General features: G+C 52.2%; 44 protein-coding genes and 8 tRNA genes (1 of these 52 running past the window's edge). 11 read left to right on the top strand and 41 right to left on the bottom strand.

Annotation, left to right across the window (positions count from 1 at the left end; translation table 11 throughout):
* The 4 genes from M3194_RS28550 to M3194_RS28535 all read right to left on the bottom strand — a co-directional run.
* On the bottom strand, positions 1–714 hold the 5' portion of the coding sequence (locus M3194_RS28550) for a YecA family protein (protein WP_251657558.1). Its footprint begins 447 nt before the window's first position; the window shows 714 of its 1,161 coding nt (coding positions 1–714); it begins with the start codon at positions 712–714; its stop codon lies beyond the left edge, outside the window.
* Between the two features lie 109 nt (positions 715–823).
* Entirely contained in the window at positions 824–3,607 is a 2,784-nt protein-coding gene (locus tag M3194_RS28545) for a glycoside hydrolase family 3 C-terminal domain-containing protein (protein WP_251657557.1), read from the bottom strand.
* Between the two features lie 209 nt (positions 3,608–3,816).
* Positions 3,817–4,686 carry a polyamine aminopropyltransferase gene (gene speE / locus M3194_RS28540; protein ID WP_251657553.1) on the bottom strand — a complete coding sequence of 290 codons (870 nt, stop codon included), beginning with the start codon at positions 4,684–4,686 and terminating at the stop codon, positions 3,817–3,819.
* An 18-nt stretch (positions 4,687–4,704) separates the two neighbouring features.
* On the bottom strand, positions 4,705–5,955 hold the full coding sequence (locus M3194_RS28535) for a saccharopine dehydrogenase NADP-binding domain-containing protein (protein WP_251657551.1): 1,251 nt from the start codon (positions 5,953–5,955) through the stop codon (positions 4,705–4,707).
* Positions 5,956–6,148: 193 nt separating this feature from the next.
* Between M3194_RS28535 and M3194_RS28530 the strand changes: the two genes are divergently transcribed.
* Entirely contained in the window at positions 6,149–6,778 is a 630-nt protein-coding gene (locus M3194_RS28530; protein WP_251657550.1) for a YfbR-like 5'-deoxynucleotidase, read from the top strand.
* Between the two features lie 181 nt (positions 6,779–6,959).
* The gene (locus M3194_RS28525; protein WP_251657549.1) at positions 6,960–7,238 is read left to right on the top strand and encodes a DUF2277 domain-containing protein; all 279 of its coding nucleotides are present in this window, start codon (positions 6,960–6,962) and stop codon (positions 7,236–7,238) included.
* Positions 7,239–7,325: 87 nt separating this feature from the next.
* On the opposite strand, the gene M3194_RS28520 is transcribed toward M3194_RS28525, so the two are convergent.
* Positions 7,326–9,572, bottom strand: coding sequence for a hypothetical protein (locus M3194_RS28520; protein ID WP_251657548.1), 2,247 nt, complete (start codon positions 9,570–9,572; stop codon positions 7,326–7,328).
* A gap of 192 nt (positions 9,573–9,764) precedes the next feature.
* Complete coding sequence (locus M3194_RS28515) at positions 9,765–10,127, bottom strand: DUF423 domain-containing protein (protein ID WP_251657547.1); 363 nt, start codon at positions 10,125–10,127, stop codon at positions 9,765–9,767.
* 126 nt (positions 10,128–10,253) lie between these two features.
* Here M3194_RS28515 and M3194_RS28510 point away from each other — a divergent pair, with 126 nt between their 5' ends.
* Together M3194_RS28510 and M3194_RS28505 are read left to right on the top strand one after the other, a co-directional pair.
* Positions 10,254–11,501 (top strand): MFS transporter, encoded by a 1,248-nt coding sequence (locus M3194_RS28510; protein WP_251657546.1) that lies wholly within the window; start codon positions 10,254–10,256, stop codon positions 11,499–11,501.
* Between the two features lie 421 nt (positions 11,502–11,922).
* On the top strand, positions 11,923–16,293 hold the full coding sequence (locus tag M3194_RS28505; protein ID WP_251657545.1) for an endo-1,4-beta-xylanase: 4,371 nt from the start codon (positions 11,923–11,925) through the stop codon (positions 16,291–16,293).
* A gap of 67 nt (positions 16,294–16,360) precedes the next feature.
* On the opposite strand, the gene M3194_RS28500 is transcribed toward M3194_RS28505, so the two are convergent.
* Positions 16,361–19,606 (bottom strand): carbohydrate-binding protein, encoded by a 3,246-nt coding sequence (locus M3194_RS28500; RefSeq protein WP_251657544.1) that lies wholly within the window; start codon positions 19,604–19,606, stop codon positions 16,361–16,363.
* Positions 19,607–19,805: 199 nt separating this feature from the next.
* The gene (locus tag M3194_RS28495; protein ID WP_251657543.1) at positions 19,806–20,450 is read right to left on the bottom strand and encodes a peptide-methionine (S)-S-oxide reductase MsrA; all 645 of its coding nucleotides are present in this window, start codon (positions 20,448–20,450) and stop codon (positions 19,806–19,808) included.
* Between the two features lie 130 nt (positions 20,451–20,580).
* Here M3194_RS28495 and M3194_RS28490 point away from each other — a divergent pair, with 130 nt between their 5' ends.
* Positions 20,581–20,976 carry a VOC family protein gene (locus M3194_RS28490; protein WP_251657541.1) on the top strand — a complete coding sequence of 132 codons (396 nt, stop codon included), beginning with the start codon at positions 20,581–20,583 and terminating at the stop codon, positions 20,974–20,976.
* Between the two features lie 69 nt (positions 20,977–21,045).
* On the opposite strand, the gene M3194_RS28485 is transcribed toward M3194_RS28490, so the two are convergent.
* The 9 genes from M3194_RS28485 to M3194_RS28445 form a co-directional block, all read right to left on the bottom strand.
* The gene (locus M3194_RS28485; protein WP_251657539.1) at positions 21,046–21,822 is read right to left on the bottom strand and encodes a DeoR/GlpR family DNA-binding transcription regulator; all 777 of its coding nucleotides are present in this window, start codon (positions 21,820–21,822) and stop codon (positions 21,046–21,048) included.
* 71 nt (positions 21,823–21,893) lie between these two features.
* Positions 21,894–23,009, bottom strand: a complete 1,116-nt coding sequence (locus tag M3194_RS28480; protein ID WP_251657537.1) for an ABC transporter ATP-binding protein — start codon at positions 23,007–23,009, stop codon at positions 21,894–21,896.
* Complete coding sequence (locus tag M3194_RS28475; RefSeq protein ID WP_251657535.1) at positions 23,006–23,836, bottom strand: carbohydrate ABC transporter permease; 831 nt, start codon at positions 23,834–23,836, stop codon at positions 23,006–23,008. The genes M3194_RS28480 and M3194_RS28475 overlap by 4 nt, the downstream gene beginning before the upstream one ends.
* A 24-nt stretch (positions 23,837–23,860) precedes the next feature.
* Entirely contained in the window at positions 23,861–24,784 is a 924-nt protein-coding gene (locus tag M3194_RS28470) for a carbohydrate ABC transporter permease (protein WP_251657533.1), read from the bottom strand.
* Between the two features lie 105 nt (positions 24,785–24,889).
* Positions 24,890–26,266 (bottom strand): sugar ABC transporter substrate-binding protein, encoded by a 1,377-nt coding sequence (locus M3194_RS28465; RefSeq protein WP_251657532.1) that lies wholly within the window; start codon positions 26,264–26,266, stop codon positions 24,890–24,892.
* A 110-nt stretch (positions 26,267–26,376) separates the two neighbouring features.
* Positions 26,377–27,753 (bottom strand): aspartate aminotransferase family protein, encoded by a 1,377-nt coding sequence (locus M3194_RS28460; protein ID WP_251657530.1) that lies wholly within the window; start codon positions 27,751–27,753, stop codon positions 26,377–26,379.
* A 34-nt stretch (positions 27,754–27,787) separates the two neighbouring features.
* Entirely contained in the window at positions 27,788–29,170 is a 1,383-nt protein-coding gene (locus M3194_RS28455; RefSeq protein WP_251657528.1) for an MATE family efflux transporter, read from the bottom strand.
* Between the two features lie 4 nt (positions 29,171–29,174).
* Positions 29,175–30,134 carry a PHP domain-containing protein gene (locus M3194_RS28450; protein ID WP_251657527.1) on the bottom strand — a complete coding sequence of 320 codons (960 nt, stop codon included), beginning with the start codon at positions 30,132–30,134 and terminating at the stop codon, positions 29,175–29,177.
* Positions 30,135–30,150: 16 nt separating this feature from the next.
* Entirely contained in the window at positions 30,151–31,122 is a 972-nt protein-coding gene (locus M3194_RS28445) for a CehA/McbA family metallohydrolase (RefSeq protein WP_251657525.1), read from the bottom strand.
* Positions 31,123–31,285: 163 nt separating this feature from the next.
* Here M3194_RS28445 and M3194_RS28440 point away from each other — a divergent pair, with 163 nt between their 5' ends.
* Complete coding sequence (locus M3194_RS28440) at positions 31,286–32,065, top strand: HAD family hydrolase (RefSeq protein ID WP_251657523.1); 780 nt, start codon at positions 31,286–31,288, stop codon at positions 32,063–32,065.
* Positions 32,066–32,137: 72 nt separating this feature from the next.
* Here M3194_RS28440 and M3194_RS28435 read toward each other — a convergent pair whose 3' ends face one another.
* The 3 genes from M3194_RS28435 to M3194_RS28425 are packed head-to-tail and all read right to left on the bottom strand — an operon-like array spanning position 32,138 to position 33,868.
* Positions 32,138–32,833, bottom strand: coding sequence for a hypothetical protein (locus tag M3194_RS28435; protein ID WP_251657521.1), 696 nt, complete (start codon positions 32,831–32,833; stop codon positions 32,138–32,140).
* 1 nt (position 32,834) lies between these two features.
* Positions 32,835–33,140: a hypothetical protein gene (locus M3194_RS28430; RefSeq protein WP_251657519.1), complete on the bottom strand. Its 306-nt coding sequence runs from the start codon at positions 33,138–33,140 to the stop codon at positions 32,835–32,837.
* A 44-nt stretch (positions 33,141–33,184) separates the two neighbouring features.
* A complete protein-coding gene (locus M3194_RS28425) occupies positions 33,185–33,868 on the bottom strand; it encodes a hypothetical protein (RefSeq protein ID WP_251657517.1) in 684 nt (227 codons plus the stop codon).
* Between the two features lie 478 nt (positions 33,869–34,346).
* On the opposite strand from M3194_RS28425, the gene M3194_RS28420 reads away from it, so the two are divergent.
* The gene (locus M3194_RS28420) at positions 34,347–35,381 is read left to right on the top strand and encodes an agmatine deiminase family protein (protein WP_251657516.1); all 1,035 of its coding nucleotides are present in this window, start codon (positions 34,347–34,349) and stop codon (positions 35,379–35,381) included.
* Between the two features lie 70 nt (positions 35,382–35,451).
* Positions 35,452–36,330: an N-carbamoylputrescine amidase gene (gene aguB, locus M3194_RS28415; protein WP_251657514.1), complete on the top strand. Its 879-nt coding sequence runs from the start codon at positions 35,452–35,454 to the stop codon at positions 36,328–36,330.
* Between the two features lie 61 nt (positions 36,331–36,391).
* On the opposite strand, the gene M3194_RS28410 is transcribed toward aguB, so the two are convergent.
* Both M3194_RS28410 and M3194_RS28405 read right to left on the bottom strand, forming a co-directional pair.
* A complete protein-coding gene (locus M3194_RS28410; protein WP_251657513.1) occupies positions 36,392–36,625 on the bottom strand; it encodes a DNA-binding protein in 234 nt (77 codons plus the stop codon).
* Between the two features lie 90 nt (positions 36,626–36,715).
* On the bottom strand, positions 36,716–37,294 hold the full coding sequence (locus tag M3194_RS28405; protein ID WP_251657512.1) for a TetR/AcrR family transcriptional regulator: 579 nt from the start codon (positions 37,292–37,294) through the stop codon (positions 36,716–36,718).
* A 197-nt stretch (positions 37,295–37,491) separates the two neighbouring features.
* On the opposite strand from M3194_RS28405, the gene M3194_RS28400 reads away from it, so the two are divergent.
* The 3 genes from M3194_RS28400 to M3194_RS28390 all read left to right on the top strand — a co-directional run bounded on the left by M3194_RS28400 (position 37,492) and on the right by M3194_RS28390 (position 39,819).
* Positions 37,492–38,685 (top strand): MFS transporter, encoded by a 1,194-nt coding sequence (locus M3194_RS28400; protein WP_251657511.1) that lies wholly within the window; start codon positions 37,492–37,494, stop codon positions 38,683–38,685.
* Positions 38,686–38,824: 139 nt separating this feature from the next.
* Positions 38,825–39,298 (top strand): hypothetical protein, encoded by a 474-nt coding sequence (locus M3194_RS28395; protein ID WP_251657510.1) that lies wholly within the window; start codon positions 38,825–38,827, stop codon positions 39,296–39,298.
* Entirely contained in the window at positions 39,298–39,819 is a 522-nt protein-coding gene (locus M3194_RS28390) for a hypothetical protein (protein WP_251657509.1), read from the top strand. The genes M3194_RS28395 and M3194_RS28390 overlap by 1 nt, the downstream gene beginning before the upstream one ends.
* A 20-nt stretch (positions 39,820–39,839) precedes the next feature.
* On the opposite strand, the gene M3194_RS28385 is transcribed toward M3194_RS28390, so the two are convergent.
* From M3194_RS28385 to M3194_RS28295, 19 genes are all read right to left on the bottom strand, one after another.
* Positions 39,840–40,727 (bottom strand): carbohydrate ABC transporter permease, encoded by an 888-nt coding sequence (locus tag M3194_RS28385; protein ID WP_251657508.1) that lies wholly within the window; start codon positions 40,725–40,727, stop codon positions 39,840–39,842.
* Between the two features lie 15 nt (positions 40,728–40,742).
* Entirely contained in the window at positions 40,743–41,633 is an 891-nt protein-coding gene (locus M3194_RS28380) for an ABC transporter permease (protein ID WP_251657507.1), read from the bottom strand.
* Between the two features lie 124 nt (positions 41,634–41,757).
* Positions 41,758–43,482 carry an extracellular solute-binding protein gene (locus M3194_RS28375; protein WP_251657505.1) on the bottom strand — a complete coding sequence of 575 codons (1,725 nt, stop codon included), beginning with the start codon at positions 43,480–43,482 and terminating at the stop codon, positions 41,758–41,760.
* A 197-nt stretch (positions 43,483–43,679) separates the two neighbouring features.
* On the bottom strand, positions 43,680–44,771 hold the full coding sequence (locus M3194_RS28370) for a response regulator transcription factor (protein ID WP_251657502.1): 1,092 nt from the start codon (positions 44,769–44,771) through the stop codon (positions 43,680–43,682).
* A complete protein-coding gene (locus tag M3194_RS28365; RefSeq protein ID WP_251657501.1) occupies positions 44,768–46,504 on the bottom strand; it encodes a sensor histidine kinase in 1,737 nt (578 codons plus the stop codon). The genes M3194_RS28370 and M3194_RS28365 overlap by 4 nt, the downstream gene beginning before the upstream one ends.
* 215 nt (positions 46,505–46,719) lie before the next feature.
* Positions 46,720–46,796 (bottom strand) — tRNA-Pro (locus M3194_RS28360).
* A tRNA-Gly gene (locus M3194_RS28355) sits at positions 46,797–46,871 on the bottom strand.
* Between the two features lie 3 nt (positions 46,872–46,874).
* Positions 46,875–46,961, bottom strand: a tRNA-Leu gene (locus M3194_RS28350).
* 144 nt (positions 46,962–47,105) lie between these two features.
* Positions 47,106–50,174 carry a discoidin domain-containing protein gene (locus M3194_RS28345; protein ID WP_251657499.1) on the bottom strand — a complete coding sequence of 1,023 codons (3,069 nt, stop codon included), beginning with the start codon at positions 50,172–50,174 and terminating at the stop codon, positions 47,106–47,108.
* A 127-nt stretch (positions 50,175–50,301) separates the two neighbouring features.
* A complete protein-coding gene (locus M3194_RS28340) occupies positions 50,302–51,120 on the bottom strand; it encodes a carbohydrate ABC transporter permease (RefSeq protein ID WP_251657498.1) in 819 nt (272 codons plus the stop codon).
* Complete coding sequence (locus M3194_RS28335) at positions 51,120–51,998, bottom strand: carbohydrate ABC transporter permease (RefSeq protein WP_251657496.1); 879 nt, start codon at positions 51,996–51,998, stop codon at positions 51,120–51,122. The genes M3194_RS28340 and M3194_RS28335 overlap by 1 nt, the downstream gene beginning before the upstream one ends.
* A gap of 71 nt (positions 51,999–52,069) precedes the next feature.
* On the bottom strand, positions 52,070–53,419 hold the full coding sequence (locus M3194_RS28330; RefSeq protein WP_251657494.1) for an ABC transporter substrate-binding protein: 1,350 nt from the start codon (positions 53,417–53,419) through the stop codon (positions 52,070–52,072).
* A gap of 107 nt (positions 53,420–53,526) precedes the next feature.
* Entirely contained in the window at positions 53,527–55,134 is a 1,608-nt protein-coding gene (locus M3194_RS28325) for a response regulator transcription factor (RefSeq protein ID WP_251657491.1), read from the bottom strand.
* Positions 55,127–56,938, bottom strand: coding sequence for a sensor histidine kinase (locus M3194_RS28320; protein WP_251657490.1), 1,812 nt, complete (start codon positions 56,936–56,938; stop codon positions 55,127–55,129). The genes M3194_RS28325 and M3194_RS28320 overlap by 8 nt, the downstream gene beginning before the upstream one ends.
* 222 nt (positions 56,939–57,160) lie before the next feature.
* Positions 57,161–57,245 (bottom strand) — tRNA-Leu (locus tag M3194_RS28315).
* Between the two features lie 13 nt (positions 57,246–57,258).
* Positions 57,259–57,331 (bottom strand) — tRNA-Lys (locus tag M3194_RS28310).
* Between the two features lie 22 nt (positions 57,332–57,353).
* A tRNA-Tyr gene (locus tag M3194_RS28305) sits at positions 57,354–57,437 on the bottom strand.
* 8 nt (positions 57,438–57,445) lie between these two features.
* Positions 57,446–57,521 (bottom strand) — tRNA-Thr (locus M3194_RS28300).
* 27 nt (positions 57,522–57,548) lie between these two features.
* Positions 57,549–57,624 (bottom strand) — tRNA-Phe (locus tag M3194_RS28295).
* Positions 57,625–57,671 lie beyond the last annotated feature (47 nt).

The raw sequence follows: 57,671 nt of genomic DNA, 5'->3' as shown, positions 1-57,671 counted from the left end.
CGGAATGTAATACGGCTTGCCCGCGACGCTTGCCAGCAGCTCGGTTAATTCGTCTTGATTGTCATTGTCATAATAATCCGCGACTAGTCTGCCGTCCGCCACATGCCAGCTTTGCTCCCGTCTTGTGAGCAGATGGCAAATACGGGAAAGAACGGCCTCATCCAGCCGATCTTCGTTCTGCGCGTTATAAATCGCGAGGAACTGATCAAACGGACAAACGCCATATAAATTCATCGCGGCAAGAATGTAGCTGCCTACCTGCTGGACGCGCTCTCGTTCCTGCAAAAGCTCTCCTCCGGCAACCTTCGCATACGTCTCCTTTACTTCCTCCGGCAGGACATAATACAGCTTGTCCTGATCATAGAAAGAGTAGAGCAAGCCTGTATTTATAAGAAAGAAAGTGGAACCGGGAGGCATGGCGTCATCCTGCAGGTAAGGAACGGCCAGAAGCTTCTGCACCAGCTCCCATTCGTTTGAGGTAGCCATAAGCAAGGCCAGATTCAATTCCTGTACATCCGTGATAGAAGCCTGAATCGCATCCGCAAGCTCCTGCTTCTTCAGCTTTGAACGTCCTTTGATCTCATAATTGCCGGCCAGGAGATTTAGCTTGTCCTTCGTCAGAAGCGGCAGTATCTCGACAAGCTTCGTCTTAACCTCGCCTTTAATCGCATACTGAATATTCATTTGCTGCAATTCATTTATTAATAATTCCAAGACTGTACACCATTCCTTTTAATGTATGATTTCAGTAACTTTCCGAATCTTTTGCTGCTTCTACCATACACGGACAAGGGATGAATATCAAATTCATAGGTTTATTCCTTTATTCCATCGCGAACTCAATCCAGTCAATCTGCATGCCCGGCTTCACGAAATCCAGCTTCAGCTCGTACAGGCCGGCCGGCAGCTCCACCTTCACCAGCTTCTGGCGGATCCAGGCGCTTTCGGTGCCATTCGTTTGAACCGTCGTCATCAGCTCGCCATTAATCAGCACGTTGCATGCGCTTTGCGCCCAAGCGAATTCAGTCGACATCAGATGCACGGTAATCCGGTAAATACCGCTTTGCTCGACTTTCATGACAACCGGCTCGCCTGCCGTAAACCGCACCTGCTTATGATCGGCCAGAGACTGCGCGTTCCCTTGCTCGAAGGACAGCTCAGCATGGGGTTCAAAGCGCTCCGCCTTCTCCTCCGTCACCAGCTCTCTACTGAAAACAGGCGCCTTCCTAATAAAATCGCAGATGTTCATGGCGCTTCGCTGCAGCTCGCCGCGGGTCAGCGTGCCGTTCCCGAGCGATTCCAGCGTATTGTCTCCCCATACATTAGACTCCGCGCCGTAGTTGGACACAACCATGTACAGATCGTTCTGGGAGCGGACCATCCAGTTCGTGAACTTGCGGTCCGCCTGGCCGCCGTCAACCACATCGTTCATGACGGCCCACCAATCCGTCATCACAATGCCCTTGAAGCCCCATTCGCCGCGAAGGATTGTCGTGTTCAGGTCGTAGTTAGATGCCGCCCAATGCCCGTTAATCGGGTTGTAGGAGGTCATGATCGAATTTGCTCCGCCCTCTTTGACAGCTATCTCGAAGCCCTTCAAATAAATCTCGCGAAGAGCTCGCTCCGATACAACCGCATTCACGCGGTGACGGTATTGCTCCTGGTTGTTGCAGGCAAAATGCTTCAGCGTTGCACTCGAGCCGCCTTTCATAATCCCGCGCGTGCATGCCGCAGCGAATGCTCCGGACACCAGCGGATCCTCGGAGAAGTATTCGAAGTTACGGCCGTTCAGCGGACTGCGGCGGATATTAAGCCCCGGTCCAAGGAGCGCGTCAATATCGTTGCTCAGCAGCTCTCGCCCTTCCATGACGTACAGCTCTTCAATCAGCTCCGTGTTCCAGGTTGCCGCAAGCAAAGTCCCAATCGCCACCTGCGTTGCCTTATGCCCGCTGTCCATCCGGATACCGGACGGGCCGTCCGCCGTGCAGGCAACCGGAATGCCGAAGCCAAGCAGATTCTCGCTTACGCCGCCAAAGGCCGATGCCGTACCCGGCGTAACCTTCGGGCTCGACATGCCTTCGCCCCGGACAATCGCAGCCAGATCTTCATCGCTTAGCTGCGCAATGAAGGCTTCCATGCTTGCTTTGCCATCGGCCACGTCCTGCAGCTTGTAGCCCTGATCGCCGGTCTGAGCAAGCGTCGCTGGAAGGTTCTTCTCGATCCGATTCGCCAGCGAAATCTTGCGCGTTGGCACCTCGGCAGAGACCAGCTCATACGTGCCGTCTTCCTTCCGCGCTCCTGGCTTCATGCGTGTGAACTGGACTGTTGGCGCCATCGCTTCCGCAAGCTGCTCCACCACCTGCAGAGCCTCCGCGATGTAGCCGTCCTTCCCGTCAACGGCTACTGCCGATGCCTTCTTCACGCTGCTCCCGGCATACAGGCGGTACGTCCCCGCTTCCAGCACATAAGCCGAAGGATAACCCGTTACGCCTGCATCGTCATAAGAAGCCATCGCATGAACCGGGAAGCTTAATGCAAGCCGCTGCGATTCACCGGGCTGCAGCTCCTTCGTCTTGGCGAATGCCGCTAATGCCCTAGCCGGCTTACCCAGCTCGCCCTGAGGCGCTTCGTAGTAGACCTGCACCGTTTCTTTGCCCGCGTAGACCGCACCCGTATTTGTAACGTTTACGCCCAGCTCGATATATTCCTTGCCGTCTCTGACAACCAGCTTCGCTTGCTCCGCCACACTCGCGAAGGTCGTATAAGACAGCCCGTAGCCAAATTCGAATTGAACCTTCTCCGGCGCGAAGGTCTCGAAGTAGCGGTAGCCGACATAGATGTCCTCTTCATACAAGTTGTTCAGCTCGTTGCCATAATTGCGCGTAGACGGATAATCGTCAATCGAATACGCAATCGTATCCGTCAATTTGCCGCTTGGCGTCACTTCTCCGGCCAGCACGTCGGCAATCGCATGGCCTCCTTCCATACCGCCCTGCCACGCATAAAGGACAGATGGAATCGATTTCATTGCAGCTGCGGTTAACCAGCTCATATCGATAATGTTGGATACATTCAGCACGACGGCCGTTTGCTCGAAATGCTCGGTAACGATTTTCAGCATATCGATCTCTTCATCCGTAAGCAGATAGCTGCCCGGCTTCACCGCGTTGTCCTGATCCTCGCCGGCTGTACGTCCAATGACTACAATCGCCTTGCCGGATTGGCTTCTTGCCTGCGATACCAGCTCGGCTGTGAGCGGCATTTCCTTCTGATGCCAAGGCTCCGCCGCCCAGCCGCCTCCGCCGTTATCGAATGGATTGCGCTCGATCCATTGCTCATAGATGGCTGCCAGCTCTTCATTCACCTTGATATTCTTCTTGCTTCGCATACCGTCCAGCAGATTGGTCGTATGGGTCACGTTCACGCTGCCGCCGGATCCCGTGCCGCTGCGGTAGTAGTTCACCTGCGTCCGTCCAAAAATTGCAACGTTTTCTCCCCCCTGAATCGGCAGCACTTGCCCGTCGTTTTTGAGCAGAACCGCACCTTCGGCCGCAACCTTCCTGCTGAACGCTGCAAAACCTTCTAATGGAATGCCATGTGTATTCATTATGTTGTCTCCTAACCAGATTCTATAAGTCCAACTATCTAGAAGTGCTATGTATTATCATATCAAATTCTATATCACGAAAACATAATAAACATTCAACACCTTTCCCTTATTTATCGCATTATTCTAAGGTCATGTAGTTACAAAAAGAAAAAACACATATAAATGTGTCTCTTCAATTGATGCAATGGGTGCAATTCGATGCGGCTTTATGATTTTCCTATGATCTGTTTCATATACGTAGGCAGTACAAAGCTTGCCCGGAAGATCTCGGGGTTAATATATTTCGCGGTCTGCCACTGCAGACGGCTGAGATCGGCCGCGAGGGGATCCCATTTTTTCGAAGCAATCGTAAAGCTCCAGATCCCGCCGGGAAACGAAGGAATGGTGCATAGATAAGTGTGCACGATAGGGAAATACTTCTTCAGATTATCGATGGTTTTGCTTAAGCTGCTCAGGCCATAAAACGGGGAACCGGACTGGAATACGGCGATGCCTTCCTTCGAGAGGCTCTCGTATACATTCTGATAAAATTGCGGCTTATACAAGCTGACGGCCGGTCCGTAAGGGTCCGAACGGTCGACCAGCAGGACATCCCATTTGTTTTTCTGCCCCTGAATCCATGCGTATCCGTCTTTATAGGTGGTTTGAATTTTGTCCGAATCCGACTCTTTGGTCAGCCATGTCCGGCAGACCTCAACTACCCGCTCATCGATCTCTACCACTTCAATCTGCTGCACACTTCCATACTTCACCGCTTCTCGGGCCGGTCCGCAGTCGCCGCCTCCGATCATCGCCACGCGCTTCGGCTCCGGGTGAGTCGTCATCGCAATATGCGTAATCATCTCGTTATATATGAAGCCGTCCTTCGAGGTCACCTGAGGGGTCCCGTCCAATACCAGCATACGCCCAAAGCCTTTTGTCTCGACGATGCTTATCTCCTGAAAGGGGGATTGCTCGTAGTGCAGAAGTGCTTTCACCTTGTAGCCGACTTCCATGTCCAGCTCGGGCAGATCATCCCACAGCCAGACATCCTCATTGTTCTCTTTCTGAAATCCCGTTAACGATCTGTTTCTCATTGTTTGTTCATCCCACCATTATATTTTCTTGAGCCGGTCAAGCAGAAGCCCGTCCGTCCTGTCATTCTCGCCTGTCACAAAATGCTTCATGTAATAGGACAGGTACTGGCCATAACCGGAATCCGTCCGCAGCAGAAGCTCGTCTACGAAATAAACGCCGTCCGGAATGTCATCCAGCAGAAGCGTCGAAAGTGCTCCGTAAATACCGCAGGCAACCTGAAAATAAGTGGCGTTTGTTTTATACTCGGCAAACACTTCTTTATTGCTCATGACATTGTACATGTACCGTTCCTTATCCTTATACACAAGCAGCACGCCAACCAAATCCGAACCGTTCAGCTCGCCGTCCAGCGGATCCAGCACCTGGTGCTTCCAGTTCCACAGATCATTGGCGTTCGTCAGATTCGCCTTGATGACTTCTGTCGTATACTCGTTCACCCGATAAATGAAGCCGCACTCCATGTTGAAGGCTACGCCCAGCGTGATGACCTCTTCATGCGGCATCAGGCAGCCATAGAACTGCTTGCCGCCAAGCGCCACCTTGAATTCAAGCTCATACACATCGTTGTACATAAACATCGGCATATGCTGCTTCATCAGCATCGGATAGTTCAGAATCGCTTCATCCAGAAAACATTCCGGCGACCATGTCGAATAGACGGTCTTCTTCTGAGCCTTCGACGGATCCGCATAAAACGAATCATCCTGTTCCACAATATAACAGCCTAGCGGAAGCTCGCCTGGCAGCTGCTTCATCAGGCTGATCGCCATCCATTGGACAACGCCGGGATTCATGCCCGAGCCGATAATCGCCTTCACGCGGGTGAAGCGTCCCCTGTTCTCTTCAAAGATGCGGTAGCGCTCGAGCAGCGTAAAGCCTTCAAGCTCTTCTCTTTCATCAACCATCGTGTTCTCCAGAGCGGTGTTGATATACATCACCCCAAGCTCATCGCAGCATTGCAGCATTTCTACCGTATCTGCCCAAGACACGTCAATAACGACGGTTGTCTTGGTGTCCGCCAGATGCTGGCGGAACCGGTTCATGTTGCCCAGATCAAACTGATGCAGCGTGAAGCCCACATGCGGAATAAACAGCTTGTAATACGATTTGTCCTTCTGCTTCTTGTCCACCAAATGAAGATCCATTTGGCCAATGAACGAATGAAGCGGATCATTCGGATCCTGGAATGCCTTGTCCAAGATCGCTAGCACTGATTTGGCGACGCCTCCTCCACTGCCTAGAATCGTTAGTCCTAACCTTTGATTCACCTAAACCTCAACTCCTTTTATTCATGGTATTCACTCGGAGTTGGGACGACCTATTCGATAACCTATGGAATCTATCATTTTTTACGAGGCCAGCAACTTCCAAAGCGCGTTAACGATCCTATAACAATCGGGATATATACTGGAGTTGTGCAGCAGAATATAACTAACTTGTTCCAAGAAAGGAATCCGAGATATGGGAATTCATTCGTACTTTCAGTCGTTAACCGACCTCGAAAGAATCATTCGCTGCCCGGGCAAATTCAAGTTTCAGGACCATAGCGTAGCCGAGCATTCCTGGAAGGTCGTTCAATATGCGAAGACTTTGGCGGATATTGAAGAAATGAATGGCGTAGCCATAGATTGGAAGAAGCTCTACGAAATTACGAGCAGCCACGATTATGGCGAAATTTTTATCGGAGACATCAAGACACCCGTAAAGCATCACTCCATGGAGCTCCGTTCCATGCTGCTTCAGGTGGAAGAAGGCATGGTCGCCCTTTTCATCGACGAGAATATTCCGGAGGAATTTAAGCCCTTCTTCCGCCGGCAGCTCCGCGAAGGAAAAGATCAATCCGTGGAAGGTCAAATCCTTGAAGTAGCGGATAAGCTGGATCAGATCTATGAAGCCTTCATCGAGCTGCAGCTGGGCAATACGGAGAAAGAATTTATCGTGATGTACCGGACCGCCCTGATTAAAATCAAAGAGATCAAGCTTCATTGCGTCGATTACTTCCTGAACCATATCCTCCCCGACCTCGTAAGCGAGGGCTGCATATCCCCGATTGATATCGAGCAAATTACGAAAGAAGCTTTGGCCGAATAATCTCATCCTTCCCCCCGCTGCATACCGCATTCCGTTCTTCTCCCTACTATATACGCAAAAAAAAGCCAGCCTCGTACGGGCCTCGTACGGCTGGCTTTTATATATAAAGAACCCGGCTGGCCCGGCCACAATCCGTGTAGTATCATAAAGACAACGCTGAACAACCGAAAGGAGAAGCTTTATGTGCCGAAATATTAAGACGCTGTATAATTTCGATCCGCCGGCAACCGACGAGGAAATTCAGGCGGCAGCGCTCCAGTTCGTCCGCAAATTGTCTGGCTTCAACGCGCCGTCCAAGGCGAACGAGGAAGCGTTCCAGCTGGCGATCAGGGAGGTTACGGAGTCGGCGCGCAAGCTGCTAGGGTCGCTTGTCACGAATGCCGAGCCTCGCAACCGCGAGGTCGAGATCGAGCGCGCGCGGCTTCGCAACGCGAAGCGCTTTGGCAACGTTTCCGAGTAAAATCTTCTGGGAGGGCAGCCGCAACGATGTTCCATGCGATACTTAGGCTGCCTATTCTGCAGAAGTCCAAATGTTTTTAGATCACAATCAATCATTATCAAATAAGTCCACCAGGACCGTCTCCCCGGGCTCTACCTTAATCCTGCTCCACTGCAGATAACCGCATGGACCAAGCGGCAGCGCCGCTTCCTCCTCCGATTCCGCCAGAAGCTTGATCTCCGCCTGGAAGGCTGTCGGATTGGTTATTCGCAAAGGCCGAGCCGAACCCTCCGTTTCTTCCAAGACGCAAATGACCTGATCGATTACCGTTACGCTGCCGGTTGTCTTGTCGACGTAGATACCCGGAAGCTCCGCATAAGTGAGCATCAGCGATACCTCGCACCAGCAGGAATACGGGATGACTTCGCCGACATTCTCTTTGCCTTCCCAATCGCTCATATTAACCCGCTCGCTCATATAGCCGGGCGGCATATCCCAGCCTTCCCAGCCTCTTACCGGCCGGTCGGCCCGGGACAAATATTGCGGCAGATTGCCGGCGATTTCGCGCAGCAGCTCCATGTAAAGCTTGTTGCCCGTTGCCCGATACAGCTTGAGCAGCGAGTCTCCGGACAACGTGCAGATTCCCGGAGCGCTATGCTTATTCTGCACATTGGCGATAACCGAGCCTGTTGTACGGATGCCAAGCTGCTCGAAGGTCGAACCCCTCGGAAAGCGGAAATCATAAGAGACGCACCAGGTCATCGCTTGAAGCGCCGCTTCCTCCGCCATCGGGATCCATTCCGGTTCCCCGGTTGTTTCATAGAGCACCATATACGACTCCAGCAGCGCGAAGGCCGATTCGCTGTCCGGGCACTGCAGGATCTCGCCAGGTCCTCCTGTCGTAATGCCTTGAGCGGTAAATTGCTTATAGTAGTGCCTAGCTGCCAGTTCGGCGACAGACGTATAGCTGTCTTCCTTGAAATACTTTCCGCACAGAGCAAGACCCGCCGGAGCTATGCCCCCCGCCGCGGAGCCTCCAATGAGGATATCTCCCGTACCGGTGTGGACCCACTGCCCGAATTGGCCATACTTATGCCATAACCGGACGAAGGCATCCGCAAGCCGTCTTGTGCCTTCCAGCCAGTCAGCGGGAACGACAAAGTCCGGATGGATCTCCTTAAGAACCAGCAAATGCTTCATGATGAAGTACAGAGCGTCCGCGCTCTTGCGCAAGATATGCCACTGTTCCGGGTGCCTGCGATCAGGAGCATCGTTAAATTCATCGCCATACCATTGCCCTTTGTAGCAGACGCCGTGGAAAAAGCCCGACTCCGCCTGGCTGCCGAACAGGAATCGAAGGGTGTCCAGCGCACGGTGAACCGAGACTTCGCTGCCCTCAAGCAGCAAAGCCAGGCTCGACATGCCTCCTCCTACCCAGCCGACCTGCCAGTCCTGATGCTTCATATCGATTGTGCCCACCGCGTAATATCCAAGCTCAACGTTCCAGTTCATCTCGTTATACTTCCGCTCCTGAATCTCCCACGCTGCGGAGAACGGGAGGCTTCGCGCCAATTCGGCCGAAGGCAGCTCCTTCTGGCGGACCTCGGCGAACCGCTCGAATAAGGTTTGAACAGAAGGGCAGGCAAACCGATAAATCCGGCAGCTAAGCTGGGCCGCATCGCCCGGTTTGAAATCATGGCCCCTATCCGTGCTGGGCACTTTGGTAGTAGCCATCTCGTATTTCATGGATGGTCTGACTCCCGGTGACTGAACGGAAATCCGCGCCGCGCTCCGGTCAGCATTTTCCGCCACATGGATCGAGCTGTCACCAAGCGTCGTGCCTTGCTCGAATACAAACAGCCAGCCGGTAGCCGACGCTTTATCCATTATCCCGATAGAGGGCGTAGCGGCGTCGCCGGTCAGCAGATGGAAGGCCGATGGAAGGCCTTGCTGCGAGGATAGGCGCGGTACATCCGTAATCAGATTGGGCACGTCCGGCCCGCCGTCCTCAAGCCTCGACCAACATGGCGCATACGACAGCTCCCGAGCCTCAAAACGGTTCCCGGCATAGACCGCACCCGGCACGAGAACATAATTGTGCTCCGACCACCCGCTCCACAAAAAGGATAACGCAACAGCAGATTCGTCCGAAATCCCGTTTGACTGGAATTGTGCCGTCAGCAGCTGGCCATCCGGATGGTCTATGCTTCCTTCTATACTTACTTGTACAGACCATCCCTGGCTAAGAGCCATTTGATTGTTCGCTTCATTACTAAACGGAATATCAAAGGACTCCAGAATCTCACTGCCTTTATATTTCGTTACGCAGCCGGCATAAGCAACACCTGACTTCATAAGTACGCCCCTTCCTTAAGCAGTTCTCTGCTTGTTGAAGGTACGTTAACATGCTCCGGACCGGCCAGTCTATTGTGAAATATCCGAATCACTGTACTTTTTCCGATGCCGGTTTATGCATGCGCAGCATGCGGAAGGGCTTGGCTTAATAAAGAAGACATCTCGCCACTTTGGGGCGGATGTCTTCTCATTTTACAGCACGCCAATCGCGATAAGCACCCAGCCGATGATAAAGGACAAGCCGCCAAGCGGCGTTACCGGGCCAAGCAAACGCACTCTTTTCAAACTTATTACGTACAGACTTCCGGAGAACAGCACAATGCCCACGGCCAGGAGCCAGCCCCCGGTTACGATAATGCCGGCATCCGGATAACGGTCGGCCAAGAGGCCGACACCGATTAATCCCAATGCGTGAATAATATGATACTGCACGCCTACCTCATACACCTTCAGCTTGTCCGGCTCTATTCTGCTCTTCAGCGCATGGGCGCCAAACGCGCCAACCGCCACGGCTACAGCCATCAATATACAACCAAGCACAACAAACGTCTGCATCTTCTTCCCTCATCTCCTGAATGTTCTTCCCTTAGCATATCACGATCCGCAATAATTTCCGATTGCTTTACGGCCCGCGGGGTAGTAATGTTGTAGGTTGGAATAGCATCAGGAGGCACTTACATCATGAAATGGCTGCAATCTACCACGGCGGAGTGGAAGGGCTGGTCCCGCAACATCCGTCTTTTCTTTCTGTCCAACATGTTATATCAATTCGGCACGGGTCTATTCTCGGTACTCTACAACTTATATATTCACGAGCTGGGCTACCCCGATGCCATGAGCGGAACGGTCGTCAGCATGCAGTCGCTCGCTACGGCGATCTGCTTCATACCAATCGGCCTGTTCGGCGATCGTGCCAGCCGCAAACGTCTGCTCGTCATTGGAGCTTTATGCAGCGGAATCGTATTGGCCGGCCGGTCGTTATTCGAATCCGAGAGCAGTCTGCTGACAATGGCAGTCCTAACCGGAATCTTCGCAACCGTGTTCCAGGTGCTCGCCATTCCTTTCCTGGCCGAAAATGTGGCCAAAGCAGACCGGCTGCGCATCTTCAGCATATACTCCGCCTTTGTCCTTGCGGCCCAAGTGGCGGGCAGCCTTGGCGGCGGCGTCATCTCCGACGTTCTGCAGGATGCCGGAGTAAGCGAGCTGCTCTCGTTCAAGCTTGTCCTGCTCGCGGGCAGTATCGCTACAATTGGGGCATTCCTTCCGCTGCAGGCGATGCGGGAGAGCAAGCGTGCGGACAAAGCTGGCGACAGCCGGGAGTCCTCATCCCTGCCTAAGCCCGCTCCCGCTCCGGTTAACAAGGAGATCAGCTTCATCGTCATGTTTGCCGTTGTTGAGCTGCTCATTGGCATCGGCTCCGGGCTTGTCATTCCTTACTTGAATCTGTATTTCACGAACCGTTTTGAGATCTCGCTTAGCGGCATGAGCTTCCTGCTCTCGCTTGGGCAAGTGATGACCATCTTCTCCATGCTTATTGGTCCAACGCTCGCCAACCGGATCGGTCAAGTGAGGGCGATCGTGATCTTCCAAACGCTGTCGCTCCCGTTCCTGCTTATTACCGGCTTCACGAATATGCTGCTTGTCGCTTCGGTCAGCTTCTTATTCCGGCAGGCGCTGATGAATGCGGCTAACCCGCTTCTGTCCGCCACGCTGATGAACCGGGTCTCTGCCCGCAATCAGAGCTTGGCCAATTCGGTCATGCAGACCGCCTTTATGCTTGGCTGGGCTACCATGGGTCCCGTTCAATCCCATATCATCACATCCCACGGCTACTACTGGGGGTACGCCATCACGTTCAGCATTACAGGCTTCTTGTACGTTACCGCCTCGCTGCTGTTCTTCACGCTTTTCCGGGAAAAGCGGAAATAAAAGCAGTCCATTCTGAAGCCCGTTCACCATGGTCCGCATGGTAAACGGGCTTTTTGCGGCCTTAACGATGTACCGCATCGTTAAGCTCGACCATTTCAGCTGCACCGGCAGCCTTTACGATGTCACACATCGTTAAGAAGCCCAATTCAGTATGTTTTACGCGTAAAATTGGACTTTCCGCGTAGCTTAACGATGTACGGCATCGTTAAGCTCGACCATTTCCCCCGTTGCTTCAGCCTTAACGATGCCGTACATCGTCGAGGCTCTTTTTTTACTTAAATGTTAAATAAGTACAGTAAGTCATTTAGTTCTTGTAGTAAAACAAAAAGTAATACACGCTATAATTTTTCTAGAAAGGAGGGGCCTCCACAACGTTTTGTAAGCGCTTAACAAAAATTCTTTTCGAAGGGGAATGCAATACATGAGTAGATCCTTGAAAAAGCTTGTCTCCATCCTGCTCGCAGCAGCCCTGCTGATCCCGATTGGCAGACTTGCGCCGGTAGCAGAAGCTGCGACAACGGAAACAACCGTGTACCATGAAGACTTTGCGGACGGCAAAGGTATCGCCGTCCAATCCGGCAGCGCGAGCCTGACTGCGGTGACCGGCAAGGTTTTTGACGGTAACGCGGATGGAAGCGCTTTATCCGTAACGAACCGGGCAAATGACTACGATGCGGCCGACTTTAGTTACGTCGACCTTGGTCTGGAGAACGGCAAAACCTATACGGTTACCGTGAAGGGCTACGTCGATGCAGCTACAACCATCCCCGAGGGTGCGCAGGCTTATCTGCAAACAATCGACAGCTACGGGGTAGTGGCCAGCGCGAACTATGCGGCTGGCGCTGCTTTTACCTTAACAAACTCGTTTACGGTTGATGCAAGCAAGGATACGAAGCTTCGCGTTCAATCGAATGCAAGCGGCAAAACCGTTCCATTCTACATCGGAGATATTCTCATCACGGCCCCGCAAACAACAACGACAAAAACGATTTATCATGAAGACTTCGCCGATGGCAAAGGAATTGCCGTGCAATCCGGCAGTGCAAGCCTGACAGCGGTAACCGGCAAGGAGTTTGACGGCAATGAGGACGGCAAAGCCTTGTCTGTGAGCAACCGGGCAAATGACTACGATGCGGCCGACTTTAGTTACGTCGACCTTGGTCTGGAGAACGGCAAAACCTATACGGTTACCGTGAAGGGCTACGTCGATGCAGAAACAACCATCCCCGATGATGCGCAGGCTTATCTGCAAACAATCGACAGCTACGGGGTAGTGGCCAGCGCGAACTATGCGGCTGGCGCTGCTTTTACCTTAACAAACTCGTTTACGGTTGATACAAGCAAGGACACCAAGCTTCGCGTTCAATCGAATGCAAGCGGCAAATCCGTTCCGTTCTACATCGGAGATATTCTCATCACCGAGACCGTATCGAGCGGCGGCGGAGAAGAAGAACCGCCAAGAGATCCGGCTTTGCCTTTCAGCACGATTACGTTTGAAGATCAAACAACCGGAGGCTTTACAGGCCGTGCGGGTACGGAAACGCTCACGGTTACAAATGAAGCCAACCATACCGCGGACGGCTCCTACGCCCTGAAGGTGGAAGGCCGGACTACCAGCTGGCACGGTCCTTCCCTGCGCGTAGAGAAATACGTAGACAAGGGCTACGAGTATAAAGTGACGGCTTGGGTGAAGCTTCTGTCGCCCGCAACAAGCACCACACTCGAGCTTGCTTCACAGATCGGCAACGGCAGCAGCGCCAACTACCCTGGCCTTGCCAACAAAAGCATCTCCGCAAGCGATGGCTGGGTGCAATTGCAGGGCACCTACCGCTATAACAGCGTTGGCGACGAGTATCTGACCATCTATGTACAGAGCTCTAACGCTACAGCTTCTTATTACATCGACGATATCAGCTTTGAAAGCACGGGCTCCGGCCCTATCGGCATCCAGAAGGATCTTGCTCCAATTAAAGAAGTGTACCAAGACGACTTCCTGATCGGCAATGCCATTACGGCTGAGGATCTGGAGGGCACAAGACTTGAGCTTCTGAACATGCACCATAATGTGGTAACCGCGGGCAACGCAATGAAGCCGGATGCGATGCAGCCAACGAAGGGGAACTTTACCTTCACAGCCGCAGACGCCATGGTCGACAAAGTATTGGCCGAAGGGATGCAAATGCATGGCCACGTGCTGGTCTGGCATCAGCAGTCCCCCGCATGGCTGAATACAACAACCGATTCCTCCAATAACACGGTTCCGCTTGGACGCGAAGAGGCTCTGGTTAACCTCAGAACCCATATTCAAACCGTCATGAAGCATTTCGGCGACAAGGTCATCTCATGGGATGTTGTGAACGAAGCCATGAACGATAACCCGCCTAATCCGTCGAACTATAAAGCTTCGCTGAGGCAGACGCCATGGTATAATGCCATCGGATCCGACTACGTGGAGCAGTCCTTCCTCGCGGCAAGAGAGGTGCTCGACGCTCATCCGGAATGGGATATCAAGCTCTACTACAACGACTACAACGAAGATAACCAGAATAAAGCGACTGCCATCTACAACATGGTGAAGGATATCAACGACCGTTACGCGGCCGAACATGACGGCAAGCTTCTAATTGACGGCGTTGGCATGCAAGGACACTATAACACCAACACGAATCCCGACAACGTGAAGCTCTCTATGGAGAAATTCATCTCTCTTGGCGTTGAAGTGAGCATCAGCGAGCTGGACGTTATGGCCGGCAGCAACTATTCGCTTCCCGAGAGCCTTGCTACCGCTCAAGCCTATCTGTACGCTCAGCTTTTCAATATTTTCAAAGAGCATGCGGATCATATCGAACGCGTAACGTTCTGGGGCCTGGATGACAACACAAGCTGGAGAGCCGCGAACAATCCGCTCCTGTTCGATAAGAACCTGCAAGCGAAACCCGCTTATTACGGCGTAATCGACCCGGATACGTTTATTGAAGAAAATGCACCTGAAACACCGGATGCCAGCCAGACGACAGCGAAATTCGGGACGCCAACCATTGACGGGACCATTGACCCGGTGTGGAGCCAAACGGCCGAAATTCCGATTAACCGTTACCAAATGGCTTGGCAGGGAGCAAGCGGCGTAGCCAAAGCATTATGGGATGATCACAATCTGTATGTCCTGATTCAGGTTACCGACGCACAGCTGGATAAAGCCAGCGCCAATGCGTACGAACAAGACTCCGTTGAGATCTTCCTGGATCAAAATAACGCAAAAACCTCGTTCTACCAAAGCGACGACGGACAATATCGGATCAACTACGAGAACGAGACGTCCTTTAATCCGCCAAGCCTTGCGGACGGCTTCGAGTCGGCAACCAAAGTTTCCGGTACCAACTACACGGTTGAAGTGAAAATTCCGCTTACTGCCATCACGCCGGAAAATCAGAAGAAGCTTGGCTTTGACGTACAGATCAACGATGCGAAAGACGGTGCCCGTCAAAGCGTTGCCGCTTGGAACGATACGACCGGCAACGCCTATCAGTACACTTCGGTATTTGGCGTGCTGACCCTTGGCGGCAAAGACACCGGCGGCTCTGCCAACGGCGGCGGTTTCGTACCTCAGACCAGCACGGTGGTGAAAAACCCTGACGGTTCAACAACCGTGAAGCCCGAAGTGAAGACAACAAACGGCAATGCCGTTGGCATCGTTATCGGCGACGACCTGAAAAAAGCGCTTGAGCAAGCAGCTCCGGCAGCAGGCGGCAAGAAGCAAGTGATCATCGACGTACCGCTGCAAGGAAATGCAGCTTCGTATGCCGTTCAGCTGCCAACGCAAAGCCTGAAGAGCCAGGACGATTACGCGCTGACGGCAAAGATCGCTAACGCTTTTATTCAAATGCCAAGCAACATGCTGTCGAACACCAACATTGCTGCCGATCAAGTATCGATTCGTGTAGCTAAAGCTTCACTGGATCAAGTTGACGCAGCGACCCGCGCACAGATCGGCAATCGTCCGGTTATTGATCTTAGCCTCGTTGCAGGCGGCAACGCGATCGCATGGAATAACCCCGCTGCGCCCGTAACGGTAGCGATTCCGTACACGCCAACGGCAGAAGAGCTCCAGCATCCGGAGCGTATCGTCATCTGGTATATCGATGGCAGCGGCAAAGCCATTCCGGTGCCTAACAGCCGCTATGATGCGGCAACCGGCGCGGTTATTTTCCAAACGACGCATTTCAGCACTTATGCAGCCGTATCCGTCTACAAGACGTTTGGAGACCTGGCCAAAGTCCCTTGGGCCAAGGAAGCGATTGAAGCTCTGGCTGCCCGAGAAGTTATTAAAGGCACCGGCGAGAACACCTTCTCCCCTAACGCTTCCATTAAGAGAGCAGACTTCATTGCTCTTCTTGTAAGAGCCTTTGAACTTCGCGGCACCGGCACGGATGCCGCCATGTTCAGCGATGTTCCGGCCGACGCCTACTATTATAAGGAGCTGGCCATTGCCAAGCAGCTTGGCATCGCCACCGGCGTCGAGAACAATACGTTCAAACCAAGCAGCAGCATCTCCCGTCAGGACATGATGGCGCTGACCGCACGCGCCCTTGCCGCACTCGGCAAGCAGCTGCCTGCCGGCGGTTCTCTGGACGCGTTCTCAGACGCGGCAAGCGTTGCCGGTTATGCGAAGGATAGCGTAGCAGCACTTGTCAAAGCCGGCGTAGTTACCGGCAGCGGAAGCAAGCTCGCTCCTAACGATGAGTTGACTCGTGCGGAAGCGGCCGTTATTTTGTACCGGATCTGGAAGCTGTAATCTGTTTTTAACAAAGAGACGCTCCGCCACATGCAACATGTGGCGGAGCGTCTCTTCCGTTCTTCTCTTATTTCTTTTTCCAGCTTGCAATTAGAGCTTCCGCATCAGCATTAAATACCGATTTGGCCTTTTCCGCGATGTCCCCGCTCCTTGCTTTATTCAGCTGCTTAATGAAGTCCTGCATCTGCTTGATCGCCTGATCCCGCTTCCCTTTGTCCAGGTGATGCTGGGCCTGCTTCAGACTAGCCGACAGCTGCGCGGCCAGCGATTTGCTCACTTCGCCAGACGCTTTGTAACGGTCAACGAGCTTGCTCATGCTCCGGATACTTGTTTTTACCTGGATATGAATCGTCTTCTGCAGCTTGTTCCCCGCAGCATCCTCTACCGCGATAACAACCGTCTTCGCTCCCAAATGGCCGGCGAGCTCAACGTTAAGCTTCGTTCCGTCATACGTCTTGCCGTCAAAGATAAGGCTTGCGAAGCGGATTGCCGTCGTGCCATCCCCCGCTTGGAAGCGCAGGTAAGCATCATCCTCAAGCACGGCGCCTTCCGCCAGATTGGCTCCGTCAGCGGTCAAGGAGTAGACAGGTGCCGCCGGAATGGCGATTTTAACGCCCGCGGACTCGTTGCCCGACTTGTCTGCGGCGCTGATCACAAGCGTATAGCTGCGATCCGCTTCAATTCCGTTTAGTACGGCCGTTTGAATACCCCGCTTCACCTCCAGGACATCACCAACCTGCTTGCCGCTCTGAAGCAGCTTCAGATGCACAACATCGCCGTCTACCGCGTACGGTCCATCCCAGCGTACAGTCAGCTTTCCATTATCGCGGGTAAACTGAACGTTCTCCACCTCTCCCGGCGGAACTTCGTCATCTACGGGATCAGGAGGAAGCGTTGGAGCCGTAAAGACGGATGGATCCCCGAATGTGAATTTGTCGAAGTTGTACAGCCAATCATTGCCCTTAAACTGAAGGTAGACGAGATGTTTCCCCGTTACGGGAGCCTTCATCTCTCCGTCAAACACCTGGAACGTCTGCCAGCCGCCCGTTCCGCTGACCTCGGCCGTCGCAATGACTGGCCCGTTGATGCCGTCAATACGCGCCTCGATCGTTCCTCCGCTCGTTGCGCTGGCAGCCTGCACATGGAACTGCGATGGGCTGACATCGCCGAAATCAACATAGTTGTACATCGCATACGGCTTATTCGGACCGTATACGCCAGCGAGGTAGGTCTGATTGCCGCCGTTTTCCGTTCCTACGTTAACGCTGTTCGTGAAATTTTCCGCCTCCAGCTTGCTGTAGGCATCCCTTGCCGTTCCTTTAATCGTCGAGAAGGTGAACCAGTCCAGATTGCAAGGATAGTCGCTGCCGTCTGCCCCATGGAAAATCAGATACACGTCATGCACGCCAACAGCCAATGAATCGTCAATAATGGAGGCCACATCCACCCACTCGTTCCAGCTGCCGAATGCAGGAATGTCGATTACCCCTGCCGTTGGACCGTCCAGGCTGTCGAGCTTCACTTCAATCGAGCCGCCTTGACTGCCGCTTGCGACATGTACCGTAACGCCGGCCGCTCCCGCGCCAAAATCAATATCCTCGTAGGAAGCATAGGCATTATTGTGAATGCCGTCGGCAAATTGTCCGCCCGAGTCAATGCTTAGTCCTTCGCTGCTCGCGAAATTCTCCGCCTGCAGCTTGGCATAGGCGTCCGTACGCGTTGGATCGGTCTTCGTGAATTTGAACCAGTTCAGATTGAACAGGTACGAATCCTTGGTTTTCTTAAATATCAGATACACATCATGCACGCCGGTTACGTTGCTTGTATGGCCCTCTTCATCCTTCAGCAAAGTAACGGCGTCAATAAAGTTATTCCAGCCGCCGGTGCCTTCGACATTTAACGTTCCGACCTTTGGTCCGTCCAAAGCGTCCAGCCTAACCTCAATCTGCCCGCCTCCCGTTCCGCTGGAAGCCCGCGCAATGAAACCGCTTGCACCTTCGCCCGAACCAAAATCCACATTTTTATAAGCCGCATAATTGCCGTCCTGAATGCCGCCCAATTGCAGCGAGCCTTCGATACTGCCCTCCATGCCCGGACCGTTTACGATATTGAAGCTCTCCGCTTCAAGCTTGTTATAAGGATTCTTGACCGCGTATTCCAGCTGCTCCGCGTCCTGCGGCTCAAGGGAGGTCAATGCCTGCACCGCCGCTGCGGCGCTCCATGATTCGAAGGTTCCGGACAACTGCTGCCCCGCCCAGTTGCTGTCGACCAGATTGGCCGCGTTCCGATGACTCCATGCCATATCGGCATTAAACGCCAGCCATTCATTATAGCTCTCGGCGAACGTCTTGTACTTGCTCTCCTTGCTTGCATTTACGACCTTCTGAAGATACCCGAGATTACGGACGAGAATCGTTTTGCCGCCCTTCAAATCCCCGTTTGGACCCTCATAGCGCAGCAGTCCGTTGGCGTCGACCAGCTGCTCTTTCGTAAAGGCGGCGCCTTTGAGCGCATCGTCCAGATATACCTTGTCTCCCGTAATCTGATAGAGACCTACGGCAGCTCCGATAAACGTGCCTTGGTTATAGTGAGTCGCGCCCTGTATAGGTCCGTTTTGCGTTTCAATGCGGTCGAAGACCTTGCCGTTGCCGTCGGTCAGCATCGTTTTGCTCCAGCGATAGATCTTGGCTGCCGCATCCAGATAACGTTCGTTCTTGGTAACGTTGTACAGAAAGACCGCGGCTTCGGCAGCGGGGAAGTTAATGCACGCGTTTTTCGTCGTACGGTCATCGCTCTTCCACCAAATGCCGCCGCCCGCAAACTCGTCATCCCACTGCGTATCATAAACATAGTTGAAGTAATATTCCGCTCTCTCGAGGTATTTCGCATCCTGCGTAATCTGATAGGCTCTTGCGCTGCCCATTGCCCACCACATAATGTCGTCGTTAAACGTATTATTCGTCCAGTCTTGACCGTACTTGGCTACAGCCCCGTCGAATACATCATCAATCTGGGTCCGCAGCTTTGCCTTTAATACCGGATCCGTGGCCTCCAGATAGGCATCCATTACAAGCTCCCACAGCTCGGCCTCTACCCAAAAGTCCTGATACCCGTCATGATTGGAGGTTTTCCAGAAATACTTCGCGCTTGCATCCCAAAAAACATTATTATAGGCTTCAATGGCTGTCTTCGCATCCGCTGCCTCGAAGGCATGGGCACGGGGTACTCCGTTTGGAAACAAGGGACTAATCGAGAGTGCAAGAACGACAGGCAATGCGATAAGCTTGGACCTTCTTCTGGTTTTACTGGTCACTACTATCCCTCCTAAAATGAATGGTCAAACAAATGGTCAAAAAGAAAAGCCGATTCGCATGCAAGGTATACGATCGGCTTCAGTCATTCAATAATATAATGTTTGGTTAATATTATGTCAATATATCATAATGAATTAAAACCTTTAGACTACTTAATGTTAATATAACATGTTATAACATTTGTGAGGGAAGAACTACTTACCACCGAATTTGTCGAATCAAGGAGAGCATACCGCTCAGCTCACCCGGCGGAGTGGGCCACTGCTCCATTTCGCGCTGCAGGCGCTCCAGATTGAGGAAGCCCTTGGCTACACCGTTCAGCCTGGCCGCAAGAGTCGAGCTCTCCAGTTCTCTCTCCGATGGATATAACAGGCTTAGCTTAGCAGCGGCATCCGGGAACCGCTTCAAATAATACTTCTGATGCCTCGATTCTGCCGGGTAGAAAGCACGAAAAGGAGCCAGCTCCGTATCCAGCAAGCTTCCCTTGTCTCCCTCGATCCGGCTCTTGATTCTCCGGAAGGCTTCCTCCTGCTCGTCGTTTCGATAGAGCAACAGCGATTGATACTGCCTGTCCTTATACCCGTTGATGTTATAAGGATTATGGTTGTTCCAGAACAGCTCCAGCAGATCCTCATAAGAAACTTGGGCAGGATCGAATTGCAGCTCGACCGTCTCGGAATGATCGCCCATGCTGCGGTACGTTGGCGCCTCGGAAGTGCCGCCGGAAAAGCCGACTCGCGTTCTGACCACGCCGGGCACCGCCCCAAACAAAGCCTCCGGACTCCAATAGCAGCCCATGCCAAGCGTGATGGTATGCAGGTTATTGTCTGCTGCGTGATTCACTCTTGTTGCCTCCTCTTCGGCTTTCGTTGCCATTCGAATATTATAATTTCCGTAAACCGTTTATCTCAAGCAGGAACGGCAACCCTAGTAGAAGAACTTCTAAAATAAGCCAAAAAACCGGGAGGTTATCATGGGAAGAGTCATTCATTTCGAGATTCATGTCGATGATGTGGAGCGTGCCAAGACGTTTTACGGAGAGGTATTTGGATGGACGTTCGAGGACTGGAGCGATTATGCCGGAATGCCTTACTTCGGTGCCGTGACAGGCGACGCCGACGCTATGGGAATCAACGGAGCCATCATGAAGCGCATGGGACCGGCTCCGCAGCCGGGACAAGCGATGAACGGCTTTGCTTGCACAATGGGAGTCGAAGACTTCGATACTACGGCCGAGAAAATCCTCCGCCTTGGCGGTACGGTTGCCCTGCCGAAGCATGCCCTGCCCGGCATGGCGTGGCAAGGTTACTTCCTGGATACGGAAGGCAACGTAATCGGCATCCATCAGCCGGATCTGAATGCAAAGTAAGGTTCTCCAGCCCATGCAAAAAGCCCGACCTCGCAAGGTCGGGCTTTTTGCAAGCTTCAAGCATCCCGCTTAAGCCAGCCAGGTTACGCCTCTGTCCTGAAGCTTTTCCGTCCAGCCGGAAGGAGGCTCGCTATTGGAAACGACGTAATCCACGTCGGATAAGTCGGCAATTCTGGCAACCGTTCGTTTGCCGATCTTGGAGGAATCCGCAACAACAATCGTGGTCTGCGAGCATTGCATCAGCTTGCGGGTGAACAACGCGCGCTCGTAATCATAACCCGTAAGCCCGTTCTCGAGCGATACCCCGTCTACGGAAACAAACGATTTGTTCACGTAGAAATCCTCCATCATTTTTTCCGAGATCGGCCCCGACACCCTAAGATGCTTCGGATCCACCTCTCCCCCGATAAAAATTGTTCTTCCGTCATATTCGCCGTTCTTTTGATAATCAAGAAGAAGCGTCAGAGTAGGGATGGAGCATACGAGAATCGTCAGATTATGCTTGTCCTTCAAATGATGAATGATCTGCATGGCGGTGCTGCCTTCGTCGATAACCAGCACGTCATTATCCTCGATCAGACCGGCCGCAAGCACCCCGATGGCCCGCTTCTCTTCGGCATGAATGATTTCCCGTTCGTTGTAGGCCGGCTCGATCTCGGTCTTGAGCTTCACCGCGCCGCCGTATACCTTCTTCAGCTTGTTGCTCTTCTCCAGATCGTCCAGATCCCGCCGGATCGTCTCGGTTGTCACCTCGAACTGCTGCGAAAGCTCATTCACGTTGACTTTGCCTTTTATGCCTAACATCTCGAGGATGCGTTTCCTTCTTTCCTCACCCGCCAAAGACATGGTGTTTCTCCCCTTAAATGATATATAGCCATTATAAAACAAAAGCCGGCTGAATTGTAATAGCTATGCCTCTAACGGAACTGCATGAGGTTAAGCCCCTCCGCCGTCATATCAAACACATGAAATTTATTTTCCCGAATTTTCATTCGAATCGTATCGCCATGCCGGACATCCGTCTCGTTATCCGCAAGGAAACGGATGGTGGTCTGCAGCTTCTGCTCGGGGTCAATCACCTTAACCAGCTTGCCGCTTCCCAAATGCTCGACGAGATCCACCTTCATCGGAAAAGCGTTCGAGTCTGTCTGCTCCGCCAGCATGAAATCATGCGGCCTAACGCCCAGCTTGACCGGCTTGTCGATATGCGCTGCCTCGAGCTTTCGCGCTTCGGGAATACGGAATTGGAACCCGCTTGTAACGATCTTCTGCTCCCCGTTCTCTTCCTTGATGACCCCGTCAATCAGATTCATCGGAGGGTTGCCAAGGAAGCTCGCGACAAACAAATTCACCGGCTGGCTGAACAGCTCCTCGGGCGGCGCGTACTGCTGGATTTTCCCGTTGTTTAAGATCGCAACCCGGTCGGAAATCGCCAGCGCCTCCTCTTGGTCATGCGTGACGATAATCGTCGTTACCCCAAGGTCTCTCTGAAGCTTGCGGATCTCGTCGCGGACATCCAGCTTCAGACGCGCATCCAGATTGGACATGGGCTCGTCCAGCAGCAGAATTTCCGGGTCCTTCGCAAGCGCTCTGGCCATCGCTACCCGCTGCTGCTGTCCGCCGGACAGCTGCGAAGGCTTTCGGTCGAGCAAATGATCAATTTGAACGATTTTGCCCATTTCCTTCGCGCGCTCGTAAGCTTGGGCTTTCGGCATCTTGCGTTCGCGGAGAGGGAACGCGATATTATCCCGTACCGTGAGATGCGGGTAAAGCGCGTACGATTGGAATACCATGCCGATATTGCGGTCCTTCGGCTCCACATGGTTGACCAGGCGGTCGCCGAAATAAATTTCGCCGGAGGTTGGCTTGAGCAGCCCGGCGAGCATCATTAACGTGGTTGTTTTCCCGCAGCCGGAAGGTCCCAGCAGGGCGACGAATTCGCCTTTGTTAATGACCAGATCAAGACCGTCTACCGCGCGGCTGCTGTCTTTTTTGCTGTCGTAGGCTTTGACGATATTTTTGAGCGTAATCACGATTGCTTCGCCCCTCCTATGTTAACTTTCATGAACATTTTCTGCGTGAAGATATAGAACACGACAACCGGCAGGGTATAGAACAAGCCGATCGCGGTAATCAAGCCGTAGTTGACGATCTGGTTCTCTTTCGTCACGAGCTTCGCCAGATACCCGGCTAACGTCAGCATGTCGTCATTAAAGATGAGCAGCTTGAACAGGAACCATTCCCCGTAAGCGCCAAGGAACGCGAAGACCGAGATCGCCCCGATTCCGGACAAGACATACGGAACCAGCACCTTCCGGAACGCGCCAAAGCGGCTTGTTCCGTCCACCATGGCCGCCCATTCGATATCCCAGGGCACTTCGTCGAAGAAGCCCTTCATAATATAGACGAGGCCCGGAAGAGAGCCCGTCGTCGCCACAAGCATGACGCCGAGGTACGTGTTCACGAGGCCCATTTTCACCAGAATGAAGAACGTTGCGATAATAAGAGTAATGCCGGGAAAAGAACGCATAAGGAACAGAAATTTCAGCGCAGCGCCCTTCCCTTTGAAATCCAGACGGGAGAAGGCGTATGCCGTTGGCACGGAAATCCCGACTTCAATCGCAACAATCATCAGGGAATAGACGATCGTGTTCAGAACAATCGGCCAGATGAGCGGGAGCTTGATCCCCGAATACTCTACCGGCACCGTAAAGAAAGAGAAGTTGTCCAGCGTAAATTCGCCGGTCGTGAAATTCAGCGTTGCCGCGAGAAAATACCAGACGATCATGGCTATGATCGGCAGCGTCAGCAACGTCATATACGTGTGCGCGAGCGCTTTTTTTAATGTGCTGGTCGACATCGGAATGGCCTCCGGTTCGCTTTATTAGTCCTCAATTCGTGAAGGCTTGATCATTTGGTCGAAATCAAACATCCGGATCAGCAGCAGCGTCAGCACGAAGGAGATGAACACCACGATTAACGATACGGCCGCTCCGTAACCATAATATTTAAGATTAAATGCCTGCTGGAAGGCGTAGAGGGATAACGTGGTTGTATCCCGCATCGGGCCGCCTTGCGTTAATAGCATGATGAAGAAATAAGACGACACGAAACCGATCAGATCGGAAATGGTGATATACATCAGCGGCCACTTCAGCGTTGGCAGAATTATTTTCGTAATCACGGATTTCTCGCTTGCGCCGTCGACACGGGCTGCCTTGTACAAATCCTCCGGGATCGAGTTGATGGCCGAAGACAGCAGGATCATGCCGCCGGATATGGTGGATACGATGGTTGCCAGAATGACGATCGCCATCGCGCCTTTCGTAAACCAGGACACGGGCTCCGAGATCACTCCCATGCTCGCCAGGAATTCGTTAATGAGCCCACCCTCGGTAGGGTCGAAAATAAACTTCCAAAACGTCACGTATACGACGGAAGGAATGATGCTCGGAATCAGCCATAACACGCGATAAACGACGGCCAATAGCTTGCCCTTGAGAAAATATTGCGTGGCTATCGAGATAATAAGCGCAAAGAGCATGGAAATAACCAGCGACAAAACGGCAAATACGGCTGTATTGCCTAAAATCTGCGGGAGATTGTAATCCGTGAAGATTCGTTTGAAATTCGTGATGCCGACGAAATGCGGCTTCATCGACGCGTTCAAATCGGTAAAAGCCATCCCGACCGTCGCAATGGCCGGCAGGATGAAGAAGACAAGCACAAGCAAGGAAAAAGGCATAATGAACAAATACGGGTAAATCTTTTTGCGAAACGGTTTTTTGTGCACCTTCAATTCGTTCATTTCTTTACGACCTCCATAAGGGTTGCGGAGTTCGGAAAGGGAAAGGCGCCCCCAACCGGATGAGAGCGCCTCTTCTATCCGCGGCTGATGCTTAAGTTCGTGGGTTTATTCCTGAATCTCTACACGGTCCGCAGGCACGTTCTGTTTCACTTCCTTCACGAAGATATCGAATGCCTCTTCAGGCGATTTGCCTTTAGTCAGCATCGCTTCGACGCCCAGCGTGTAGCCTTTCGTGAACGTGGCATAGTCCGGAAGGGCAGGACGGGTCTTCGTGAACTCGACCAGGTAAGCATGATCCTTATAGAACGGCATTTCCTTGAAGCGAGGATCCTCTTGCGCCTCCGGCGTTACCGGCAGCTTGCCGCTCGCGATGGTATGGTTGATTTGCAGGTCCGGATCCAGCACATGCTCGATTAGCTTCTGAACATACGGCATCTTGTCATCGTCCACTTTCGCGCCGACAAACATCATCGCGGGGTTGCTGTACGATACCGGCTTGCCGCCTTTTTGCGCGGAAGGCACCGGAATCCATACCACATTCTCGTTAAACCAGTTGTTATAGTCGTCCACCTTGTCCTTCATGCCGTTTGCTTCGCGCATCATTTGGTAGAACTCCGTACGCGCGAACTCAGCGAAAATCTCGCCTTTCACAAACATCGGAGCCGCCATATCGGTATCTACGTCACCGATATTCTCCGCAATGACACCGCGTTTTTTGGCATCCGCCCAGAAGGCATATACCTCCTTCGCTTTTTGAGAAAGGTCAAGCTTGTTTTGCGCCGCATCATAGTTGTTGAAGTCAAAGGCGTAGTTCCAGCCTTCAAAGCGCGTATCTTCTACAGCAAAGCCGATCTTGACCAGGCTCTTCTTCTTGGCGTCATCCGCAAGATTAACAAGATCCTGGAACGTGAAATCGCCGCTGTCTACTCTTGCTCTCAAGCCGTCAATCTGCTCTTTAGTCCAACCAAGGCCCTCGAGCGCTTTGCGGCTGATAAATACGGGAGAAGCATCCATATCCTGAATCGCTCCGTAGTAGTGCCCGTCATAGCTCATAATGTTCGTATAGGAGGCCGGAACGTTCTTGAATGCCTCGGAGTCCTTCACCCAGTCGATGTCGCGGATAAGTCCCGCGTCCCGCTCCCAGCCGATATCCACGCTGGAGTTGATGAAGATGTCTGCTACTTTGCCGGCTTGTGCCTGCAGAACAAGCTCGTCATCGTCGATACCCGGCCACCAATCCAGCTTGACCTGCACGTTTTCCGGAGCAAGCTCTTCATTCAGGCGTTTCTCGGCTTCAAGGAAGTTGTCTTTACGCGCGCCCCATGTATTCTCGCGAACCGAGATCGTGACGACCTTCGCTTCCGGTTTGTCCGAAGCGGCTGCTCCTTCCGTATTCGCGGAAGAATTTTCATTCGAACCGCATCCCGCAAGAACCCCAAGACCCATAACCATTGTCAACGCTAAGCCAGCAAACTTTTTCACTGTTACATATCCTCCTTCAAGCCTCTATAAGGTTGGCCCTACAAGACTAAGTATAAGGAGATGTGTTAAATCAGAATAAAAACCACGTAAATATTTTGTTTTGTTGTTGTTTAATTTGGTGTTATGTTGTTTGTATGGCAAGCAAATTGAATAGCCTCGTCTACAATGTTTAGAGCCGACACCAATTGTTCCTCGGTCGTTACAAGCGGCGGCACTAAGGTTAAGACGTTTCCGCTTGCAACCTTGAAGCTGAGTCCCCGCTCCATGCAGCGGTACATGACCTTCTCCGCTTCTTCGCTTGCCTTCTCTTTGGTCGTGCGGTCGCGGACAAGCTCGATGGCCGCCAGCATCCCCTTCACCCGCACATCGCCTACAAAGGCATGCTTTGCCATCATCTTGGACAAGTGGTGTTCAAATACCTTCTCCATTCGGGACGCGTGCTCCAGCAGCCCGTTTTGCTCGATATATTCAATCGTAGCCAGCGCAGCCGCGCAGCCAACCGAGCTTTTCTCATGCGTGTAATGGCCAAGCGAAATATCCTGGGCCACATCGAGGCCCTCCCTCACAATGATGCCGGCGATCGGAAACACCCCGCCGCCAAAGCCTTTGCCAATCGCAACGATATCCGGCACGATATCGTAATGCTCATGGACAAACATCGTCCCGGTGCGCCCAAACGCCGTAGGGATCTCGTCGAAAATCAACAGCACGCCATACTTGTCGCAGAGCTCCCGCAGCCGCTTGAAATACGCCTTCGGCGGAATTTGGACATCCGTGCTGCGAATCGGCTCCATCACGATTGCCCCGACATCGCCTTCCCGCTCCAGCATGTACTCCAGGTAAGCCAGGCATTTCAATCCGCAGCTGCCGCAGTCGCCCATGAAGCAGCGATAACTGTTATACGGCATCATATGCTCCGTTCCCGGCAACAGCGGTCCCATGCCGTTGCGGAATGCCCCTTCGCCCCCAACCGAGATCGCATCAAGCCCCGCTCCATGGAACGAATCCCATGTTGATATGGTCTTGAATTTACCCGTCGCCTTCCGGGCAAGCTTGAGTGCCATGCCGATGGCGCTTGTCCCGCCCGGCGTAAACAGCACCTTGTTCAGATCGCCCGGCGCCAGCTCCGCCAGCTTCTTCGCAAGCTTGATCGCGACAGGGTTCGTGAATCGGCGGGGCAGGAACGGCATTTCATCCAGCTGATTTTTGACCGCGTCGATGACATAACGATTCTTGTAGCCGACTTGATGAACGCCGTTCCCGTGAAAATCCATGTATTTTCGGCCGTCCATGTCCTCCAGGTATATTCCCTCTGCGTTCACGATAACGTTCAGGCAAGGGGTCGACATGGATTGATGAACAAAGTAACGGCTGTCCTCATCCAGGACCTCCATCGTATCCTCGCTCAAGTTGTCCGCCTGCCAATTCCTGCGCTCGGAGGAGAGGTTAATATCCCCTTCCGTTCTCATAAAAGCTTTCAATTCCATTGCAATACCCTCCCTATAGCTGTAGATCAATCCTCTATGCTGCTCTTTCTCTTTCCGAAATGCTTTGCGTCAAATTATTGGCCCACTTGTTCGAGCGGTACCGGAAATACCCGATGCAGGCCTTGGATACCTCCTCCAGAGCAAACAGGAAGTAGACCCGTTCGATTGGCCAATGAAAGAAATAGGCTCCCGCAAAAACGAGCGGCAGCGCAATCAGCCACGTCGTTACGAAAATAAGCTTTAACGTGTAGACATTGTCGCCGCCGGCCCGGAACATCCCGACGATCCACAGGTTATTGAGAAAATAGGCGGTCATAAGGACGGACTGGATGAGCATGACATGCTTAAACGCCGTCCGTACTTCTTCGCTTGTATGGCTGAACAGCATCACGATATAAGGACTCAATGCCGCAATAGCCAAGCTCGCGACGATAGAGACTATAATCGTTAATCCCGTAAACTTTCGCGCGTAGATGATGGCCTCTTCCGGCTCTTTCTGACTGAGCTTTTGCCCGATCAGGACATTCGCCGCATAGGCGAAACCGAAAATCCCCATCATGAAATAGCCGTTAAACGTCCTCGCCAGCTGGAAGGTCGCCAGTGCCGTTACCCCCATATAACCGAAGGCCACCGCGTACAGCATGTTCCCGACCGACCAGAGCCCTTCATGAAAAACGAGCGGCAGCGTTGTTGCGTACAACTTTTTCACGAAAGAAAATTTTAACGACATTAAGGTTTTAAACCGGATATGAAACGAGACTTTTCGAGCGTACACATAAGCAATCAGCATAATCCCGCCGATAATCGATGACGCAAGCGTTGCCCAGGCCGCGCCGGCAATCCCGTATTCGGGAAGACCCAGCCTGCCATAGATCAGCGCGTAGTCGAGAGCTCCATTAACGGACATCGCGATCAGGCCAACGACCAAGGTTGCCTTGATTTGCCCGATAGCCCCAAGCGCATGGCCATAGGCGTCTTTAATGGAGTTAATCAAATAGACAAGCAGCAACACGGTTAAATAATGGGCGCCGTAAGCCACGGCACCCGGATCGTTAATAAAGGCCTTGAGTATGGAGCTCTTGAAAGCAAACACACCGGCAACAAGCACCAGCGTCACAGCAACGCTGGAGATCAGCATCAGACCAAAAGCCTGCTGCAGCGAAGCCTTGTCTCCCTTGCCGTGAAATTGCGTGATGAAGGCCGCGATGCCGTACACGCCCGTCAGAATCATGCTAAGAACAAACCCGATCTGTCCGACCGCGGCGACAACGGCAATCGCCGTATCTCCAAGCCGGCCAACCATTAAGGTGTTAAGGAGAGAGAACGAGTTGCCCACCAGCATTTGAAGAACGGACGGGACGACAAGCCTCATCATGCTGTTTCGAAATTCGCTGTTTAAATCCGTTGATGCCTGCATGCGTTTATCTCTTCCATTCATCGGGAAAAACAGGGTTCGACCATGCTACGTTCCCTTCGTGATCCACGCACTCCACGCGAACGTACATCATATGGCTGTCCAGGAGGAATTGTCCGCTTTGAACCGGAGAGGCGTCCTGGTTGTAAACGGTGCGCCCGTTAAAGGGATGAGTGATAAATTTAATAAATTTCACGGGCGAGCATTCTACCTTTAAGTAGCCGTCCTCCACGCGCAAGTCGTAGATCTCGGGGCCGTTTGAGGAGTAGTACCGGCCTTCCTTCATGGCATTAATGATCTCCTGCTGATTCAGACGGTTAGCCTCCACGGAAATCCAGCCGCCGAAGAACTCGGAGATGGCGGTATCCATCGCGCCGCCGTGAGCATCGTCAGCGGCGATGCCGAATACCTTGCGTCCATGGCTGAGCAGGTAATCCCAGTGCCGCACGCCGTATCCAACCGCCTCGTAGAGCTCCGACTGATGGTTATAAATCTCGATCGCCGCGTAATGCTGCAGCTGGAGAAGATCCTCCGGCTTATTGCGCGACCATGTCGGATGGTTCATGATGACAAGATTGCCCTTCTCCCTCATCTCGTCTATCAGCGCTTGAATCGTGTCCAGACCGGCGTAATCCGGCTTGGCATGCTCCTCGTCATGTTCAAACGGGATGCTCGAGCCCAGCGTCTCATCCAGCAATCCGTGAATATGATATTGCTGCCCGGTCTCTCTCCAGCTCATCTCGCAAGCCATCTCATAGCCGCTCAGAAGGATAAAGCCTTCCTCGTCGAAGGAGTCGGACTTCCAGTAAATCTCGTGATCGCTAAGGCACATGAAATCATAGCCCTTGTCCTTGTAGGCCCGAATAACCGTCTCCGGCTCGTATTGACCGTCGCTTCTCGTGGAGTGGGTATGAATATTCCCTTTGTACTTGCGCTTCCCGCCATCCAAATAAACGTATGGTTTCATTCTCGGCACTCCTTCTCTATTCCATCAAATCTGCGATAAAAACGGGATTCGTCCACGCCACATTACCCTCGAAGTCAACGCATTCCACCCGAACGTATACCATATCCTCCTGGATCTTCATGGACGCTTCGGTGAGCGGCTCGCCCGATTCGAAGTTGCCGTAGAACTCTCCGCGTTGAGGAAACGCCTTAAACATAATAAACTTGCATGGAGAGCACTGGATTTTGAGTTCGCCGTCCTCCACGCGCAAGTCGAATACTTCAGGCCCGGAGCTGGAATAATACGCTCCCGCCTTCAAGCTTCTGATGACATCCGCATGCGTTAATGCTTCTGCCTGCAGCTTAATCCAGCCTCCGCCGTATTCGGGGATTTTCCAGTTCGGATCATGGGAATGCGAATCGTCGGACGCAATGCCAAACACGCGTTTTCCGTTCTGCAGGGCATGGTCCCAATAGGCGGCGCCGTAGGAGCTGCTCGGCGACCATTCCGTCGCATGATTGTACACTTCAACCGCAAAGAACCGGTCGTATTTCACCATGTCTTCAAACCGCGTTAGATGCCATTCGGGATGGTTAAAGATAACGAGATTGCCGTGAGCGCGCAATTCGTCAATCAACAACTGCGGCGAGTGATCGCCGACCCACGGCACCGGAATCGGAAACTGCTCCAGATGGCCGTATCGTTCAAGCTCGGGCTCCACGGTCGGATCGTCCAGAACGCCAAAATGATAGCCCGGATTCTTATCTGGAACGGGATTCAGCTCTCCGCGTTCGGTTGCGGGGATCGTGATGAAATCCGGCGTATTAAATTCCTCTGTCCGCGTATAGACATCATGATCGCTGAACGCAATAAAGTGATAGCCCTTTGCTTTAAAAGCCTCGACCACCTCCGCTGCGGGCAGCCTCCCGTCCGACCAGGTCGTGTGAAGATGAATATTGCCCTTGTACATCGCTTTGCCGCGGTCCAACAGAATCCTATTTTTCATCATTTCGCCTCCGTTTGGCATTTATGTTGTTTTATGTTGTTTGCATTCAGAATACTATGGCTTTTTCCGTATTTCAATCGATATACGAATAATTAACACCCCGTTAACATTGATATCATAGAATTAATACTACACAAAACAACAACAAAACAAGTGAGGGATAATCATGTCGGGTTTCTCGATAAAAGGAGTACTGTTTGATAAAGACGGCACGCTCATTCAATTCCATTCGTTCTGGATTCCGATCGCGGAGGAGCTAACCGATCACTTGCTTGCGAACTTGAAGGTCAATGAGCCGGAATCCGGCATGAAGAGGCGGCTTCTCCAATCCATAGGACTTTCGGAGGGGAAAGTGGATTCGAAGGGGATTCTGGCGGGGGGAACTACCGCGGACATTGCGGAGGCTTATTTGAAGGTGCTTGCCGAGAGCGGATTCAGCGCGGAACAAACCGCGGGACTTCATCCATGGCTGACAGACGAGATCTATCGGCTGACTCAGGTTCATCGCAATCAGCTGCAGCCTACGGCGGATTTAGAGAGCGTACTGGAGAGATTAGAGAACCATGGGCTGAAGCTTGGAATCGCGACCGCGGACGATCTGGAATCCACTCTCTTCTTCCTGAATAAATACGGAGTTGCCGATCGCTTTCACTTTATCGGCACCTCCGATCGTTACGAGAAAAAACCCAGTCCCGTGATGCTGAACGAATTTTGCGAGCTGACCGGACTGCATCCAAGCGAAGTCGCCATTGTTGGAGATACGTTAACCGACATGAGGTTCGCCCAAAACTCGAAGGCCGGCCTTGCCATCGGTGTCTTATCCGGCACAAGCGAAGAAGCGGAGCTCGCTCCTTATGCCGGACTGATTCTTCCGTCCATAGGCGAGCTGATTGCGGAAGATGGCAAGGCAGCCTGGCATGCATCCGCCGATCGAGAGCATATGTAATAGTGAAGGACCCTCCTGCCAATCGGCTTGGGGTCCTTCTCTTAAAGTGGAGTCCGCTTTGTTGCAGACGCTTTAACCCGCATTTTCCGGAGAGCAGCAAATGCACACAAAATCCGTGATTTGAACATATCCCGAGCAGAATCCGCCTTCCGGCACGGTTGGGCCAACGGATTCGCAGCGGACCACGATGCTCGCATAGTTATCAACGATAATTTGGATCTCCTGGTTTGTAAAAGTCGGCGGCAGCATCGGAGGCAACGGACGCTCGATAACCGTTCCATCCAACGTTACAATGACCAGAACAGCCTGACAGCCATCCCCCCAGAATTGATTGCTGGCAGCGGTAATAAATACCTTTTCGGAGGACGCCATCGATTGGTTGTTAAAAAGCACGGCGTTTGTTCCGCAAGGAATCCAGAAATTTTCATAGCTTCTGATTCTCTCAATGCTGCAATTCGGCTGATTGATCGTATTCATATTCCTTACAATCGTATTCGAGCTGGCGACCAAAGCATTATGCAAATCGGCATTTAAAGTGCTGAGGGACGCAGCCAGGTTGCTGTTCAAATTAGTGTTGCCCGTGTTAATGACAGTGGACAGGTTGTTCAGATCATTGTTCAGATTGTTGTTAATGCCCGTAAGCTGCGTGCTGATTGTATTCAGCAGATTAACAACCTGCTTGGTGCCGGAGCGCTTCACCGGACCTTTTTTGCATTTCATAGGCTTCAAGCGCTTATGGCATTTCGATTTGACAGATACTACCGCCACCTTAAGTCACGCTCCTCATTTTTTTCGAGCCGCAGCCGCAGTCTACGCTATGACTGGGATCCTTCAGCATCGAATAGATAAATCGATAATGCGGATTTTTATGGATCTCATCCTTGATAAATCTTTCTTTTACCGCGCTGAGCGTATTGGCATTGGGAGAATGCACGCCCTCGAGGTAGAGGCGGTAAGACTCGCTTTTCTCCAGCATCAATTTCTCGAGAGCCTCCAGCAGGACGCTATCCTCCGCATTGTTCTGTACGAGAGCCGTAATTTGCGGCAAATCAATGCGGGATAAACGATTCAGCATGCTTAACTTTTGATAGTCGTTCAGAGTGAACCTCTCCTTTCTACTTAAGAGACGGCGGCCGCAGGCGAGCAGCACAAGCAGAAATACTCTCTGATTTCAATAAAGCCCGCGCAAGTAGCCCCGTCAGGCACTTCGATGCCCCGCTCGCAGCGAATGGATATGCTTGCATAGTTATCGATCGTAATATTCGTTTCGGCTCCCTGAGGCGGCAGCGGTTGTTCAACAACGGTTCCGTCCATTTTCAATATAACAAGCACGGCTTGACACGGACTTCCATAAGGCTGAGCACTGCCTGCGCGGATAACCACTTTCTCCGGCGTTCCCGCGGACAGATTCTCGAAATAGGTCTGGCTCGTTCCGCAAGCGACGGTGAAGTCGGTCCAGCGCGTGACTCTATTAACCTCGCAGGTTTGCAAATTAATCGTATTCATATTGCTGACAATCGTATTCGTGGTCGCTATGATGGTATTTTTCAGATTTGCGTTCAGCGAGCTGATTCCGGAAGCCAGATTGCTGTTTAAGTTATTGTTGTTCGTGCTGATGACGGTACTTAAATTGTTAATGTTGTCATTGAGATTGGTATTAATCCCGACAAGCTGCTCACTAATCGTGTTGAGCACATTCACCAGCTGAGTTGATTTCGGCAAGCATGCTTTCGTTTTATGTTTTTTGCAGGTGCAGCTCTTTTTCGCTTTGAAGCACACTTTGCAGCCTACTTTCACGGACATAACGGACTTCACTCTCCTATGAATGAAAAAATGGAAAGACTCCGCTCTTGCCGATAGACGGATGTAATAGGGGGAGAAGTATACGGGAATGGCACTTGGTATCCGCTATCAGACGGAATGTCCTTCGTCTAATCATAGCGTATACAGATAGAGTCTTTACGGTCTGTACGAATAGAGGGGAGAACATAGCGGATTTTCATAGAAACTGTAATAAAATGTAAAATCCGCAGCAATAATAGCTGCGGCTTGTTTAATAGAATGAAGAAAGCTTTGGGCTATTCACCAGCGGGTTCTGCCTCTCTCTTCTTGCAAGACCGGTGTTTGCACGCCGATTTCCGGATCTTTTTGCCCCCGATTTGACAAAGCTTCGCAATTGAGCTGTCATCCTTTTTGTTATATGATAAGAAGGTTGAGCAAGACTTAGATGCTAAATGCCAAGGCACATTGTGCTTAAGATAAGAGAGGAATACTACCCTATATGAACCCAAAACAATTGAACTATACAATGCCGGCGGAATGGACGCCGCATGAGCGCACCTTCATCTCCTGGCCGGTACAAGCTTCCATGGTCTATCCGGAGCATTACGAGCAGGTCAGCGCGGGTTACGCCGAGCTGATTAACGCGATCGCGGAATTCGAGCCTGTAACCGTTGTTGTTAATCCGGCGGACTTGGAGAAGGTCAGCGGTCTGTTTGCGGGCAATACGGCTGTGGAATGTCTGCCAGTCGAGCATAATGATGCATGGCTGCGCGACAATGGCCCAACTTTTGTAGTGGGTCCGGAAGGTGAGCTGGCGGGCGTGAACTGGAAGTTTAACGCATGGGGCGGCAAGTACTCGCCATGGGATCTGGACGATGCGGTAGCGCCGCAAATCCTGAAGCATGTCGACGTTAAGCAGTTTGATGCTCCGCTTGTTATGGAGGGCGGTTCTATTCATACGGACGGCGAAGGCACCCTGCTGACAACCGAGGAATGCCTGCTTAATGTTAACCGCAATCCGGAGCTAAGCCGCGAGCAGATTGAAGGCTATGTCAAAGAATTCGTGAACGTCGACACCATCGTATGGCTGAAGCGCGGACTTAGCGGCGACGAGACCGACGGACATGTCGACAACATCGCTTGCTTCGCCGCCCCTGGCAAGGTTATATTGCAAGTATGCGACGATCCGTCCGATGACAACTACGCGATTACGCAAGAGAATCGCCGTATCTTAAGCGAAGCGGTTGATGCGAAGGGCCGCAAGCTCGAGATTATCGAGATCGGGCAGCCACCATATGCGGAATACGAGGACACTCGTCTCACGCTTAGCTATCTGAACTTCTATTTCGTGAACGGCGGCATCATTCTGCCTGTATTTGGCGGAGCGGCGGAGGAAGCGGATCGCAAAGCGATCGAGACCCTGCAAGCGGCATTCCCGAATCACCGGATTCGTCCAATCGACGGCATGGCCGTTATCCGCGAAGGCGGCAATGTGCATTGCACAACACAGCAAATGCCGGCCCGCCGGGCGTAACTCCCAGGCAGAGGCAACAGGCATACAATACATTCATGAGCTTCGGCTTACAAGGAGGCTATGCATTACGATGAGAACAGTCAAGGTGGCAGCTACGCAAATGAGCTGCACAACGAATATAGAAGAGAACATCCGCAAGGCGGAAGCTCTGGTACGGGAAGCGGCGGCGCAAGGCGCCCAAATCATCCTGCTGCAGGAGCTGTTCGAGACCCCTTACTTCTGCCAGAAGGAAAAGGCGGACTACTACGTGTACGCAACAGAGCTCGAGGAGAACAAAGCGATTAACCATTTCCGCGGCATCGCCAAGGAGCTTAGCGTCGTACTGCCGATCAGCTTCTATGAGAAGAAGAACTGGGCACGCTACAACTCGCTGGCGGTTATTGACGCGGACGGCGAAGTGCTGGGCAAATACCGCAAAAGCCACATTCCCGACGGTCCTGGGTACGAAGAGAAGTTCTACTTCAATCCGGGAGATACGGGCTTTAAAGTGTGGAAGACCAAATATGCCAAAATCGGCGTCGGCGTATGCTGGGATCAATGGTATCCGGAAGCGGCACGCAGCATGGCCCTTATGGGTGCGGAGCTGCTGTTCTATCCAACGGCTATCGGCTCGGAGCCGCAGGACGGCAGCATCGACTCCAAGGATCATTGGCAAATGTGCATGAGAGGCCATGCGGCCTGCAACCTGATGCCGGTTATCGCATCCAACCGCATCGGCGAAGAACATGACGAAGACTCGACGATTAACTTCTACGGTTCGTCCTTCATCGCCGGCCCGCAGGGCAATATGATTGCGGAAGCCGGACGCGACGAGCACGGCGTGCTTGTTGCCGAGTTCGACCTGGATCAGCTGGAATCCCAACGCATCGAATGGGGCATCTTCCGCGACCGCCGTCCGGATCTGTACGGCGTGATTGCTTCGTACGACGGCGAGATCCGAATCAAATAATCGGTGTTAAAAGAAGGCCCCGCTGGCTAAACTAATAGCCAGCGGGGCCTTCTTTTTGTTTCTATACGACCCCATTCTCTACAATTTGGTCGATTTCGCTCTTCAGCAACAGGTATCTATGAACATTTCTCATGATAGGAACTTTGGTTAGATTGTTTTTATCCACGAATACTTTCATTTGATCCTTGGTAAGACCTAGCAGCTCGCCTGCCTCTTTAACGGTAAATACATCTACGCGGCTTGTTGCGTTAAAATCACTTTTCAATTTCTGGTTCCAGTCTTCAAAAACTTTCATATATCGTTTCCTCTCTTGTTCCTGATTGATCGGATAATTCATTATACCATGACATCGGGCAAACACCGATTATCGGAACAAGTATTTCGTTTAGTTCGAACGTATGCCCTCAAAGGCATTCGACACCAGCTGCCGCACATAGGACTCATCCAGCGTTCCGCCGGTCATTAACAAGCGATAAAATATCGGACCGTAAATCAGATCAACGCCTAGGGCTATATCAAGATTTTTAATCAATTCCCCGCGCTCAATTCCCCTCTCCATCAAGCTTCCGGCTTCCAGCCGGCGAGGCTCGATATAACGGGTTCGGATGGCCTCCGCCAATCCCGCATCAAACTGCCCTCCGCCAATGAGATCCTTGATGACTCTTCCCTCCGGGCTTGTCAGGAATCGCACTAAATTCGAAGCGTGAATAACGATATCCTCATATGCAGCGCCCGTGTCGGGAACGGGGAGTCTCGCCGCGGCAGCAAACAGGAACCCGTCCATAACCACGGCTGCCTTGTTAGGCCACCATTTATAGATTGTAGCTTTGCTTACTTTGGCCTGCTCGGCGATTTTCTCCACGGTGACGGCTTCAAAGCCGCTCTCCAATAACAAATCATAAGAAGCGGTTAGAATCGCCTTTTGCGTCTCCACATTACGCGGCCGCCCTCTCTTAGCTTCCATAGGGGATCCTCCCTCTGACCAATCTATATAAACCGATTAGATACGATACGTTCAGTATACTGAAAAATGAATCCAAATGAAAAACAAATCGCCTATTTACAAAACGATACGTTCAGTATATGATTTAGACATTATATAGTGAACGATACGTTCAGTAATTAAGCGGCTCAAAAAATGAAACGCTAGGAGTGATCTTTATGAAAGCAACAGAACAAGCAATCGATAAAAATACCCCGGCATGGCTAATCATGCTGCTCGCCGCCGCGTGCGGAATCATTGCCGCTAATCTCTACTACGCACAGCCTCTGGTAGGTTTAATCAGTTCCTCCATCGGCTTGTCCTCCGGCAGTGCCGGCTTCATTGTAACGCTGACTCAGATTGGATACGTTATTGGCCTGCTGTTTATCGTGCCTATGGGCGACCTTGTCGAGAACCGCAAGCTGGTTGTCGCCGCCTTATTTCTTACGGCCATCGCCCTAATCACCGCAGCCGTTGCAAGGCAACCCTTCCTTTTCCTGTCCGCTACGCTCGTCATTGGGCTCGGATCGGTTGCTGCACAAGTCCTTGTCCCCTTCGCCTCCTACCTGGCATCCGATTCTTCCCGCGGGCGCGTTGTCGGGAATGTCATGAGCGGACTGCTCCTCGGCATTATGCTCGCGCGGCCATTGTCGAGCCTCGCGGCTGATTTCTTTGGCTGGCATTCCATATTCGTAATATCTGCCGCGGCTATCGTGATCCTGGCGATTGTACTTGCAAGAGTGCTGCCAACAAGAAAACCAACAGCTACCACCAGCTATGCCGCCCTGCTTGTTTCGATGTGGCATCTGCTGCGAACCACCCCGATCCTGCGCCGCCGTGCTTTTTACCATGCAAGCTTATTTGCGGCATTCAGCTTATTCTGGACCACTGTTCCGCAATTGCTTGCCGGTCCCGGCTTTCAGTTCTCGCAAAAGGCCATTGCGCTTTACGCCCTTGTTGGCGTAGCAGGCGCGGTAGCCGCGCCCGTGGCTGGCCGGTTAGCCGATCGCGGCTGGACTAGACCCGCTACTGCCATATCGCTTGCGACGGCTGCCGTATCGGTGCTGCTCCCGCTTCTGTTCCAAACGACTTCGCCATTCGGAGTCTTTATATTAGTCGTTGCCGCTATTCTTCTCGACGCCGGCGTATCCGCCAATCTTGTGCTCAGCCAACGCGCGATCTTCTCATTAGGGCCGGAAATCCGGAGCAGACTCAACGGGCTCTTCATGGCTATATTCTTCTTTGGCGGTGCCATTGGATCTGCCCTGGGCGGATGGGCCTTTGCTTCCGGGGGCTGGAGTACGGCGTTAATAATAGGCATTGCGTTTCCGGTGCTTGCGCTGCTGTATTTCCTCACTGAAAAGAAATCTTGATCATGCAGGCTGCAAAAAAATCGTGCACAGCACAAGGACGCCCAGACCGATTGGCCTGAGCGTCCTTGTCGTATAACGGATATCCTTAGGCTGAAAGGGAATCCTACCTGTACGATTGGATAAGAAAGGGATGCTCCCTGTGGTTCTTGTTATCTTTATTTTATACGCATGGTTTTGCATTCAAGTTGCCCTGAATCTGCGTTGCAAGCTCCCGCTAGTCGTCAACTTCCTTTTATTTATGGCTGTAGAAGTCGTCCTTACGAACAAATTGACCATTAGCGGCTACAATCTGAAGCTATTCGAAATCAACCGGAGCATACCGCATTTTATTGCTTTGATCCTGCATAATGACTTTACCGTTACGTTCGTCCTGCTTGCATTCGCGAATATTTTTCTCGCAACGACCAAAACCAGCGTCCGCATAGGGATAACCGTCTACGCCTTCTTCTTGCAATTGCTGCTTGGCATGGAGCTGCGTTGGAATCACGTTCTGATCTATCAGAATTGGAGCTACTTGAACGAGTCACTGATGATCCTCTTGATCATGCTGTATACCTTGTTCTTGGGGAAAATCTTTCATTGGATGGCTGAAAGAGAGGGGTGGAGCCGCTAATGGATACAATCGCTTACGACCATCACTTTAATGGCAACGAGTGGTTCGCCATCGGGCTGATGTCTGTCGGCTTCGCCGTTTATTGGCTGCTGCCCCGGACCCTATCGCCCATGCAAACGATTTTCCCCATGCTGATAAGCGTCACGTTTGGGCTCGTTTTTGACCATACGATTGCAGTTCCTCCGTTTGATCTGTACGACGTTGGCGACAGGGCCAGTTACGAGACGTTTGATTTCATCTCTTATTTGATGTACGCCCCTTACGGGTACTTGTTTGTGTATGGAGCCGAACGCTTGCGAATCTCCGGAATGCCCGTAATCGGATATATTATAGCGTGGTCGGGCATCTCTCTTGTATTCGAATGGATAGGAGTGAAGGTCGGCGTGTTTCATTATAAGCACGGTTATATAATCCTGTACTCCATCCCCATCTACCTGGTCGTGCTAAGCATTCAACTCACGATGTACCGAGCGGCCTTCTCCACTGGGCGCTTGCATAAAAAAAAGAACCGCATCCTGTAGAGGGATGCGGTTCTTCCGCTTTACTCCTTCACCGCGCCCAGCATAATGCCGGATACGAAGTATTTTTGCAGGAAAGGATAGACGATCAGCATCGGCACCATGGCGATAAACACCTTGGCCGAATTCAGCGTCCGGTTCGACAGCTCCGACAGCTTTTTGTACTGCTCGGGCGTCAGATTGGTGCCTACCGGAATGTTAACGACAAGCTGCTGGATATAGGTTTGGAGCGGATAGCTGGATTGGGTGTTACTCAGGATCAATCCGTTAAAGAACTCGTTCCAGTGGTATACGCTGATGAACAACGCAACGGCAGCCAGTACGGGAATCGAGCACGGGATATATACCCGGAACAGGATCGACCATGGACCGGCGCCGTCAACGACGGCTGCTTCATTCAGCTCCTTCGGCAGATTGCGGAAGAAGTTCATGATCAGGATGACATCAAATACCGGTACGCCGCCGCCAAGCACTAACGCCCAGATCGAATCGATCAAGTGATAGTTCTGAATGGTAAGATACCACGGGATCAGGCCGCCGCTGAACAACATGCAGAAGACGAGGATCCACATGAACATATTGCGCGTTTTAAAATCTTTTTGCGGACGCGCGAGCGGGTAAGCCATTAATACCGTCATCAGCAAGGCGAAGCTCGTGCCAAGCACGGTACGCTGGATCGAAATCCAGAAGGCGTTAAAGAACATGCTGTCGTTAATAATTTCCTTATACGGCGTCAAGGAGAAGCCGATCGGATAAAGCGTAACCAAGCCTGCGTTAGCGGCGGATTTCTCGGAGATCGATACACAGAAGGTGTACCAAAGCGGGTAAACGCAGCTTAAGACCAATAACCCGAGAAGGATGATATTCCCAATATCAAACGCCCGTGAACCTAATGTTGTATTTCTGACCACAGCAGCGCCCTCCTCTTAGAATATCGTGTAATCGGCATAACGATAAGCCAGACGATATGAGATATAGATCAACACAAAGCTAATGACCGACTTGAACAATCCGGCCGCGGTCGCCAGCGAGAACTGAAGATTCTGCAAGCCCAGCCTATAAACCCAGGTATCGAGAATATCGCCCGTGGAATATACAAGCGGGTTATACAGGTTATAGACCTGGTCAAAGCCGGCATTAAGCACGTTGCCAAGGCTTAATACGCCTAACAGAACAACTGTCGTCGTCAGCGCCGGTAGGGTGACATGCCGGACTAACTGCCAGCGGTTCGCCCCGTCGATAGCGGCCGCTTCGTACAAGCTAGGATTAACGCCCGTTAATGCCGCCAGATAAATAATGGCGTTATAACCAAATTCCTTCCAAACATCCGTGCCGACAATCAGTTGCCGGAATATTCCCGCATCCGCCATAAACAGCTGAGGGTCCACTCCGAAATAACCGAAGATTGTATTTACAACGCCATAATAGCCGAAGATTCCGATAACAATGGTGGACATAATAACCCACGACAGAAAGTGCGGCAGATAAACAACCGTCTGGACCAGCTTCTTGTAACGCAGGTTGCGAAGCTCGTTCAGCAGAATAGCAAAGACAAGCGGGACGATCAGATTAAGCACGATTTTGCCTACGGCAATGATTAAGGTGTTCGTGATTACGGTCTTGCTGTCATTCAGCTGAAACATATACTTGAAGTTTTCGAGTCCAACCCACTCGGATTTAAGCAGCCCCATCCCCGGATTATAATTCTGAAATGCCATCAGAATCCCGAACATAGGCACAATACTGAACATGACAAGCCAGACCATACCCGGCAGCAGCATCAAATAATAGTGCTTCTGATGGCCTAATTTCCTCATACGGCTAACCTCCTGTCTGTTAAATATAAGCAAAGTATATTGCGAGCTTATACTCTCTTATATTTTGAGAAAGCTTGCGAAAAGCACCGAAACGCTAGGTGCCTTCCGCAAGCTTTACGTATCCTTATTTCTTCAAGAGCTCCGCAACTTCCGCCGTGATCTCATCTCCGCCTTGCGCCTTCCAATCCTTCACGAACTTGTCGAAGGAATCGAGCTGCGCCTGGCCAAGGATGATCTTCAGAACGGTCTCATCCTCCATCTTCTTCAGGTTCGCCCATTTGGTTTCCATGGTTGGCGTTTGGTTGTAAGTCACGCTGTAGACCTTCTTGTCGATTGGAATTGTCGCAAACGGACGGTCGCCGATCAAGAGGGAATAGAGACGCTGGAAGTCACCGAAGTTAGCCGTGCTGAAGTTGCTGACACCCAGTTCGTCAAACGGAGGTTTAACGACATCCCTTACTTTTTTCGCATCGGCGTACATCAGCTTATACAAGCTGTTTGGTACGTTATAGTCCTCTGGTTCTGCCTCGCCTTTCAGTACTTTCATCAGCTCGGTATACTCGTACTCCGTCTCGTTGGCCGCAGCCATTACGTTGCGGAGCGGATACCAGCCCACCGCAACGGACAGGTCAAAGGTCGCTTCATCGCGCACAAGGGCATTGTTCATGATCAGAATGGCTTTAACGACATCCGGCTTGGCATTTTTGCTAATAACGGTGTAGGTGCTGCCCGTCGTTTTCATATGCGTATTCCATTTGCCGTCATCGGAGTATACCGGATAAGCCTGCCAGTTCGCCGTCGGGTCGTTCTTGAAGGAGTCCCCGTTGCCGTAGCCGCCGTTCCACCATGGTCCGAAGAAAATACCCGTCTGGTTCGCGTTGATTGGATCCCCTGTGTTATCGCGGGTACCCACCTCAGGGTCGATAAGTCCTTTTTTGTACCAGTCAGCCAGCAAGGCCAATGTTTTCTTCGTATTCTCCGATGTTGTTCCGTACGATACCGTACCGTCGCCATTGTCGAGCCAGTAGCCCGGATAGGCATCCATCGCGCCGAAGATCGGGTCGAATCCAGCCATATTGTTGGAGGACACGAGGAACGTGGAATAAGGGAATGTATTTTTGGAAGGGCCGGCAATACCAATGGTTTTGTCTCCGCCCAGCTTGTTATCGATAAACGCTTTTGCTGTCGTCTCAAGCTCCGCCACCGTCTTTGGCACCGGCAGACTCAGCTTATCCAGCCAGTCCTTGCGGATCCACATGACGTGAACGCCGTCGGTATCCACCGTAATGTTCGGGAGCGAGACCATTTTGCCTTTGTAGCTCGCATTTTCCAATGCGCGGCCTTCAGTACTTGCCATAATGTCCTTCACTTGCTTGGACGCGTATTGATCAAAGAGATCGCCAATATCGTACAGCAGCCCCGAGCTTGCCGCTTTGGTCATGAAGGAGCGGTCGTCGACCACCATGCCGTCAGGCAGCTTGCCCGATGCGATTGTCAGGCTGACCTTCTGCTTGAAGTCGTTGCCCGTAGCAGCCGTCCAATCCACAATGACGTTAATGTTGTACTTTTCCTTCAGGTAACGCGTGTACTGGTTGTTGCTTACGCTATCGCCTTCCGGCAGCGTTTTGTCTGTAGGGTCCACCACCATGCCGATGTGAACGTCAACGGGCTTCTCAAATTTGGAGAAGGCCAGGTCGTCTCCGGACAAAGCCGGACTTGCAGAGCTGTTTGAGTCCGGGCTTGAAGACGCTTTCACATTGTTGTTCGATGAATCATTGGAAGAAGAACATGCTGTCAAGCTTGCACCAAGTAATGCAGCAGAAAGCAGTAATGCCATATTCCTTTTCATCTAACCCCTCCTAAAAGATTTGTTGAGCAAATCTTGCTTCGTAAGCATTTGCTTAAGATTTGTGAAGGAAATCTTTTTACGTAAGCGCTTACTTTGTTGCTTGCCTTCTCATTGTACATGGAAAGCGGATAAAAAAAGTCAGATGGATGTGCCCTGTTTTGTGACGGATATAAGGGCGGGGGTAGATATTTGTTCGATCAATTGTAATCAATCTTCCCCCCTACGAATTGAGCCCGGAATTCGGAGGGCAAGAGGCGGGTCTGTTCATAAAATAGCTGGGAAAAATATTTGGAGTCGTTGTAGCCTACGGCATGAGCAACCCACGAGATCGACTGATTGGTCTCGCATAGCAGCCGCTCAGCCGCTCTAATCCGTTCTTGTCTTAAGAAATCATTAAACGTCGAACCGGTCAGCTTCTTAAAGCATTGGCTGAAATAACTGCGGCTCATATGCACATGATCCGCGACATCCTCGGCATGCAGCGTATTTGAAGCCTGCTCGCGAATGAACAATACGGCCTTCAGGATGCTGGTCGTCGTATTGGTGAAGTCGGAGGATGCGGCAACCCGCGCATACACCCGTTTTCTGTAATCGCGCACCCAATCGACCGCCGAACGAATGTCGTCTGCATCCGAACGGAGCTCAGCGCGAAGCGCGAGCTCGGTTTCGAGCTGCGACAACACGCGCATGAACAGCCCTTCCAGAGAGCGGCAGGAAATCTTGGCTTCAACGGTCTGTTTGCATAAGCGCTGAAAGACGGGTTCATTATAAAGCCAGTATTGAGAACGCCACTCCTTCTCCAGCCTGCTCCACTCCTCTTCCTCCTCTGAAGCGCTATCCCGCTCAGGGGCGGGTGAAGGCGACGGCGAGGATAACACAGCGGGCGCGGCTCCAGCGCGTTGAGTCATATCGCCAGTCATCTGCTGCTGGATTCGGCTCAACACTTGCTCGTCGTCCTCCGATTCCAGTCGCACCTTGGATATATAGTCGAGCACTCCCATCCGGTAAGCGGTCTGCACATTCTCAAACTCTTCGTGAAAAGATAAGATGACCGAGCGCAAGCCCGGAAATCTTTGCCGCGTAATTTGGAGGAGCTCCATGCCCGACATGACGGGCATAGACAGATCAACGAACATGAGATCCACCTCATGCTGCTCCATAAACTCCAGTGCCTTCGCGCCATTCGCCGCTTCACCTACCACAATCATATCGTGATTGGACCAAGGCATAATGGAAATAAGACCTTTGCGCGCCAGCTTGTCGTCGTCAACAATGAGTACTCGAATCAACTCGCTCTCTCCTTTCTGGGTTGGAGATAAGGAAGATATAACGTAACCGTCGTGCCTTGATTTGGAGTGCTTTCTATGCCCATGCGGGCTTTATGGCCATAAAAGGATTCCAGCATGGATCGCACATAACGAAGCCCAATTCCCCAGCCCGTCTGCTGCTGATCCGGCGTATCGCGCTGCAGCAAGGCCAGCGTCTCCTGGCTCAGCCCTTTGCCATCGTCGCGGATCGTAATCCGCACCATCTGCGACGCTTCGTCAGGCGATACGCTGATCTCCAGCTTGCCGTTATCGTCAAGGCCGTGGCAGACGGCATTTTCCACAATGGGCTGCAGAATGAACCTCGCGACCGGGCTATCGAGATAGTCTCCCTCTTCCATGTTCAGCTTCACCTCAAAATCATGCCGCATCTGCTGCAGCTCCAGATAGGTTCTCATGACCTGAATTTCTGATCGGAAGGTCGCCTTTTCCTCCGATTTACCCAAGTTATAGTTCAGCAGAATAATTAGCGAGGAGACAAACTTCTCAATCTCCTCCTGCTTGTGCATGACCGCCAGCCAGCGCACCGAATTGAGCGTATTCATCAGAAAATGCGGGTTAATCTGGTAGGCAAGCTTCTCGATCTCCAGCTGATGCCGCCGCTTCTCCTTCTGCTCCACATCGATAATCAGCCGCTGAATTTGCCGCTTCATAATATTAAACTGATCGAATATCCGGTCAAATTCATCGATCCCCGTATGATATTGCCGGGTGCCCATGTAGCCTTTGCCAAACGTTCTCATTTCCTTCTCGATTAATTGGAAGGGCCGGTTGATGAGGCGGCGTAATAGCAAAGTAAGCATAAACATCATCAGAAGGGCAATGGCGAGAATCCAATACATATGATTTTTCCAAGTATAGAGCTCGTGATTGTAGTAGGACACGGGAAGAAGCAGCGTGATGCCGTAGCCGTAATCGCCGCGCATTCGATTCCATACATAATCGCTCGTCATTCCGGATTGTTCGCTTAGCTTAAGACTCTCTCCGGCCTTGATGGCCGTTGCATTGCTGCTGTAAGCCACGCTATCCTCCGTATCCGTCAAAACAAGCGTATAAGGCATATTCAAGCTCTCTGTAAGCGATTTCATATCTGTCGTGATATCGGACTTAACCTCTACGTAAACGACCAATTGCGTACCGTCCGAGAATTGAACCTCTCTTGTCACGGATATCACCTGATCATCGCTGAACCGGCAAAGGGATTTGTGCGGAGACTGGTATTTCAGCTCCCCCGTACTGGCGACGTTAGGCAAGGACTGCAGCTTGAAGTCTCCGCGCAGCGGCAGATTCGAATACGAGGCTTGTCCGTTTGCGGGATTATAATACATGACAAGCTGCAAAGACGGATTAGAAAAAGTAATTAAGCCGATATTATAAGAAATATCGCGGGAGAGAAGACGCTGGCTGTACGTGTCCTCCGCATAGACATACGATTCCATCAAATGGCCAACCGTGCCTTCCGGCGTCATCTGCTGGGTGACCTGAAGCAGGTTATTGTACATTTGGTTCAGCTTCGTTGTTTGCTGGTATAGATCAAATGCCATGGAAGTCTTGATTTTATCGCGCTGCATCGTGTAGATCGCGTTATAAGAGACGGAGGCCATCAGAATGGCGCATCCTGCAAACCCAATGGTCAGAAACACCATAATCCGCTTGCGAAGAGAGGAGAACACGAACCGGTTTCGAAGCATGGTCATGAACCCTATTTTCCTGCTAGCAGCCTTCATCATGCGCTTGCTGTTCAACTCCATCACCTCGCAACAAGTATGGGACAAGACAATATTCGCTACTGGTCGTGTTTATCCTGCCATACGAGAAGAGTTAACATCATCCAAAAAAAGAAGCCTCTTATCTAGGACTAGATAAAAGGCTTCTGTGAAAAAAAGGGCATTCGCCCGCTTATAGATATAAATGGTCGGGATGACACGATTTGAACATGCGACCCCCTGGTCCCAAACCAGGTGCTCTACCAAGCTGAGCTACATCCCGTGGAGCGGAAGACGGGAATCGAACCCGCGACCCTCGCCTTGGCAAGGCGATGCTCTACCGCTGAGCCACTTCCGCAAATGGTGCGGTCAAGAGGACTCGAACCTCCACGTCATTGCTGACACTAGAACCTGAATCTAGCGCGTCTGCCAATTCCGCCATGACCGCATTTTTGCAACGTATAGAAGATTATATCTCGTCACTGTCGGATATGCAACAATTATTTTCCGCGAATCCGAATAGCCGCCAACCGGCAGGAAAATGCCCCGCCGCAGCCCTATTTGTCTGCTAGCGGGGCACCCTATTGAGCGGTTACTTGTAAATGGTGAAGATCAAATCGCGGCTGCCGCCGTTCTCCGTCGTCCAGGTCGCACCGCCGTTTGTCGACAGCCGCTCCAAGCCGCCGGCATACGGATTGCCGTCGCTGTAAGCGAATCCGTACTTGTTATTTGTCGAGTTGTCGTCGAGTGTCTGCGGAGAGCGGAGAATAAGCCCGTATTTCTTCGTTGCATCAAGCCCCGTGAGCCGCGGGTATACCGCATATGGGGTCGCCGCCCCCGGAATATTATTCGGATTAAGCGAAGCGCTGAACAGCTTTTGCACCGGATTGTTGCTCGCATCCAGAAGGACAATATCCAGATACAAATTGTCTTCCGGCACTTTGTTCACGTAGCTTTCGTACAGATAGACGTCCAGTCTTGGCAGGCTCGATTGGGTAATCGAGAATGTCTGCATCCGCTGAATCCCCGCGCGGATGTCCGAATACGAGGAGTACGAGGCATTGCTGTTGTCCTGGTCAATAATGAAGCCCGTATTGCCGCTGACGTTGTACGCTTCGATCTCGTTAATGGACGGAATGAACCTTGCTTTATTAATATAGAGTCGGATTTTGGACGTGTTTACGGTCGGGAAGTCGAATACGCGGCGGTCGCCAATCGTAAAGCCCTTCTTCAAATTCACGTAGCTCGATCCGTTCCAATACTGCAGGGCGTACGTCTCGATCTGGAAGTTCTGGCTTCCGTAAGCGTACTCGTTCACAACAACGCGGTTAACGCTTGTGCTTGAACCAAAGTCGACCTCGACCCACTGGTTGTCAGCCGTGCCGCTCTCCCCGCTCCATCTCGTCGCTTGGCTGCCGTCCGTCACCTTGGACGCCTCAAAGCCGGTTTGCGCGGACCAGGTCGACGAAGCAGTCACGGCCTTGCCGGAAGCAAGATTCGCCGTGGCCGCCGGCCATGCGCTGGATTGCGGAGAGACGCGAACGATAATCGATTCGCCCGGCTTCAACGTGCGGCTGTAGCTGCCGGAGTAGGTGCCAAGCTTCGTCTTGCTGTACAGCTCGGTCAACGTATAGGTCGTGCTTGGGCTAAGCCCGAGATCGCTGAACGTTACGGTTATCGGCAGCGAGTTGTTCATGTCCCAGTTGGACAGCCCGACAACCTTGTCGCCGTTAGCCGCCGTCAGGTAGACCGCTGCCGGGGAATGCTCCAGCTTATGATAGAAGTTTGTCATCGAGATTGGCCTTGCCGCCTTGCCGGCCTTCACCAAAGCGAGCAGGTCGGTGTTAAACAACGTTTTCATTCGATCTTCGGACAGGAAAGGCACATTGTCCCCGATAAGCAGATGCCCGCCGCCCATAATAATTGCCGTGGACAGCAGCGTTCCTTCGTTCAGCGTCACTTTGTTGAAGCCGTCGATTACGCTTTCCGGGAACAGCATGTCCGCGTCGTTGTACGCGTACAACGTGCCGTTCGTCCACCAGGAAGCCGCCGTGTTGAGCGCCTGCCGCTCGATGCCGGGATATGATTCCAATCCAATTGTCGTATCCACGCCCGTCCTGCGTCCATGCGCATAACCCGACGGCAGCAGCGGCGCGATCGATTCGTTAATGTAGATGTCCTGCGGCGCCGCAAGCAGGGTATCGCGCATGATCTGCATGCCAACCCGGTAGGCCTGCATTCCGTTCTTCGTTGAATCGTAGAAGCTGCCCTCATACATGCCCAGGTCGATGAAATCGAGCTTGACGTAATCGAAGCCGGGATCAATATGCTGCGTCTGCATAATCCATTGCAAGTAAGCTTGTCCGCCAGGATGCGTCGCATCAACGATGTACGTATTAATGTAGGACTTGATCGGATTGCCGGAGGCATCCTTGAGCGCAATGTCTCCGAACGTATACGAGGTGGTCGGAACCGTATCGGTCAGCGGATCAAAGATAGCGAACGGAGCAGAGTACGTGCCTGCCTTCATCCCTTTGCTATGCACGTAATCGGCGAAGTCCTCCAGATTTTGAAGAGGCGTCTGGCCGGGCACTCCTCTGTAGCAGCAATCGAGATTCATGTAGTTGTAGCCAAGCGATTTCAGATGGGAGTAATAGTAATCCGTCATTGGAAGCATCGCATCCGCCGATCCGTACGCGTAATACGCGTACCACGTGTTGAACCCGATCGGTACGTCGCCGCTCCAATCCAGCTTCGGCTCGCCGACCGCATACGCTTGGCCGAACGTCTCCAGACCATCGCGATAGTCCGCGAAATACCCTAGAAAGAACTTATCGCTCGATACGCTCGTGCCGCTCTTGCTCCCGCCGGCGTTGTATACGGAAAATCCGGTGAGCGGACCGTTCATGCTGCTGGCTTGCGCCAGGTATTGCATGCTCTTCCACGTCTTTGTCGTGGCAGCGCCGGCAACGACGCCTTTCTTGCTCGCATTGTCGAACATGGCCGCGACCCAATAGCTTTTGCCGTTGAACGGCGACCACGTTTCGCCTGCGCCATACGGACGGTCATCGCCGTTTTGGCTGTTGCCGAAGTTGTTAACGGGCGCTACGCCGAAGTCGTAGTTATTCGTATACGGAGTTGTATAGATGCGCTTATCGCTGCCGGAGCCGATATCGAGATTGTTCGCCGCGATCGGCTCGAGGAAGTTGATCGTCTGCGATGTCCCTTTACTGACCGTCATATCCGCAATGATATGGGAACGGTTCTCGTACATGGCAATGCGCAGCGTTATCGTAGAGCCCGAAGCGAGCGCGCTGGCGATCGTCAGCAGCTTGCCGTTCGTGCCGTAACCGTCGGTGCCGATAGTGGTCCAGCTGGCGGTACGAGTCGCCGAATCGGTCGATTTGTACCGCGTCGAACTGCCGTTTAACGCATAATCGGAGTAAAAGTCATTGATGAGTGTCGTGCTGCCTTCCTTGAACGCGCCTTTGCCCGTCGATAAATCGTACGTAACGGTAATCGTTCCGTTGGAAGCGGTTACAGTATTGCCCGCCTGAGAGATCGCCACGGGCGCCGCGAATGTCGTGCGGGCGCCCACAGGCAATACTACCGACAACAGCAGCGAGAGAAGCAGGAAGACCTTCACGCTATAATTCCTCATTATTTCCCCTCCTAATGAGTGATGATGAGCAGACAAGCCTGCTCTCGTCACTCATTGTACGACAGGAGGACAACCATAATAATCCAATTATTTGTGTTATCGATGTGCGGTTTTTTGCTTATGAATATCAGCCTTTTATTGCCCCGGCGGCAATCCCTTTAATAATAAAGCGCTGCATGAACAGGAAGAAGACGATAATCGGAATTAGCCCCATAACCGCGTAGGCAAACGCGAGGTTCAGATCGCTGCTGTACTGACCGAAGAAGAAGTACTGCTGCAGCGGGATGGTCCGGTAGTCTTTGTCCTGCAAGTACAATAACGGCAGCAAGAAGTCATTCCAGATATAAAGCGCGTTAAGCACAAGCACCGTTGCCGTAACCGGCTTCAGCAGCGGCATGACGATGCGGATGAAAATTCCCGGCGTAGAACAGCCGTCAATCCGCGCCGCCTCCTCGATTTCGCGCGAAATGCCGCGCACGAAGCCGGTAAAGAACAGAACGCCGGACTGAACGCCAAACCCGCCGTAGATAAGCACGATACCCCAATAATTATTCAGCATATCAAGCGACTTGCCGAGCTGGTAGAGCGGCAGCATGGTCACCTGAAAGGGTACCATCATGCCGGAGAGAAACAGCAGGAAGAAGAAGCTGTACAGCGGCTTGTTGCCGCGCGCAATCGCGTATCCGCTCAGAGCGGAGATGATAAGAATCAGCAGAACCGAAAGAACGGTGATGATGACACTGTTCAAGAATGCAGTCGGGTACTTGGACGTATCCCATGCGTGAGTGAAGTTGCTCAGGTCCAAGGACGACGGCAGCGCGTAAAAGGAATCAAACGTCTGCTTCGCCGATTTGAGCGCCATAAGCACGGCGACGTAGAGCGGAAACAGAAACACGGCCGCAACGGCTGCAACGGCAATAAACACAAGTAATCGCGTGCTTCTCATTACATCTCCACCTCCCGCTTTCTGAATATCGTTACTTGCACGATCGTTACGATGACCAAAATGACGAAGAAGATCATCGACAGCGCCATCCCGTACCCGGCCTTAAACGAGGAGAACGCGTTTTTATAAATAAATGTCGCAATGACCTCGGTAGCAAAGCCCGGTCCGCCGTTTGTCGTGACAAGCACAAGGTCGAACACCTTCAGCGAGCCGGTCAGCACAAGCAAGGTGTTGATCGTCACCGAAGGGGCAAGCAGCGGCAGCGTAACGTTGCGGAACACGCGAAGCGGACCCGCGCCGTCAATGCGCGCGCTTTCCGACAGCTCGGCCGGAATGCCCTGCAATCCGGCAATGTAAATAATCATCGGCGCGCCAATGCCCTGCCAGACGGCGATAATGATAAGACCATACAGCGCGCGATCGGGATTGCCGAGCGGACTGGTCAGGTCTACTCCGAAATTGGCAAGCAGCCTCGGGAACCCTTGACTGTAGTTATAGCTCCAGATGAAGCCGGCCAATATAACCGAAATGACGCTTGGCAGGAAGAATATCGTGCGGAACAAATTCCGCAGCGGCAAGTAACTGTCGAGCAGAAGCGCAAACAGAAGCGCAACAAAATTGACGAGCAGCGTAAGAATGATCGCATATTTGAACGTGTTGCCAAGAACCGTCCACAGATCGGCATCTTGGAGCGCATTCACGTAATTGTCCCAGCCAATATAAGTCAACTTTCGGGAAATCCCGTCCCAGCTCGTGAACGAATAGCGTATGCCCGAAACAAAAGGCAAGATTACCGCGAAAGTGAATAACAGCACACCCGGAACGAGGAACAGGATGTACCACATCTCGCGTCGAATCGTCTTTTTCAAGCTTTCCATCAGTTTCCTCTCCTTTCCAGAAGGAACGGCATAGGCTCTGCACCTATGCCGTTCGCATCGCCATGCTTATTTTATTTGTGGTTTTTGGCAACCCAATCGTCGAGATCCTTAATGATGTCTTCCGCCGTGGCTTTGTTAAAGAATACCTTCTGAACATATTGGGAGAACTGCGTTGTCCAATCAATCGTTGTAGTAATGAACACTTGCGAGTTGTACAGCTGGCCGTTATCGAAGTAAGGCTGCAGCTCCGTGATCGCCGGAGCAATGTCCGTCGAAGCGCCTTTCACATACGTCAACGTTTTCACGTTTTCTACCCACGTGTTTGCCGCAGGTACGCTTGCCAAGTACGCGAGGAATTTGAATGCCGCTTCCTTATGCTCGGACTTGCTGTTTACCGCGATAGAAGCGTCGGGGTTGAACTCCAGCTTGTTGAGCGCGGGATCGTTGCTGAACGGATATGGGAAGTAACCCATGCCGGTTGCGAACAGCTCCGGATTTTTCTTCTCGATATCCGGCAGCGGCCATGTGCCCATGTACATCATGGCAGCCTCTTCGCGGGCGAACATGTCAACCGCGCCGTTGTAGTCAACGCCGAGCTGATCCTTGTTGCCGTATTTGAACATGTCGAGCGCGTGCGCGATTGTCGTCTTCGCGGCCGGATTGTCGGCGAATTTCGCTTCGCCCTTCTCCAGCTTGTCGAAGAAGTCCGTTTGCTTCTCAACGAGCACCGTGTTGCTCGGGAAGTCGCGGCTCAGCCACATGCCAAGCGGCCAGCCGTCTTTCCAGCCGAGCGCGAACGGCGTCTTGCCCTCATCCTTGATTTTTTGTGCCGCCGCGATAAGCGCGTCGTACGTCGTAGGAATTTCGATACCGAGATCGGCGAAAATTTTCTTGTTATAGAACACGGCGATCGGTCCGGCGTTCAGCGGCATAATGAAATTGCGGCCGTCCGTTGCCTGCTCTGCGAGCACGCCCGGATCGAAGGTCTTCATGAATTCCTGGTCGGTTAAGTCCTCGAGGTAACCTCCGTCCTTGTACAGCTTCGTCGTGCTGCCTGCGTTTAAGGTGAATACGTCCACGATATCTCCGCTTGCAAGCTTTGTCTTAAGCAGCGTAGCGTAATCATCGAATTTGACAGGCTGTACATCAACCTTAATATTCGGGTTCTCCGATTCAAATTGCTCGACGATTTTGGCGATGCCGTCCGTTGCGTCACTCTTGAAGTGCATGAACGAGATCGTGACCGGTTCGGTTTCTTCCGATGCCGGCGCGCTCGCCGATTCCGTTGCCGGACTAGCCGATTCCGCTGCCGCGTTGGTCGGGCTCGCAGCGCTGTTGTTATTGTTGCTATTTCCACCGCAGGCGCCCAGCAGCGTGGTCATCAACGCGATGCTGAGACCAAGACCGAGTTTCTTGTTCATATCCATTTCCCCTTTTCTGTTGTTCTTGGATCGAGCGTTCTCGTCCTGATGCTCAGTTTACTGATTACAGGCGGCCGCAGGAATAAAATAAATTGGAGAGGCCATGTTCAATTTTTTGCAGACGGGGAAATTGGCAGAAGAGCCTCCCGGAATTCGGAAGGGGTCTGCCCGGTAAATTTCTTGAATACCTGGCTGAAATACCGCTGGTTCTCGTAGCCGACAAGTTCGGCGATATCGCTCACTTTGCGGTCTGATTCGCCAAGCAGCTCGCAGGCCTTCTCCATCCGCTTGCGAGTGACGTATTCAATAAAGTTTTCTCCGGTTGCCGCTTTGAATTGCCGGCTCAAGTAGCTCGGGTCCATATGGTAGCGGGTAGCGATGTCGATCAGGCCAACGTCCTCAAAATAATGCGCATCCAGATACGCGGCAATTTCACGGATCGGATTCGACGCATCGGACGCCGTTCTCGCGCGTATATGCGCTTCAATAGCCGCTGACAGCTCCGCAACATACTCGTGCAGCGCGGAGATTGTCATCACGCTCTCGATCGCCCGGTGATCGGACAGCAGGGGGCTCGCAGCGGCAATAGCAGGCCACTCGCTGCCGGCGGCAGCGCCCAGCTTGCGCAGCTCCTTCTGGGCCCCTCGGAGCGTCAGCAATTCTGCCGTCTCGGCTTTGCGCGCAAATTCGCCGAGCATTCTACTCGCGGAAGCTGCCTGACCGCTGACGATCGCCTGCTGCAGCAGCTTCGCGTCAAATCCGCCAAGCACTTCGCCGTGCTCCTGCGTTTCCGGGGAAACGCCTGTCGTCTTTATCGCAAAGTCCTTTCCACGCAGCAGGTTGCCGCTCAAACGGTCGCTTGCCTCTTCAAACGCCTCCGGTAATTGGTCCAGCCGATCACGCGGCCCGCTTAGTCCAACTACGGCGTGTAAATGCAGCATGCCGCTGACTGCCTCGTGGAAAGGCAGCAGCAGCTCGCGAACAGCCGCCTCTTGTATGCCCGATTCGGGCAGCAGCAAGCACAGCCGCAGGCGGTCATCCGATTTGAACACGTATATAGGCGCGCCGCTCGTCAATTCGTTCATCATATTTTCAATGCTGTACATGAGCAGATCCGCATTGCCGTTGAACTTGGTCTCCGCCAGCTCGCGGAATCGGCGCAGCATGCAGACAGCTAGCCGATAGCGGCCAATCGGCGGCTTCGAGAGCAATTCCCCCGCCTGGGAGACGATGTCCGCCGCATTGGTGATGCGCCTGCTCGTGACGTTCTGCAAGAACGCTTCGGTGCGGAGCTTGCGCATCTCGCTCGCAAACTGCTCGCGCTGCTCGAGGCTCATATGGCTTCGGCTTGCCTGGATGGCCTTAACCATGGCGTCCTTGAGATCCGCAGGAGACAACGGCTTGAGTACGTATTCGCAGGCCTGATAGGCGACCGCCGCCTTCATATATTCGAATTGCGCATGGCCGCTGATAACAACAACCTTGATGTGGTTATAACGATGATATAACTGCTCGAGGAACTGCTGGCCGTTCATGACGGGCATATTCATGTCGGTCACGATAATGTGAGGCTTACTGACCGGGATGAGCTCCATGGCTTCCGCGCCATTACGGGCTTCCGCGATGACTTCGACGTCGAGCTGCAGCTCGGCAATCATTTTCCCGACCGACTTGCGTCCCCACGGCTCATCGTCAACGACCATTACCTTAAACATGAGGTTCTCCCCGCTTTCTGAGTGGAATACGGATCCGAATAATCGTTCCTTCACCCGGCATGCTGTCTATCTCAAGACCGTACGACTCGCCGTATGCAAGGCGCAAGCGCTCATGCACGTTTTTCAATCCGATCGATACGCCGGAGAACACTTCCATCGATTTTTTCTCCATATCGCTCTTCAGCTTCGCGAGCTTGGCGGGTACAATGCCAGGACCGTTGTCGCTGATGGACAGCACGATCGTCTCACCGTCGGTTTCGCCCCCAACCCGGATAAGCAGCTGCCCGTCATCCGGCCCGCCAAGCGCGTGAACAACGGCATTCTCAATGATTGGCTGCATAACGAAGCGAATCGTAGGCGCTTCCATCAGCGACTCCGGCACGTCGAATTCCGTGCGAAGGGACTCCTCGAACCGAAACTGCTGGATATACAAATAATTGCCGACATGCGCCAGCTCCTGCCGAATCGTGGACTCCGTATTCCCCTCATAAAAGCTGTAACGGAACAGGTCCCCGAGCGACCTGCACATCTCGGGAATTTCATAATCACCGATAAGCACCGCCTTGCCGCCAATCGTCTGAAGCGTATTATATAGAAAATGAGGATTAATCTGCATTTGCAAAGCGAGCAGCTGCGCTTCCTTATTCCGAAGCTGCATCTGGTATCGCTGCTCGATCAGCTCTTGTATTTTTTCCGTCATGAAGTTGAAGCTCCGGGTCAGCTCGGAAATATCGTCCCGGTAGACGTAAGGCTGCGAAAGCGTAACATGGAAGTTACCGTTGCGAACCTTCTTCATCGCTTGGCCAAGCCGCTTAATAGGACGGGTTATATATTGCTGGGCGAGGAGCGACAGCAGCGAAATACACAACATCGCAAACACTAATGCCCCAATTGCAATCATCTGCGTATTGTTGCGATGACGCGCCAGCTCCTCGTTTGGATAAACGATCGTCAGCGTTAAGTTGCCATTGTCCAGATACGAAGTGCTGACGAGCAAATCCTGGCGCTGCTCAAAGCGGAGTTCCTTTGGTTTCTTCATAAATCGCATGTCTGGCGCCTCGAACGTGGGTACGATACCATCGTACTTGTCGCTTGTATGATAGAAAGCCTCACCTCTGGAGTTGCGCAGCACGATGACATTCGGTGACTGGTTGTTTGCCTCAATCACTTTAGTGAGCTCTTTCATCTGAACATAAAAGACGAGAGTGCCGATTTTGCTATGATAGAACGGGTCATATATCGTAATCGCGAACACGAAAAAATCCTGTTTAAACGCCGCATCCTTATAGGAGAAAGAGAGAGATTGCTGGAACGGCAAATCGAGCATGTCCTCATAATGGGGAATGCTCTCGTTAAACGGGATTGTATCGTAGCTTGCCGCTCTCGACCAGAAGTCCTTCAGCTTATTGTCTTTGCCAAAAATCATAATTTTGATAATGTTATCCTTGTTCTTGTTGGACACTAGCGTATAGTAGTTCTTCAAGGCCTCTTTAGTCTCTTTCGCAGCAAAAAAATCTTCGTCGTTGACGTTGCGGCCATGCTCCATCAGATTCATGACATGGGCGAAGCCGTACACCTGCAGTGCCGAAGAGGACAGATCGCGGAAATATTGATTTAGATAACCGGCCACATACTGGGCGTTCTGATTGGTACTGCGGTACATCGTTCGCTCCAGCGACTTCGTGCTTGATTCATAGAATAGATACGACAGCACAAGCATCGGAACAAGCGACGTAAGCACGCTGCTCCATACAATCTTCGTCCGGATACTCCGGTTGACGAACAGCCATTTCATGAATTTCATTGCTGCTGTCCCTTCTTCAGCGCACGCTGATATGGTGATGATGCATTATAACGTCCCTGCGGAATTCTCACAATTCAATTTATCGGCAATTCCATGTTCAATTTTTTGACTGATGAAAATAACATATAGCGGCCCGATATTTAACCGCTTTCAATATATTCGGTATTATATCACGCAAATAAAAAAGAAGCCTTGCTCAGCAAGGCTCCGAATTGTTATGTATGGTGCGGTTGATGGGACTTGAACCCATACGCCCGGTGGGCACTACCCCCTCAAGATAGCGTGTCTGCCGTTCCACCACAACCGCAAAACTTGAAAAATGAGCCATGTAGGACTCGAACCTACGACACCCTGATTAAAAGTCAGGTGCTCTACCAACTGAGCTAATGGCTCAAATAAGCGAATTCCATATAAGTGGTGGAGGGTGATGGATTCGAACCACCGAACCGTTAGGAAGAGATTTACAGTCTCCCGCGTTTGGCCACTTCGCTAACCCTCCAAAAACTATGGTGCCGGCGATAGGAGTCGAACCCACGACCTACTGATTACAAGTCAGTTGCTCTACCAACTGAGCTACACCGGCATATTAAAAATTTCCCACCATCCAACATGGTGGCTCGGGACGGAATCGAACCGCCGACACGAGGATTTTCAGTCCTCTGCTCTACCAACTGAGCTACCGAGCCTGATGTTTGATAAAATGGCGGAGCTGACGGGATTCGAACCCGCGGTC

Origin of the sequence: Paenibacillus glycanilyticus (assembly GCF_023715145.1) — a bacterium.
GTDB lineage: Bacteria > Bacillota > Bacilli > Paenibacillales > Paenibacillaceae > Pristimantibacillus > Pristimantibacillus glycanilyticus_A.
Note: the sequence above shows the minus strand (reverse complement) of the source record. Positions and strands in the feature narration are given on the sequence as shown.

What these genes read in the sequence shown, in the direction of transcription:
- aguB (WP_251657514.1), top strand. Translation starts at nt 35,452, where the DNA reads ATGAGAACAGTCAAGGTGGCAGCTACGCAAATGAGCTGCACAACGAAT.
- M3194_RS28455 (WP_251657528.1), bottom strand. Translation starts at nt 29,170, where the DNA reads ATGCAGGCATCAACGGATTTAAACAGCGAATTTCGAAACAGCATGATG.
- M3194_RS28430 (WP_251657519.1), bottom strand. Translation starts at nt 33,140, where the DNA reads ATGCTGAATCGTTTATCCCGCATTGATTTGCCGCAAATTACGGCTCTC.
- M3194_RS28545 (WP_251657557.1), bottom strand. Translation starts at nt 3,607, where the DNA reads ATGAATACACATGGCATTCCATTAGAAGGTTTTGCAGCGTTCAGCAGG.
- M3194_RS28515 (WP_251657547.1), bottom strand. Translation starts at nt 10,127, where the DNA reads ATGCAGACGTTTGTTGTGCTTGGTTGTATATTGATGGCTGTAGCCGTG.
- M3194_RS28520 (WP_251657548.1), bottom strand. Translation starts at nt 9,572, where the DNA reads ATGAAGTCAGGTGTTGCTTATGCCGGCTGCGTAACGAAATATAAAGGC.
- M3194_RS28475 (WP_251657535.1), bottom strand. Translation starts at nt 23,836, where the DNA reads ATGTCGACCAGCACATTAAAAAAAGCGCTCGCGCACACGTATATGACG.
- M3194_RS28410 (WP_251657513.1), bottom strand. Translation starts at nt 36,625, where the DNA reads ATGAAAGTTTTTGAAGACTGGAACCAGAAATTGAAAAGTGATTTTAAC.
- M3194_RS28405 (WP_251657512.1), bottom strand. Translation starts at nt 37,294, where the DNA reads ATGGAAGCTAAGAGAGGGCGGCCGCGTAATGTGGAGACGCAAAAGGCG.
- M3194_RS28340 (WP_251657498.1), bottom strand. Translation starts at nt 51,120, where the DNA reads ATGAGAAGCACGCGATTACTTGTGTTTATTGCCGTTGCAGCCGTTGCG.
- M3194_RS28485 (WP_251657539.1), bottom strand. Translation starts at nt 21,822, where the DNA reads ATGTCTTTGGCGGGTGAGGAAAGAAGGAAACGCATCCTCGAGATGTTA.
- M3194_RS28345 (WP_251657499.1), bottom strand. Translation starts at nt 50,174, where the DNA reads ATGAGGAATTATAGCGTGAAGGTCTTCCTGCTTCTCTCGCTGCTGTTG.
- M3194_RS28380 (WP_251657507.1), bottom strand. Translation starts at nt 41,633, where the DNA reads ATGAGGAAATTAGGCCATCAGAAGCACTATTATTTGATGCTGCTGCCG.
- M3194_RS28330 (WP_251657494.1), bottom strand. Translation starts at nt 53,419, where the DNA reads ATGAACAAGAAACTCGGTCTTGGTCTCAGCATCGCGTTGATGACCACG.
- M3194_RS28440 (WP_251657523.1), top strand. Translation starts at nt 31,286, where the DNA reads ATGTCGGGTTTCTCGATAAAAGGAGTACTGTTTGATAAAGACGGCACG.
- M3194_RS28400 (WP_251657511.1), top strand. Translation starts at nt 37,492, where the DNA reads ATGAAAGCAACAGAACAAGCAATCGATAAAAATACCCCGGCATGGCTA.
- M3194_RS28460 (WP_251657530.1), bottom strand. Translation starts at nt 27,753, where the DNA reads ATGGAATTGAAAGCTTTTATGAGAACGGAAGGGGATATTAACCTCTCC.
- M3194_RS28505 (WP_251657545.1), top strand. Translation starts at nt 11,923, where the DNA reads ATGAGTAGATCCTTGAAAAAGCTTGTCTCCATCCTGCTCGCAGCAGCC.
- M3194_RS28490 (WP_251657541.1), top strand. Translation starts at nt 20,581, where the DNA reads ATGGGAAGAGTCATTCATTTCGAGATTCATGTCGATGATGTGGAGCGT.
- M3194_RS28510 (WP_251657546.1), top strand. Translation starts at nt 10,254, where the DNA reads ATGAAATGGCTGCAATCTACCACGGCGGAGTGGAAGGGCTGGTCCCGC.
- M3194_RS28530 (WP_251657550.1), top strand. Translation starts at nt 6,149, where the DNA reads ATGGGAATTCATTCGTACTTTCAGTCGTTAACCGACCTCGAAAGAATC.
- M3194_RS28420 (WP_251657516.1), top strand. Translation starts at nt 34,347, where the DNA reads ATGAACCCAAAACAATTGAACTATACAATGCCGGCGGAATGGACGCCG.
- speE (WP_251657553.1), bottom strand. Translation starts at nt 4,686, where the DNA reads ATGAGAAACAGATCGTTAACGGGATTTCAGAAAGAGAACAATGAGGAT.
- M3194_RS28375 (WP_251657505.1), bottom strand. Translation starts at nt 43,482, where the DNA reads ATGAAAAGGAATATGGCATTACTGCTTTCTGCTGCATTACTTGGTGCA.
- M3194_RS28470 (WP_251657533.1), bottom strand. Translation starts at nt 24,784, where the DNA reads ATGAACGAATTGAAGGTGCACAAAAAACCGTTTCGCAAAAAGATTTAC.
- M3194_RS28365 (WP_251657501.1), bottom strand. Translation starts at nt 46,504, where the DNA reads ATGACCATGCTTCGAAACCGGTTCGTGTTCTCCTCTCTTCGCAAGCGG.
- M3194_RS28450 (WP_251657527.1), bottom strand. Translation starts at nt 30,134, where the DNA reads ATGAAACCATACGTTTATTTGGATGGCGGGAAGCGCAAGTACAAAGGG.
- M3194_RS28525 (WP_251657549.1), top strand. Translation starts at nt 6,960, where the DNA reads ATGTGCCGAAATATTAAGACGCTGTATAATTTCGATCCGCCGGCAACC.
- M3194_RS28425 (WP_251657517.1), bottom strand. Translation starts at nt 33,868, where the DNA reads ATGTCCGTGAAAGTAGGCTGCAAAGTGTGCTTCAAAGCGAAAAAGAGC.
- M3194_RS28335 (WP_251657496.1), bottom strand. Translation starts at nt 51,998, where the DNA reads ATGGAAAGCTTGAAAAAGACGATTCGACGCGAGATGTGGTACATCCTG.
- M3194_RS28445 (WP_251657525.1), bottom strand. Translation starts at nt 31,122, where the DNA reads ATGATGAAAAATAGGATTCTGTTGGACCGCGGCAAAGCGATGTACAAG.
- M3194_RS28390 (WP_251657509.1), top strand. Translation starts at nt 39,298, where the DNA reads ATGGATACAATCGCTTACGACCATCACTTTAATGGCAACGAGTGGTTC.
- M3194_RS28320 (WP_251657490.1), bottom strand. Translation starts at nt 56,938, where the DNA reads ATGAAATTCATGAAATGGCTGTTCGTCAACCGGAGTATCCGGACGAAG.
- M3194_RS28325 (WP_251657491.1), bottom strand. Translation starts at nt 55,134, where the DNA reads ATGTTTAAGGTAATGGTCGTTGACGATGAGCCGTGGGGACGCAAGTCG.